A 55,833-nucleotide genomic window follows, 5' to 3' on the forward strand; every position below is an offset into this window, starting at 1 on the left:
GCGGTGAAGAGGGTACGGGCGATGACTGTCTGCTTTGGTGTAGGATGTACACTGTTGCCGATTCGGAAGCGAGTGATTCCGACGGTGTTTGCGGGGGAGTTGGCTGACCGCCCACAGAACTCGTGAATTCGTTCACAGGAGATTGACATGAAGACCCTCATCCTCGGTGCTGGTTACTCCGGCCTTGCTGTCGCCACCAAAATGAAACCCGCGCCCGGACTCGAAGCCCTGATGGTCGAGCAGAACGCCTACCACACCTTCGAAACCCGCCTCCACGAGGCCGCCGCACACAACACCCCCGTCACCCTGCCCCTGGCCCCCCTGCTGCGCGGCACCGGCGTGAACCTCGAACAGGCCCAGGTCGAAGGTGTGAACCTCGACGAGCGTGAAGTCACCCTGAAAGACGGCCGCGTCCTCACCTACGACACCCTGGTCGTCGGGCTGGGCAGCGTCACCAACTTCTACCGCATTCCCGGCCTGGCCGAGAACGCCGCCGAACTCAAGCAGCTCAGCGACGCCGACGAGATCTTCAACTTCGTCAACCGCGCCTACACCACCGAGTACCAGGGCAACCGCGACATCGTCGTCGGCGGCGCCGGCCTGACCGGCGTGGAACTCGTCACGGAACTCGCCCAGCGCGCCCAGCTGCTCAGCAAGGAACGCGGCCTGCCCCCCTTCAACATCTACCTCGTCGAGGCCGGCCCCAAGATCCTGCCGATCCTGGACGACGCCCTGCGCGCCAAAGCCCAGAAAACCCTCGAAGAGTACGGCATTCATATCCTCGTCGGGCACCGCCTGATGCAGGCCACCGCCGACACCGTCACCGTGCAGACCGCCGAGGGCGAGCAGAAAGTCATCGGCGCCGGCAAGATCATCTGGACCGGCGGCATCCAGGCCCGCGACATCGTCAGGGGCGAGAAACTGGAAAAAGGCCCTGGCGGCCGCATCGCCGTGGACGACAAACTGCGCGCCAAAGGCTACGACAACGTGTTCATCATCGGTGACATGGGCCTCGCCCTGAACCAGGAAGGCAAACCCGTGCCCACCACCGCCCAGCACGCCGGGCAGCAGGGCCGCCTGACCGGCAAGAACATGATGCGACTGGTGCGCGGCGAGGAACTCGAAGCGTACGAACCCACCACCCTGGGTGAATTCGTCAGCCTGGGCGGCCTGATGGCCGTCGGCTGGATGAAACTCCCCTGGAACCAGAAGCTCGCCATCACCGGCGGCATCGCCCACGTCATGAAACGCGCCAGTGAATGGCGCTGGCGCGTCAGCATCGACTGAGCACCCGTGCCTGACACCGCCCCCGGCGCCCCAGCGGCCCGGGGGTTTTTCACGTACCCGCTGCCTCCGCTACGCACCCTGGCGTACCGGCCGCACCTGCCGCAACGCCGCGCCGGGCGGCCTCTTACACTCAGGTCATGTTCCGGTCTCCCCTGCTGCTCCTGACCCTCCCGGTCCTGCTGGCCTCTTGCAGCGGCACCTTCGAAGCCCACAACCAGAAACGCGCCCAGCAGCTTCAGCACGACAACGCCCTGTACTTCCGCACGCAGTGCGTCACGGCCCTCGAACGCGCCCGCGCGACCGCCGAGCCGCAACGCCTGCCCGCCAACCTGAACGGGCAGCCCTGCACCTCGGCCCTGCTGGGCGACTACGCCCTGAGTGCCGACATGGCCGCCACCGTCAAGGCAAGCGTCGTGACCCTGGACCCCCAGCGCCTGAGCGACTACACCGTCACCGTCACCAGCCTGAACGACGAAACGTTCCGCTACGTGGACCGTGGCGACGCCGAAGCCGCCGCCGAACAGGCCGGCACGTACACCGAACCCGCCCCCGACGTGACCAGCGAGGACACCGACAGCAGCACCCTGAACGTGGAAGAACAGACGCCCTGACGGCAGGTTTTCCCTCTCTACACCCGGACGGACTGTTCCGCGCTGGCGGGTCCGTATCATGGCGACATGATCGGGTTCGTGTGGCGGGTGGCGTGCAGTTAAGCGTGAATGGGCGGCGGCGCGAGGTGGCGTACCCGGACGAGATGCTGGTGTGGGTGCTGCGTGATGAGCTGGGCCTGACCGGCACGCATTACGGGTGTGGGATCGGCGCGTGCGGCAGTTGCACGGTGCTGCTGGACGGGCAGGTGGCGCGGGCGTGCCTGACTCCGGCGCGGGCGGCGGCGGGGCGGGAGGTGACGACCGTGGAGGGACTGGCGCGCGGGGAGCAGTTGCATCCGGTGCAGCGGGCGTTCCTGGAAAATCCGTTGCAGTGCGGGTGGTGCCTGCCGGGGCATCTGATGTCGGCGGCGGCGCTGCTGGAGCGCACGCCCAGTCCCACGGACGCGCAGATCGAGGAGGCGGCGGGCGTGAACCTGTGCCGCTGCGGCGGGTACAACGCGATCCGCCGGGCGGTGGCCCGCGCCGCTGAACTGAAACGGGAGGACGGATGAAGCCGGTCACACGGCGGCGGGTGCTGATCGGGCTGGGCAGTGGCGCGGGCCTGCTGGTGGTGGGGGTACCGCTGGCACTGAACGCGGGCCGCCCGGCGATCGTGGAGTACATCGAGGAGAACGGGACGGGCCCGCAGGATGCGCCCCGCAATCCGGACCTGTGGTTCGAGGTGACGCCCGCCGGGGTGACGTTCTTCGTGCCGAAGGTCGAGATGGGTCAGGGCATTCACACGGCGCTGGCGCAGATCGCGGCCGAGGAGCTGGAGGTCACGCCCGAGCAGTTGACGGTGCGGCAGGCGGACACGGCGCGCGGGTACGCGGGTGGGACGATGTTCACGTTCGGTTCGACGAGCGTGAAGGCGCTGTACCGGCCGTTGCGCGAGGCGGCGGCGACGCTGCGGGAGCTGCTGCGCGAGGAGGCGGCGCGGCAGCTGGGCGTTCCGGCGGCGCGGCTGACGGCAGCGGGCGGGTCGTTCTTCGTGGCGGGCTCGCGCGAGCGCCTTGGGTACGCGCAGGTCGTGGCGGGCAAGCAGGGCGAGTGGGTGATCCCGGAGGCCGCGCCCACGCTGAAGGCGCGGCGGGACTTCAAGCGGATCGGGCGGGCCATGCCGCGCACGGACTTCCGGGACAAGGTGCTGGGCACCGCCACGTACGGGTACGACGCGCGTCTGCCGGGCATGCTGTTCGGCGCGGTGGCCCGCCCGCCTAGGTTCGGGGCGCGGCTGGTGTCGGCGTCGGCGGGCGCGGCGGGGCGGCAGCCGGGCGTGGTGCGGGTCGTGATCGACCTGAAGGCCGGGTTCGCGGGGGTGGCGGCGCAGACGCGCACGCAGGCCCGCGCGGCGCTGTCGTCGCTGGAGCTGCGCTGGGAGGGCGGCACGACCGCCAGCACCGCCGATCTGGACGCGCAGATTCAGGCAGGGTCGGGGTCGGTGCTGCGGCGGCGCGGGAACGTCCGCGCAGCCCTCTCGGGGGGGACGGTGGTACAGGGCGAGTACCGCACGCCGCTGGCCGCGCACGCGCACCTGGAACCGCTGGCGGCGCTGGCGGACGTGAAGGTGGGCGGGCGGATCGAGGTGTGGGCCTCCACGCAGTACCCGCAGATGATCATCGACGACCTGCGTGACGTGTTCGGCAAGGAGCGCGAGGTGCTGGTGCATCCGACGCAGCTGGGCGGGGGCTTCGGACGCAAGGCGGGGCAGCACGCGGCGCTGGAGGCCGCGCGGCTCTCGGCGGCGGTCGGGAAGCCCGTGCATGTCGGCTGGACGCGCGAGGAGGACCTCCAGCACGCCTTCTACCGGCCGCCCACCCATCATGTGCTGCGCGGCAGCGTGGGCGCGGACGGGCGGCTGCGGGGCGTGGAGCAGTTCACGGCGGGCGGCGACATCATCTGGGGACAGACCGGCCTGCCGGAGTTCGTGCGGGACGCGCTTGGTTTCGATCCGGGCGGCCTGCTGGGGCAGTTCATGCCGTACGACTTCCCGGCGTACCGGGTCGTGAACCGCCGCGAGGCGCTGCCCGTCCCGACCGGGTACTGGCGGGGGCTGGGCGTCCTGCCGAACACGTTTGCGCTGGAGAGTTTCATGGACGAACTGGCGCACGCGGCCCGCGTGGACCCGCTGGCCTTCCGGCTGCGGCACCTGGGGTCCGGCGAGGACGGGCGGCGGCTGCGCACGGTGCTGGAACGCGCCGCACAGGCGGCCGGGTGGGGCACGCCCCTTCCGGCGGGCCGGGCGCGCGGGGTCGCCTGCTGCCTGGACCTGGGGACCGCCTCGGCGCTGGTGGCCGAGGTCTCGGTGCAGGGCGGGCGGGTGCAGGTGCACCGCGTGACGGTCGCGGCCGACCCCAGACTGGTCATCAATCCGGACGGCGCGCGCCTGCAGGTGCAGGGGTCGGTGATGATGGCCCTGAGTTCCGCCCTGCACGAGGAACTGACCATTCAGGACGGGCGGGTGGTCGAGTCGAACTTCGACCGCTACCGCCTCCTGCCCATGCGGGACGCGCCGCCGGTCGAGGTGCTGCTCGTCGAGAGTGGCGACGAACCGCAGGGCATGGGGGAACCCGTGATGGGTCCGGCGGCGGCGGCCGTGGCGAACGCGGTGTTCACCCTGACCGGCGAGCGCCTGCGGACCCTGCCCCTGCGGCCCCGTCAGGGATAATCCCCGTCACGACCCGGCAGGGTCGGCGCGCCCGGTCCATTCTTCCAGCAGGTACTGGAGTCTGGTCTGGGCGTTCTCCTGGCTGCCGTACACGCTGCGGATCAGTTCGCCGCCCGGCGCGAAGGCCAGCCAGTGCGGGGTGCCCTCGGTGTGCCAGGTGCGGGCCAGGTCGCCGCTCAGGTCCAGCGCGACCGGGAACGGCAGTTTCGCGTAGTCCCGCGCGAATTTCTGCAGGGTGGGCACGACCTCCCCTCCGGGCAGCAGGCGGTGGCCGTGGCTGGTGTGCACGGCCAGCAGGTGCACCGAGTCGCCGAATTCGGCGTGCAGGCGCTTCAGGAACGGAATGCCACGCGACACGCAGCCAGGGCATTCGAGGTTGAAGGTCATCACCAGGCCGGGCCGCGCCCAGGCGGTGGGCGGGGGGAGGGGGTCGCCGTGCACGAAGTCGGTGGGGGCGGGCCATTCCATGCAGGCAGGGTACGCCGCGCCGCGCGGGGTTCTATGCTGGGCGCATGAAGCGTTTCGTGATGATTGTGGCGGTCCTCGGTTCGGCTCTGGTGGGCGCGGCGCACGCGTCGACGGTGGCCGAGGTGAAGAAGAAAGGGGTGCTGGTGCTGGGCACCGACCCGACGTTCGCGCCGTTCGAGTTCAAGGGCGCCGACGGGCAGATTCAGGGCTTCGACATCGACATCGCGCGGGCCGTGGCGAAGGACCTGGGCGTGCGGCTGGAGATCCGCGCGGTGGGGTTCGGGGCGCTGATGCCGCAGGCCGTCACGTCCGGGCGGGTGGACATGGCCATGAGCGGAATCACGATCACGGACGAACGCGCGAAGGTCGTGTCGTTCAGCCAGCCCTACTACCGCAGCGCGCAGGTGTTCATCGTGCGGGGCGGGAACCCCGGCAAGTTCGCGTGGCCCGCAGGCGTGAAGGGGAAGGTGATCGGCGTGCAGGCGAACACGACCGGGCAGTTCGTGGCGACCGACCTGCTGAAACCCAAGGGCGCGACCCTGAAGGTGTACGACGATTTCGCGGCCGGACTGGCCGACGTGCGTGCCGGGCGCATCGCGGCGCTGGTCGGGGACGCCCCCACCGTCGCCGACCTGAAAAAGCGCCTGCCGGGGCAGTTCGAGCAGGCTGGCAAGGACCTGGCGGCCGAGGATTACGGCATGGTGTTCAAGAAGGGCAGTGACCTGGCGGCCGCCGCCAACAGAACCCTGGTCCGCCTGAAAGCCAGCGGAGAGTACCAGAAGCTGCTGAACACGTGGATCGTACAGAAGTAACCGCGCAGAAGTAAGACGGACTCCGATTGAACGACTCTGCAAGCCATTCAATCCGAGCGGATGCGAGTGGGAGCAGAACGGACTCCGGGTCAGTGGCTGCTGCTGAGCACGGCGACGCTGCCGAGAATCAGGGCGACGCCGGCCCAGCCGGTGGGGGTCAGGCGCACGCCGTCGATGCGGCGGCTGAGCAGGGCAGTCGTGACGATGCCCAGGCCGCCCCACGCGGCGTAGGCGACCGCGACGGGCATGTAGCGCACGGCCACGCCCAGCAGCGTGAAGGCCAGCAGGATCAGGGCGATGGCGGCCAGTCCTGGCAGTTTGTGCCGGAATCCGTCGGATTTCTTGAGCAGAATGTTCGCGAGGATGTCGAGCGTGACCGCGCCCAGGATCAGGAGGGTGGCGGCCGGGTTCACGCGCTGACCTGCGGGGCGCTGCTGACGTTGGAACCGGTGCTGGAGCCGGTCCTGGGGCCGGTAGCGGGGCGGGGATCAGGGCGCGTGCCGCGGTGCAGCAGGGCCGCGCCGACACCCAGGGCGAGCATGGCGCCCAGCTGGGCAGGGCGCAGGTGCTCGCCGAGGATCAGGGCGCCCAGACCGGTGATCAGGATCAGTCCGGCGGCCTCCCAGACGGCGAAGGCCACGGCGACCGGAATCTGCCGGAACGCGCGGGACAGCAGCACGTACGACGCGGCCAGCAGGGCGTACGTGAGAATCAGTTCCAGGCCGGGCGTGCCGGCGGCGCTGGTGAAGACCTTGAGGCTGAGGGTGCCCGTGACTTCCAGGGCAATGGCGGAGAGAAGCGCAGTCCAGGCGCGCATGGGGTAACACCGTTCCTTCCCCGCGTGGGCGGGGTGAGCTGAAGGCAGCAGACCGGGCCGCGCGGGTGGCGGCCGGGAGTGCAGGGGGAACACGCCGCTCCGTGGGGGCGGTGCGTGTCAGTCGGCCTTCGGGGCTCCGGGGGGCGGGCGGTCCAGGCGGACGCTGAGTTGTGTGGCGGAGCTGGTGTTCGTCCAGGTGATGGACATGGTGTTTCACTCTTCCTGTGGCACCCGCCGGGGCGGGTGGGGCCTCGTCCGCCGCTGTGGTGCGCGGCAGGGGCCCGGTTGAAGAGCAGGTCACGTTGACCCGCTGGGAGTCAGCTTACCCGTCTGGTGTCAGGTGACCGTCTGCGCATTCACGATTCGTGAACGCCGGGGTCCGGGCAGGCGCGGATGATGGGGGCGTCCGTCTGCGCGTGAACGGACGCGCCGGGGCTATCCTCGGGGGCGTGAAGGTGTTCTGGATGGTGTTCTGTAGCGGGACTGATCGCCTGTCCCGCGCGGGGCGGGGTGGGCGTTGAACGAGTTGCTGACGGGGTTCCGGACGGTGCTGTCCGGCGAGTACCCGCGCCTGCTGCTGTCCGGACTGGGCCTGACGCTGGCAGTCAGCGTGTGCGCGCTGCTGGTGTCGGTGGTGGCAGGCACTCTGCTGGGCGCGGTGCGGGTGCTGCGCGTACCGCTGCTGGGGGCGCTGGGGAACGCGTACGTGGAGGTGGTGCGCGGCATTCCGCTGATCGTGCTGCTGTCGGTGGTGTACTACGGCCTTCCGGCGCTGGGCGTGACGCTGGAGGGCTTCCCGGCGGCAGTGCTGGCGCTGGGGCTCTACTCGGCGGCGTACACCAGTGAGATCGTGCGCGGGGGGCTGGGCAGCGTGCCGGAAGGGCAGGCGCAGGCGGCGCGCAGTCTGGGCCTGACGCGCGTGCAGGCGCTGCGCTTCGTGGTGCTGCCGCAGGCGTGGCGGGTGGCGCTGCCCGCGCTGGGGAACGAGTTCATCAGCCTGATTCTGGGCAGCAGTCTGGCGAGCGCCGTGACCTTGCAGGAACTGTTCAGTCAGGGGCGGTACATCACGAACGCCACGTACCGGCAGTTCGAGGTGTACGCCGTGCTGGCGCTGGTGTACTTCCTGCTGACCTTCGCCCTGACGCGGCTGGTGCGGCTGCTGGAACGCCGCCTGAGCCGGGGCGTGACCCTGCCGGACCGCCGCGTGATCTGAGTGGCCCCATGGTCAGGCGCCCCATAGTCAGGCCCTGTGGTCAGACCGGGCGGTCCTGCGCGTCGGCCCAGGCGGTCACGGCGCGGCCCTGGTAGTCGGCCAGTCCGGGGCGGGCGCGGTCGATGCTGCGCCTGAAGCGGTCGTCGGCCACCCACATCTGCGCCAGTCCGCGCATCATGGTGGGCGAGGCGTCGTAGTACGCGCCGCTGATGTGCGCCCGGTGCCGCGCCGCGACGGCGCTCGCCCGCGCGTCGGTGGGGGGCACGCCCGCGTCCATCAGGGCCACGTAGTCGGCGGTGATGGCGTCCATCTCGGCGCGGATGCGTTGCCAGTCGGCCTGCGTGTAACGGGCGGTGCGGGCGGCGCTCTGGCGGTAGGCGTCGGTGTCGCCCCAGCGTTCCTGCACCTCGGTCTCGTACGGCGCGGGGTCGAACCCGTCGAAGGCGGCTTTGATGTCCTCGTTGTTCATGCTGCTCTCCTCTACCCTGCCGTTCAGGGCGTCCAGGCGGGCCTGTACCTGCCGCAGCGTGTGCTGGGTGCGGCGCAGATCCGCCCGCAGCCGCGTGGCCTGTGCGTGCAGGGCCCCGCGTTCCTGTTCCGGCGGGGCGTCCAGTACGTCCGCCACCCGTGACAGGGGCAGGCCCAGCGCCCGCCACGTCAGCACCCGCCGCAGCCGCGTCAGGTCGCCCGGCGTGTACAGGCGGTAATTTCCGTCGCTACGCCCGGCGGGGCGCAGCAGCCCGATCTGATCGTAGTGGTGCAGGGTGCGCACGCTGACGCCGGTCAGGGCGCTAACCTCGCCCACCGTCCAGCGCGGGCCGGTCTGGTCGGTGGGTGTGGGGTGCGTGGGGCCGTTCAGATAGATCACCTCCCTTCTGCTGTGGGCAGCGTACGGCCTGCCGCTGCGTGAGGGTCAAGGGGGTGCGTGCGGGGTCGCGCCGTGGCAGACTGCGCGGCGATGACTGCCTCTGCCCCGTTCTGGCCTGCATTCTGGCCGCCGTTCTGGCGGGGTTTCCGGGCGCTGCTGCCGCTGTGGCCGGGCATGGTGCCGTTCGCGGTGGCGTACGCCGTGACCGCGCGGGCCGGGGGCCTGAGCGTCTGGGAGACGCAGCTGATGAGCGCCACGGTGTTCGCGGGGGCCAGTCAGTTCGCGGCGGCCGGGCAGTTCGTGGGGGGCGGCCTGCCGACCGTGGCGGGCGCTCTGGGACTGGTGGCGACCACGTTCCTGCTGAACGCCCGGCACGTGCTGTACGGCCTGAGCCTGTCGCGCACACTCCCGCTGCCGTGGGGTCAGCGTCTCGTGGCGGCGCAGTTCCTGACGGACGAGGCATACGGCGTGACGGTCGTGGCGGGGCCGCGTGATCCGGGCGGCCTGAGTGTCGCGTTCCTGCTGGGCGCGGAACTCAGTCTGTATGCCGTGTGGAACGCCTCGACGCTGCTGGGGGCACTGGCAGGCGCGGTGCTGCCAGACCCGCAGGCGCTGGGGGTGGGCGTGATCTTCCCGCTGGCGTTCCTGGGGCTACTGGTGCCGCTGTTGGTGGACCGCGTGACCCTGCTGGTGGCGCTGGTGTCGGGCGTGGGGGCGTGGCTGCTGGGGCGGGCGCTGCCGGGCGGACTGGTGATCCTGCTGGCCGGGGTGGGCGGCGCGGCGCTGGGCGCCTGGATCACCACCCGCCGCGCCGGGAGCCGCGCGTGATACGGGTTCCGTCTGTTTCGTTGACAACCCGGAACAGCACCGGGTTGCCAACTCCACGCCCAGAACCCGTTTTGCTCCCACTCGCTCCGCTCGGATTGAGCGGCTTTGCAAGCCATTCAATCGAAGTCCGTATGAGGGGCCGGGCGTGAGCGGCTGGCTGGTGATAGGGCTGATGTGGGCGGTCACGTACCCGGCGCGGCTGCTGGGCCTGAGCCTGGGCCGCCTGAACCTGCCGCCGTTCTGGCTGGCCTTCCTGCGGTTCGTGCCGGTCAGCGTGTTCGCGGCGCTGGTCGTGCCGGACGTGCTGGGCAGCCCTGAGTGGGCGCGGCGGATCGTGGGGGCGTTGGCGGGCGGCCTGCTGATGTGGCGCAGCCGCAACCTCGCGCTCGGCATTCTGGGCGGCTTTGCAGCGTACTGGGCGGCCCGGCTGGCGGGCCTGTGACGTACGCCAGCCGGGCCGGGCACGCGTGGGCGCGCGGGCGCGCTATGCTGGGCAGCGCATGACGGGTCAGGTGGGCAGGGTCAAGGTCATTGATGGCAAGTACGAGGTTCTCCGGGAACTCTCGACCCAGGGCATGGTGACCCTCTCCGAGGTGCGCGCCGCCGAGGGTGTCACCCGGCACGTCGCGTGGTTTGCCGTGGCGACCCCCGCCGACCGGCAGGTGTTCCACGCGTACCGCACGGCGCTGCGGGCCCTGGAACCTGCCGGTCTGACGGACGTGGTCGCCCGCCCCGGCGCGTACTACGCGGTCTGGAAGCCCGTCGCCGGGCAGCCGCTCGCGGCGCTGCTGGAACAGAAGGTGCGCCCGCAGGAGACCGTGGACGCCCTGAACGCGACGGCCGACACGCTGGCCGCGCAGGGGTACGCGCTGGACGACGCCGATCTGGTCACCGAGAACCATCAGGTGAGCGTGGCGTACCTGCGGCCCCTGACGCTGCCGCGCACGCCCGAGGACATCGCCGCGCGCAACGCCCAGACCCTCGCCCCGCTGAAGGCCGGGCGGGTACGCCGCCGCCGCGAGCCCGGCGCGTGGCTGAGTTTCGTTCCGGGGCTGCTGCTGCTGGGCGGCGCGGCGTACCTGGGCGCGCAGGCCGTGCAGATCTACCTGAACCCCCCGGTGCGCGAGGTGGTGTCCGTCACTGGCCAGGAAGCCAAGGTGGCCGCCAGGAGCCTCACGGGCGCGGGGTTCCGGGTGGAGTACACGCAGGGGCAGGCGGGTGGGCGCGCCATCGGCAGCATCATCCGGCAGGACCCGGCGGGCGGCACCACCCTACCGCGTGGCCGGCTGGTGATCCTGACCGTGAACAACCCGCCGGCCATCGAGGTTCCGGCGTTGGAGGAAATGAATGTCGGGCAGGCGCGCGACGCCCTGAAAGACCGCGCCATGCTGGTCGGGAAGGTGATCAAGATCGACGGGACGCTGTCGAACACCCCGGAAGGCCGCGTGATCGCGCAGCTGCCGGAAGCCGGTTCCAGCGCCCAGCGCGGCCAGTCGGTGCAGTTGCTGATCAGCACCGGGATCAGTGCCAAGGAAACGTGGCTGCCGAACCTGACGGGCCTGACCTTCGATCAGGCGCGGGCGCACGCGCGGGCCGCCGGACTGGTCGTGACCTCCGTGGAGCGCCAGCCCAGCGACCAGCCCGAGAACACCGTGCTGGAGCAGACGCCCGCCCCGTACGTGCGGGTGGATGTGGGCAGCCCTGTGAAACTGACGGTGGCATCGGCGCGTTACAGCGCCCCCAGCCGCCCGGCCGGGAACCTGCCGCTGCCGCCCGCGTACGTACCCCCCACGCCCGTGCAGCCCGAAGCGCCGCAGGGCACGGAGCCCACCACGGAACCCGTCACGCCGGACGCGGTGCCTGCCACGCCCGACACGGGCAGCACCGGCACGGGCACGACGACCCCGCCGGCACCGGAAACGGCCCAGCCGACCACGCCCGCCACACCGGAGATCGCGCCGACCGAACCTCAGAGCCGTTCGGTGAACTTCGAGTACGTGTTCCCCGGCGATCTGCCCGCCGGGAATTACACGGTGGTCGTGCGGGACGATGACGGCGAGCGGCAGATCATGCCGCCCACGGCCGCCGCTAACCTCGCCAACCGCCGCGCGAACAGTTCCGAGGCGGCCGTGGTGCGCGGCAACGCCGTGTTCGTCATCCGCCGCGACGGCGTGGATTACGCCACGGTCACGCCCTGAACCACGTGACACGCTGACCAGAGATGATCTACCTCGACTACGCCGCCACGCACCCCATGACGCCCGAAGCGCTCGCCGCGTACGCGCAGGCCGCCGCGCTGCCCGGCAACCCGGCCAGCGTGCACGCCGCCGGGCAGGCCGCCCGCGAACGCCTGGAAGAAGGGCGTGCCCGCGTGGCCGCCGCGCTCCGCACTGATCCGCGCACCCTGATCGCCAACAGCGGCGGTACCGAGGGCGACAACCACGTGCTGCTGAGCGTGACCCGTGCGTGGCAGGACGCGCACGGCCGGCCCGGTCACCTGATCACCACGCCCACCGAGCACTCGGCGGTGCTGGCCCCGGCACGCGCTCTGGCCGCGCAGGGCTGGCAGGTCACGTTCCTGACCCCCGACCGGTACGGGCAGTACGACCCGGCTGAACTGGCGGAGGCACTGCGGGGCGACACGGCGCTGGTGTCCATTCACCACGCCAACAACGAGCTTGGGAGCGTGCAGGACACGCCTGCCCTGGCCGCGCTGGCCGCCGCGCGGGGCGTGCCGTACCACACGGACGCCGTGCAGGCCCCCGGCATCCTGCCGGTGGATCTGAGCGCCTGGGGCGTCACGTTCGCCACGTTCAGCGCGCACAAGTGGGGCGGGCCGCGCGGCGTGGGCTTCCTGTACGTGCAGCGCGGCACGCACCTGAACGCCGTCACGCTCGGCGGCGGGCAGGAGGGCGGCACCCGCCCCGGCACGCAGGACACCGCCGGGGTGTACGCGGCCGGCGTGGCCCTCACGCACGCCGGACAGGCGCGAGAAGCCACACACGCCCACCTGAGCGCCCTGCGCGCCCGGTTCGAGGCGGGCGCGCAGGGCATCGCGGACCTGCGCGTAAACCACCCCCCGCACGGCAGCCCCAAGGTCGCCAGCGTCACGCTGCCCGGCGCGGACGGCGAGGCCCTGCTGATGAACCTCGACATGCTGGGCGTGGCCGCCAGCGCCGGGAGCGCGTGCAGCGCCGGGACCATGCAGCCCAGCCACGTCCTGACCGCCGTGGGCCTGAACGACGCCGACGCCCGCTCCACCCTGCGCTTCTCCTTCGGGGCCGCCACCACCGAACAGGACGTGGACGCCGCCGTGCACGCGCTGGCGCAGGCCGCCGGGTGGAGCCGCACCTGAAGCGAGGACAGCGCACGCCGACTCCCGGCAAGCAGGAAGGCCAGACCCCACTTCAGGGTCTGGCCTTGTCTCCTGGGGTTACTCGAACTGCGCCAGCACGGCTTCCAGACGCTCTTTCTGCGCGCCGAAGTCGGTCACGCGGCGTTTCTCTTCCTCGATGACCTCGGCGGGGGCACGGGCGACGAAACCGGCGTTCCCTAGTTTGTTCTGCGCCTGCCCGATCTGCTTGTCCAGTTCGGTCAGGCGTTTTTTCTGCTTGCCCAGCCAGTCGGCGATGTCCACGGTGCCCTCCAGGGGGGCGCGGAGGGTGACGCCCTGCTCGACGGCGCTCAGGGTGCGGCCTTCCAGGGTGGTCAGGGTGACGCGGGCGATGCTCTCGACCACACGGGCGTTCTCCAGCACGGTGGAGGCGAGGTCGCCCTCGACGGCCATGTTCAGGCGTTCCTGGGGCGCCATGCCGAGTTCGTTCTTGAGATTGCGGGCGGCGGCGACGGCGGCGCGCAGGGCGTCGAAGGCGCGGGTGGCCTCGGCGTCGTGCAGGGCGGCGTCGGGTTCCGGCCAGGTGTGCACGGCCAGCTGGCGGCGGTGGCCGAGCGCGGCGTACAGTTCGCTGGTGATGAACGGCATGATGGGGTGCAGCATCTTCAGGATGTGTTCCAGCGTGGCTTTCAGGGTGACCAGCGTGGTCAGTTTGCCTTCTGCGAGGGCGGGTTTGGCGGCCTCGATGTACCAGTCGCAGAATTCGTCCCAGGTGAACGAGTACAGCGTGCGGGTGGCCGCGCCGATGTCGAAGGCGTCGAGTTGCGCACTCACCTCGGCGGTCACGGCGTTCAGGCGGGACAGGATCCAGCGGTCCGCGAGGCTCAGGTCCGCGCGGGCGCGCAGCATGGTCAGGGCGTCGCGGCTGCGGACGGGCTCGCCCGCCGTGTCGTCCAGGGCGCTCTGCACGTAGCGGATCAGGTCGGTGTCGCCTTCCGCGCCACTGGTTTCCAGGTTGGGGAGGGCTTCGCCGAGGCGCAGCAGGGCGAAGCGGGCGGCGTTCCAGAGTTTATTGGCAAAGTTGCGGCCCTGCTCGAAGCGGCGCGGGTCGTGGCGGATGTCCTGCCCGCCGGTCGAGAGGTACGCGAAGGCGAAGCGGCTGGCGTCCACGCCGTACTGGTCGAACAGGTTCAGGGGGTCGATGCCGTTGCCCTTGCTCTTGGACATCTTCTGACCCGCCGCGTCCAGGTACAGGCCGTGCAGCATGACCGTGCTGAAGGGGGCCTGCCCGGTCAGGCCGTAGGCGGCCATCTGCATGCGGGCCACCCAGAAGAACAGGATGTCGTAGCCGGTCACGAGGACCTGGGTGGGGTAGAACTTGCGGAAGTCCTCGCTGTCCGTGTCGGGCCAGCCCAGGGTGCTGAACGGCCAGAGGTTACTGGAGAACCACGTGTCGAACACGTCCGGGTCGCGGCGCAGGGTCAGGTGCGCGTAGCGGGGGTCCTGGTCGCAGTCCAGGTCAGGGTTCGCAGGGTCCGGCACGTAGATGGTGCCGTCCTCGTCGTACCACGCGGGAATCTGGTGGCCCCACCACAGCTGGCGGCTGATGTTCCAGTCGCGGATGTTCTCCAGCCAGTCGCGGTTGACCTTGCCGTAGCGGTCAGGCACCAGCGTCATGTCACCGTTTTCCAGGCCAGTCAGGACCTGCTCGGCGAAGGGCCGGGTCTTCACGTACCACTGCTCGCTGATGATCGGTTCGACCGGCACCTTGGTGCGTTCGCTCAGGCCGATGGCGGTGTCGTGGTCTTTCTGCTCGATCAGGTCGCCGGACTCGGTGAGGGCCTTGACGACCGCCTTGCGCGCCGCGAAGCGTTCCAGGCCCCGGAAGGCTTCCGGAACGAGGTCGTCGGACGTCAGGTTGCCGTGCAGGTCGATCACGCTGGGCCGCGCCAGACCGTGGCGTTCCCCGACCTCGAAGTCGGTGGGGTCGTGCGCGGGCGTGATCTTCAGCGCGCCCACCCCGAACTCCATCTCGACCGCCTCATCGGCAATGATCGGCACCCAGCGGTCCGTGAGGGGAATGCGGGCCTCCTGCCCCACCAGATGAGCGAAACGGGGGTCGGTGGGGTGAACGGCAATCGCCTGATCCGCGAAGATCGTCTCGGGCCGCACGGTCGCGATGCGGATCTCGCCGGCCTCGCCGTTGCTGGCCGCTGCCTGCGGGTCGCGCAGTTTGTACGACAGGGTCGTCATCTTGCCCTTGCGGACCTCGCGGTCGATTTCCAGTTCCGAGAGGGTCGTCTGCGCGGCCACGTCCCAGTTCACGATGCGCTCGCCCCGGTACGCGAGGCCGTCGTGGTACAGCTTCACGAACTGATGGCGCACGGCGCGACTCAGGCCCTCATCCATGGTGAACCGCTCGCGGGTCCAGTCGGCGCTGACGCCCAGACGCGAGAGCTGGTTCAGGATCATCCCGCCGGACTCGGCCTTCCACTCCCACACCTGATCCAGGAATTTCTCGCGGCCCAGGTCGTGGCGGCTCACGCCCTGATCGCGCAGTTGCCGCTCCACGACCACCTGCGTGCTGATGCCCGCGTGATCCATGCCCGGCAGGTACAGCGCCTCGAACCCCGCCATGCGCTTGTAACGGATCAGCGTGTCGATCAGGGTGTTATCCAGCGCGTGCCCCAGGTGCAGATTTCCGGTCACGTTGGGCGGCGGGATCACGATGGTGAAGGGCGGCTTGCCGCTCGTCGCGTCCGCGCGGAACGGTTCGCTGCGCCACTTGGCGGCCCAGGCGGGCTCGATGGCCTGCGGATCGAAGGCCTTCGCCAGCGTACCAGCGTCGTTCTCGGGCGTCTGATCCGGGGTGGTGATCAGGTCGGGCGTGTGGTCGGGGGTGTGGTCAGTCATGCGCGGGTCTCCTTGGTACGGGGGCGGTCAGGGTCGGGAGCGGCCGGCCAGGGGCCAGTCGGCAGTCAATTCGAAAGGATGACAGATTCAGCGCCGTCCGGGGTAGCGCAGGAGGGGGCGGGACGCAGGGCCGCGCACGCCCACGGCAGGGCGGCGTCCATCTCCCAGTCCAGCGAGGGCGCGTGCAGGGAGACCCAGCGGAATGCGAAGCGCTCGCCGTCCGCATCGCGCTCCCAGGTGTGGGGCAGGTCGTGGGGGGCGCGCAGCAGGAATGCGTGGCAGACCTGCCGCGTGAACCGCTGCGGCAGTTGCGCCTCCCACAGGTATGAGGTCAGGTACTCCGGGCCGGTAAGGTTCAGGCCGGATTCCTCGCGCAGTTCACGCACGGCGGCCTGTCCGGGCGTCTCGCCGGGTTCCACGCCGCCTGCCGGGAGTTGCACGCCACTGTCGTCCGGCACGTGATCGAACACCAGCAGTTCCGGGCTGGCCTCGCCGCGCACCACGAAGCACACGACCTTCTCGCGCAGGCCACGCGCGGCGGCATCGGCGCGGGCAGCCGGCTGGGTTGGGTAGAACGTGACCATACGCGAAAGCACCTCCGGTGGGAATGAGGCGGCAGGAATCAGAAAAACGTCCCGTCCGCCGGGCCTCTGCTGAACAGGCCTCCTGCGGACGAGACGTCACGTGACCGTCCCGCGGTACCACCGCTGTTCCCCGCTGTGGGCGGGGCGCTCGTCGCGCTGTGTCGGGCGCACCCGGACGGATCTACTCTCCCCTGCGCGGGGGATTTCTGCCGACCTGCTCGCGGGCGACGTTCGCCGGGTGCCTCCCGCGCCGCCCTCTCAGTCACGGGGCGGGCTTCCTGTGGGCGCGTTCCCCGGGTACTCTTCCCGGTCACTGCTCACGCAGTATAGAGCGGGCGGGGGGGCCGGCGCATCTGCCAGAGGGCGCATGGTCCTCCCGGCCAGGTGGGCCGCATGATGGGCCGATGCCGGAATCGAGTGACCCTGAGGCCCTGCGCTCCTTCACGCTGTACCACCGGGCGGTGCGGGACGTGCGCGGCGATCACCTGCTGTCCCTGAATGTCCTGCGGGAGCTTTACCCGGACGTGTATGCCCGTGAGGCCGCCAAGTACGTGGGCCGCGAGGCCCTGATGCAGGAGCGCGTGGGGCGGCTGGACTGTCTGTGGAACGACGTGCTGTTCTTCTCCCCGGTGCATCCGGGGCCACTGCTGAACGCCGTGCGGGCCACTGGACGCGAGGTGCCGCCTGTCCGGTTCTGGACGCTGAGCGCGGCCGGTCTGGACCCGGCGCAGGCGTGCGTGCACCTGCCACAGCCCTGGCCGGGAGGGGTGAAGCCGGAACACGACCCGGCAGACGAACGGCCCCTGGACGCCCGGACCCTGCGGGCCGTCAGCGCGCCCCCGGCCGGGACGCTGGCGCGCCTGCACGCCCTTCCGGCCGGCGCGCCGCTGATCCTTTGGATGGACGTGCCTCACGTGCTGTACCGGGGGTCCGTGCCGCTGGGGGCGCTGGGTGAACTTCGCGCCTGACGCTCAGGGGCCCGTGAGTAACGAGGTGTCTTCGAGGTCGGGTTCCACGACTTCGTAGCGGTACAGCAGGGGTTTTTTCAGCAGGCCGCGCGGGACGCTGACGGTCGCGTGGCGGTACGGGACGCCCGTGACGGCCGTGCCGGCTGCGAATTCCTGCGTGTGCGCGCCGACCTGCGCGGCCCGGTCGCCCAGGTTCAGGTGGCCGCCGGCGCGTTCCAGCACGTCGTAGGGGTGTTCGATCAGGACCGTGAGTTTCACGGGTTGCCCGGCGAGGCTGCGCAGGGGGTTGGCGGCGCTGCTGAAGGTGGTGCGGACCGGTTCGGCCACGCGTTCGCGGGTGACTTTCATGCTCAGGGCGTACTCGCCGACGGGGAAGATCACCTCGCGGATCAGGGTGACGCCGTCACCTTCGGCCTCGCGGAAGGCGGCCAGGAGGGACTCGCGGCGGTTACGCAGCAGCGTGACGGGGGTGGCGTTGCCGCGCCCCATGGGGAAGTCGCCGCGCGTGATGAACCGTTCGGCGTGCAGCAGGGTTTCCTCGCGGGTTCGGAAGGTGCGCTGCATGACGCTCTGGTGCGGCTGCCAGTGTCCGGCCGAGTTGCGTTCGAGCCAGTCGGCCCACAGTTCAAAGTGGTCCTGAAAGCGCCAGCTGGGGTGGGTGGGCAGTGCCGGGCTCTGCTCCGCGCGGCCGTATTCGGTGCGGGCGTCACGGCCGGTGCCTTCTCGGTCCGGGGTGTCGCCTCTGCTGTTCGTTCGCGTGATCGCGCTCATTCGTCCTCCGCTGCGCCCATCATGCCTGACTGGAGGTCACTTTTGTTCAGATCGTGACATTTTCGGCAAAAGCCGCCCTGGCCGGTCGGGTGGGCACGACTGCCGTGCAGGGGTACGGGGCGGCAGAATCAGCGTCCCTGTCGGCACGCACCGGTTCGCTGCTGGAGGCAGGATCAGATCAGTTCGATCAGTTCGGCCATCAGGAAGGGCCGCAGGGTTTCCAGGGCGGCGCGCGGGGGTTCCGGGGCGCGTTCCAGCAGGGCGCGGATGCTGGCGCTGTCGGAGATCAGGTGCAGCATGCGGTACTGACCGCGCGTGACGGGCTGCGCCTCGTTCCAGCGGGCCGTGAAGCGCAGCCGCTGGTTCCAGTCGGGAAAGGCCCGCAGCAGCGGCGTCCAGGCCTCGCTGTCTTCCAGCATGCGGCGCAGGGCCGAGTCGCGCTTCAGGCTCAGGGTGCGCTGTTCGGAGCGCTGTTCGGCTTCGAAGGTGAAGTTGCCGCCGTCCAGGCTGGACAGGCACTGCAGGGCGGCGTCGCCGCGCAGGCGGCCGACCTCGGCGTGGGTGATCTCGCCCCGTTCGATCCACAGTTGACCGCCGCGGATGTGCTCGACGCTCAGGCGTCCCGAGCGCCCGCTCGCCAGGAACATCTGCATCACGGACAGAAACGGGAACACGCTCAGGTCGCCACGTACCATATGCACCAGAGTTTAGCGCAGCGTCCCGCGGCTCCGCGTGCCCCCACCGGGCGGGCGGCGTTCCGGGGGCCGGTCAGTGGGTGCGGGTCAGCAGGTGTGGGGCGCAGGTCCGGCAGGCGTGGGGGGCCGGGACGTGCGACCATCGGGGCATGACTGATCCTGCCCGCATGCCTGCCCACATGAATGACGCGCTCGAAACGCTGCTGTCGTTGTGTGCCGCCGACGCACTGGGCGCGGCAACGGAGTTCAAGTCTCTGGCGTCCATTCGCGCGCAGTACGGCGAGCGGATCCGCAGCTACCAGCCGGGAAGCGTGTTCGGGTTCGCGCCGGGCGAGGCGACCGATGACAGTCAGATGGTGGCCGCGACCCTGCTGGGGTACCGCGCGGCCGGGGCGGGCGCGCCAGACGGAGTGCCGCACCTGGCGGTGCTGTCGGCGCTGCGGGACTGGCTGGCGGCCGCGCCGCCGGACGTGGGCGGCCTGACGCGCCGGGCGCTACAGATCACCCTGCGTCAGCCGGAGCGGCTGGACGGGGGCGCGCTGGCGTGGCAGGAGAGCGGGCTGGACGGGGCCGGGAATGGCGGCCTGATGAGGATCGCGGCCCCGTTCCTGGCCGGGTTCCGGGGCGAGGCGCTGGCGCGCGAGTCGGCGGTGGTGACGGCCCTCACGCACGCCGATCCGCGCTGCGTGCACGCCTCGGTGTTCCTGACGGCTTTCCTGGAAGCCCTGGCAGGCAGTGGCTACGAGGCGGCGGTGGACGCGGCCCTGCGCGTCATGGAGCGTTTCGATGCGCGTCTGGCGCTGGTGGAGGCCGGGGTGCTGGGCGTGGACTCGCAGGCGGCGCACGCGGCGTTCCGCGAGCGGGACCGGGCGGCGCGCGGCGAGGTGCGCTCGCGGGTGCGCGCGGGACTTGCGGGGCACGTGACCTCGCAGAGCGGGTTCGTACTGGACACCCTGGAGGCGGCCGTGGCGCACGCGCGCGGCGCGGACTGGCTGGCGTGCGTGGAACCGGCGGTGCTGCTGGGCGACGACAGCGACACGGTCGCGTGCGTGGTGGGCGCCCTGATCGGCGCGCGGGGCCTGCGCGTCCCGCCGGACCTGCGGCCCGCGCTGCGGCTGGGGCACTCCTGGCCCGGCTGGGAGCGAGGCTGGCCGTGCGTGGATCACCTGGGCGGGCTGCTGCCCTGACCCTGGCCTGCACTCCGGCCCGGTACCCCTGTTCAGGGATGGGCAGGGTGGTGTATACTTTCAGGGTTGCCCGCTACGCACACCCACCTTCCGGTGGTAACAGACGTGGCGGAGGAGGCACCCATGCAGAAAGAAATCCACCCGAAAGCCGTTCCTTGCAAGATCATCTACCAGGGTAAAGTCATCATGGAAACCCTGAGCACCAAACCCGAGATCCACGTGGATGTCTGGAGCGGCGTGCACCCCTTCTGGACCGGCGAGGAGCGCTTCCTCGACACCGAAGGCCGCGTCGACAAGTTCAACAAGCGCTTCGGCGACAGCTACCGCACCAAGCGGAAGTAACCCCTCCGCTCAGTCTGCGCCCCCGCCCCCCATGGCCGGGGGCGTTCTGCTGCCCGGCCACGCCGTTCCGGGAGCCGCTGTCCGGCAGGATTCACGGCAATGCTCTATGCTCGCGGGCGTGTTGAAGTCCCCCTATCACGGCGGTCACCTGGAAGTCATCGTCGGGCCGATGTTCAGTGGCAAGAGCGAGGAACTGATCCGCCGCCTGACCCGCTCGGTGATCGCGCGGCAGAACGTGCAGGTGTTCAAACCCGCCCTGGATGACCGGTACCACGAGTCCGCCGTGGCCAGTCACGCGGGCCGCAGCGTCCGCGCGGTGGCGGTGCGCGGCGCGGCCGAGATCCGCGCGCACCTGAGTGGCGAGGGCACGCTGCTGCCGTCGGGCAGCGCGGACCTGCCGGACGTGGTCGGGATCGACGAGGTGCAGTTCATGGACCCGGCGCTGGTGCCGCTGGTCCTGGAACTGGCGGATGCGGGCGTGCGCGTGATCCTGGCGGGCCTGGACCTGGATTTCCGGGCCGAGCCGTTCGGTTTCATCCCCGAACTGCTGGCCCGCGCCGAGACCGTCGAGAAACTCACGGCCATCTGCACGGTGTGCGGCGCGCCCGCCACCCGCTCGCAACGCCTGATCGGCGGGGAGCCCGCCCGGTTCGACGATCCGGTCGTGCTGGTGGGTGCGCAGGAAAGTTACGAGGCGCGCTGCCGGGTGCATCACGTGGTCCGGCCGCCGTCCGGGACCGCCTGAGTTCGGGTAAGCTGACCGGGACCGTTTCACATCAAGTCTATTGACCGGGTCTGTCCGGCCAGATGACGGTCACGCGGTGCCCGCTTCTCTCTCCAATCCCCGTGCCTGATTTCCGTGTCTGATTTCCGTGGTCCACGTTTCAACTCCTCCGTCCGGGCTGGTGTGCGCCTGGACCCGCGCACAAGCTGACTGTCCGGGCAGACTGCCGCCCGGTGACGCCTGGGGTTCCCTTGTTCAAGTTCTTCCGCCGCTCCGCTCCCAACGCCGTGCCCGAACCGGTCTCCTGGCACGCCGGTCAGCGCCGCATGTTCATGGCCCTGGTCTGGCTGGCCTGCCTGGCCTGCGCCGCCGCCCTGACCGCGCAGGCTCCCCGCTTCGATCCGCTGGACGTGTGGGCACTGCCGCTGCTGTCGCTGGTCATGTTGACCCTACAATTGCTGCTGAGTGCCGGGCAGCTCACGCTTCAGACGGCCGTGATGGGCGCCTTCGCCGGAACGGCCGCGTACGTGCTGCTGGCCCTGAATCACCAGTTCAACGTGATGCCACGTACGTCCTGGACGCTGATGGAGAACACCTACTGGTTCGCGGTGCTGTACGCGGCCGCGTTCCTAGTGTTCCCACCCCGTCAGGCGATCCGGGTAGCGGCCGCGATGCTGATCCTCTCGGCGCTGATCTGCGCGTACCACCTGCTGTTCACGGTCTCGCCGCTGACGCGCACGCACCTGACGGGCGCCTCCGTGCAGTTCCTGCTGATGGGCGGGGTCATGACGGTCATGCAGGCGACGCTGGGCGTGCAGCGCATGCGGCTGCTGGCGTCGCACACCGCCGCCTACACGGACACCCTGACCGGACTGGCCAACCGCCGCGCGGCCGAGGAGCGCCTGAGCACCCTGACCCGTCAGGGCGAGACGTACACGCTGGTGCTGTTCGACCTGGATCACTTCAAGCGCGTGAACGACATGCACGGGCACGCCACGGGCGACCTGGTGTTGCGCGGCGTGGCGCAGGTGGCGCTGGGGCACCTGCCGCAGGGCGGCGTGGCGGCCCGCTGGGGCGGCGAGGAGTTCCTGCTGATCCTGCCCGAGCAGCGTGACCGGCACGTGCGGTCCCTGCTGGACGCCATGCGCCTGGAACTGCGGCACCAGCGGCACGGGAACGTGAGTGGCGTGACCGCCTGCTTCGGCGTGGCGACCGCGCACGCGGGCGAGGACCCGGAGCGGGTGCTGGAACGCGCCGACGCGGCCATGTACACCGTGAAACAGAAGGGCCGCAACGACGTGCACCTGGCCGACCTGCGCCGCACGCAGATGGGCTGATCAGCGGGGCCGGAGCAAGGACCGGGCAGCGGCGCCGGCAGCGGGGCTTGATGTGGGATTTTTTCATGCGCGCTGCACTATCATGGTCCGCATGGCGTATACCATTCTCGTCGCAGACGACGAACCGGCCATCCGGACCATGCTGGAGGTCATTCTGTCGGCGGACGGGCACGATATCGTGGCTGTTTCTGATGGCAAGACGGCGCTGGATTACCTGCGTGAACACACCCCGGACGCGATGCTGCTGGACGTGAAAATGCCGCACATGGACGGTTTCGAGATCTGCTCGCGCGTCAAGCGCATCAAGCGGCTCCGGGACACGCCAGTGCTGCTCCTGACGGGCTTCGACGACGATCAGACGCGTGACCACGCCAAACTGGTCGGCGCGGACGACATCGTGTACAAGCCCCTGTCGGGTAAGAACCTGCGCGGCCGCGTGAATCAGTTGATCGAGGCCCGCCGCCGTTGAGTCCGTTCTCTCCTGCGGGGTCCGGTCGTTGCCGGGCCCTGCCTCATGGCCGACGCCGATCCTCACGCCGCTCAGGGCCGCGCCCTGACGCTCTCCCGGTGACCTCATGATCTTTCTCGGACGTTTCCTTAAATTCCTGACGTCGTTCGTGCTGGCGGCCCTGGTCGCCGGTGTGGGCGTGGCGGCCACCTACGGCCTGAAATGGACCCGTGAACTGCCGGACTACCGCGAGCTGGACAACCTGACCCGCTCGCTGGGAGCCGAAACGAAGGTGTTCGCGCGGGACAACACGCCGCTGGGCAGCCTGATTCCGCGTGTGGGTGAGCAGGCGATCAGCCGCACCATCGTGACCCTGAACGAGATCAGTCCGTTCATGATGGCGGCGCTCATCAGTAACGAGGACCGCCGTTTCTTCGAGCATTACGGCCTGGACCCCTACGGCCTGGGGAGGCAGTTCCAGCGTGCCGCGCGCGGCGACAGCGTGCAGGGCGGCAGCACCCTGACCAACCAGCTGATCAAGAACACCCTGCTGCTCGACGAGTACCAGCAGGCCCGCACGCCGGACCGCAAGTTCAAGGAATGGATGCTGAGCGTGCAGGTCGAGCGGTCCTTTACCAAGGAAGAGATTCTTCAGAATTACCTGAACGCCATCTACTGGGGGGACGGCGGGCCGGTCGAACTGTACGGCATCTACGCGGCGTCCCAGGCGTACTTCCGGACCACGCCGAAGAACCTGACGCTGGCCCAGAGCGCGTACCTGACCGTGCTGGTTCCCAGCGCCGGGCGGTACTTCGATTACAAGGCGGCGCGCCCGCTGATGCGCGTCCTGCTGACCCGCATGGTCGAGGACCGCTGGATCACGCAGGCGCAGATGGACGCCGCCTGGAAGGAAAACCTGCAACCGCGCGGCTGGCAGGTCACGTACAACGCGTCCGGGACCATCACCAGCGCCAAGCTGGTGGACCGCACGCAGAAGGAACTGAAGGCCGTGACGACCGTGCGCGCCCCGCACTTCATGCGGCAGGTGGAAAACGAACTGGTGCGCCGCTTCGGCCGCGAGAAGGTGTACGGTTCCGGCGGTCTACGCGTATACACCACGCTGGACCCCAAGGTGCAGAACGCCGTGGAGACCGCCAGCCGCGAGGCGAGCGGCCTGCCGCCCGGCGCGACCCTGGCCGCCACGATCCTCAACCCTTACACCGGCGAGGTGCTGGGCATGATCGGGCAGAAGTTGCAGGGCAGCGCGCCGCCCGCCGACTGGAACAACGCCGCGCAGGGGCAGCGGCAGATCGGTTCGACCATCAAGCCGCTGCTGTACACCACGGCCCTGTCGACCGGGCTGGACCAGACGCACCGCGAGGAGGACCGACCCATCACCTTCCCGTGCACCGGCTGCAAGGACGGCGTGTACGCCCCGCAGAACTTCGAGGGAGCCACCACGTACCGCGACATGACCATCCGCGAGGCGCTGGACCGCTCGCTGAACCTCGTGACGGTGCGACTGGCCGACCGGATCGGCCTGCAGACCTTCTTCGGGAAGATCCGCGAACTGGGTGTCGCTCCGAACGACGGAACCGGACTGGCCGCCGCGCTGGGCGCGGTGGAAACCACGCCCATCAAGATGGCGGCCGCGTACGCGCCCTTCGTGAACGGCGGCCTGTACCGCGTGCCCCGCTACCTGAACAAGGTCACGACTGCGCGCGGCGAGATCCTGTACGACGCCAGCAGTGAACCCGTGCGGCCCGACCGGGTCTGGACGCCGCAGATCGCGTGGCTGGGCCTGGACATGATCCGGGGTGTCGTGAACGACCTGACGGCCGCGCAGGGTGGTCTGGCCGAGCGCGCCAAGTTCGGCGAGTGGCCGGTCGCTGGAAAGACCGGCACCAGTAACGGCCCCAAGGACTTCTGGTTCGTGGGCACCACCCCGCTGTACACCGGGTCCGTGTGGGTGGGCCGTCAGCAGGGCGGCGAGATGCCCACCTACTACTTCTCGGGGTACGTGAACGCCCCGATCTGGCGGCGCATGATGGAACTCGCGCACGCTGGGCAGCCCGTGCGGCAGTTCAGCGAACCGCCGGGCATTCAGTACGTGGACGCCCCGGACTCCCAGTTCCTGCCGGGCGTCAAGATCGCCATGCTGGACCCGCAGTACCGGGACGCGGCGAACACCGACCTTCAGACCGACGCGCCCGCCCCGGTCCAGTACCGCGAGACGGGGCTGGCGACCGGCAGCGACCCGCGCACAGCGATGGTCAGCCTGGACCGCGTCACCAACCGACTGGCGACCGAGTTCACGCCGCCTGAGAACATCGTGCAGCGCCGCATCGAGATCGAGGCCCTGCCCGCCTACGCGCCGGACCCCTCCCCCGCCCCGCTGAAGGACGAGAAAGCCGACCCGGACGCGCTGAAGGCCGCAGGGTCGCAGGGCGGCGCGCCAGCCAGTATTCCGCCCGCCACCACCCCGGACACTGCTCCGGCCGCTACCCCGGACACGGCACCCGCGTCAGGGACCGCGCAGCCCGCCACGCCCTGAATCCGGCGTCACTGTTTCACATGAAGGCCCGCTGCACGGTTCGCAGCGGGCCTTCTCATGGGGCCGTCACGCGCGGGCCGTGCCGGGCGGGGCATGATGACAGTCATGAACCGGCTTCCAGTTGCCGCCACCTCGCCTGAACCGGTTTTGCCAACCACTGGGCCGGAATCGGCTTTGCTCCCACTCGCATCCGCTCGGATGGAACGGTTTTTGCAAACCATTCCATCGGAGTCCGTATGAGACTGCGCCGCGCGCCGCTGATGTCGTTGCTGCTGGCGCTGGGGGTCTCGTCTGCGGACGCCCGAGTGCGCCTGGGCGAGGCGCTGCCCGCGCACCCGTGGCAGTCGGCGGCGCGTGAAGTGGTGGTGGTGTACAGCCATGACTGCGGCGACCTGGGGCCACTGTGGCAGGCGGTGCTGGACAGCGGCCTGCCGGTCCGGGCCGTGAACGCCGAGGGCATACCCTCGCCCGCACCGGGCGGCCTGAAGGCGTGGCAGGGCGAGGCGGCCACCCGCTTCTCGCGGGAGCTGAAGGTCAGCGCGTACCCGACGGTGCTGCTGGTGCAGGAGGGACGGATTCTGAACGCCTGGGAGGGCGACTTCAGCGGCACGCTGGAATGACCCGGCGGCCCTGACGCTCCCCCCGCCGGGACGCCCGCCCCCGTATGGGTCGGCGCGGCCCGCTAGACTGCGCGCATGAGTGTATCGGCGAGCTCTCCGACCCTGATCCTGGCGTTCATGGCGGGGCTGGTGTCTTTCCTGAGCCCCTGCGTGCTGCCGCTGGTGCCCAGTTACCTGGGCGTGATCGGCGGGGCGCGCGCGCCCATCTCGCGGGCGCTGGGGTTCATTCTGGGCTTCGGGCTGGTGTTCATGGCGCTGGGCGCGACGGCCAGCAGCCTGGGCAGTCTGGTCTCGGCGCACAAGGCGGTGCTGGCGCAGGTGTCGGCCGTGCTGATCATCTTCTTCGGGCTGGTGATGCTGGACCTGATCCGCCTGCCGCTGCTGATGCGCGACACGCGCGCCCTGGCCGACGCGGGCGGGTACGGCCCGGTGGCGCTGGGCGCGGCGTTCGCGTTCGGGTGGTCGCCGTGCCTGGGTCCGGCGCTGGGCAGCATCCTGGGACTGGCGGCCAGTACGGCCAGCCTGGGGAGCGGCGTGGTGCTGCTGGCGGCGTACACGCTGGGGCTGGCGGTGCCGTTCCTGCTGGCCGCGCTGCTGTGGCACCGGCTGAACCTGCGCCGCCTGAACCGTTTCTCGGGCATCTTCGAGCGGGTGGGGGGCGCCCTGCTGGTGGTCGTGGGGATCATGATGCTGACCGGGCAGTTCACGCGTCTGGCGACGTTCTTCTATCAGGTGATGCCCGCCTGGATGCGCGTCTGACGGGGCCTGACCCCACCCCGGCGGACCGCGTGGTCGCGGGGCCGGAGTTCGCGCTGCAACTGCGGGGCGTGTGGCTGCGGCTGGGCCGCGAGGTGATCCTGCGCGGCGTGACGCTGGACGTTCCGGCCGGGCAGGGCGTGACGCTGCTGGGCGAGAACGGAGCCGGGAAGACCACGCTGCTGCGGCTGTTCGGGGCGGGCCTGAAACCCACGCGCGGCGAGGGGCGCGTGCTGGGCTTCGACCTGCGCGACGGCCGCTCGGTGCGCGAGTGCGTGCACCTGATGCCGGTCGACGGCGGCCTGTACCCGGACCTGACCTGCGAGGAGAACCTGAACTTCGCGCTGACCATGCACGGCCAGTCCGGCAACGTGGCGGCGGCCCTGCGGCGCGTGGACCTGCACGGGGCCGCCACGCGCCGCGCGCGGTTCCTGTCGGCCGGCATGCGCAAGCGGCTGGCCCTGACGCGCGCGCACCTGCTGGCGCGGCCGGTCACGCTGGTCGACGAGCCGTTCGCGAACCTCGACGACGCCGGGCGGCAGCTGGTGCTGAACCTGCTGGGTGAACTGCACGGCGCGGGCGGCACGCTGGTCATCGCGGCGCACGAACCGGAACTGGCGCGGCAGGTCGCACCCCGCACCCTGCGCCTGTCGGGCGGCGTGCTGGCCGAGGCCCCGGCGGTGGGCGCGTGAGCCGCTCCGAGGCGCTGCGGGTCGTGCGGGCGGTCGCGGCCAAGGACCTGCGCGTGGCGGGCCGCACCCGCGACACGCTGCTCGCCACGGCCTTCTTCGCCGGGCTGGTCCTGCTGGTCCTGGGGCTGGCCCTGAGCGGCACGGCCCGCAGTGACGCGCAGTCGGCGGCGCTGGCGGCCGGGTCGATCTGGACGGCGCTGGCGCTGGCGGCCGCCGTGGGCGCGCAGCGGGCCTTCGCGCAGGAGCAGGAGGCGGGCGCGCTGGAGCAACTGCTGCTGTACCCCGGCCCGCACGGGGCGCTGTACCTGGGCAAACTGCTGGGCGTGCTGGGGCCGCTGCTGCTGGTCGCGGCGTTCACGGTTCCGGCAGGACTGATCCTGTTCGGCGCCGCCGAGACCGGGCGCGCCGTTCCCTGGGTCGGGCTGGTCCTGACAACCGTGCTGGGCGTGCTGGGCTTCGCGGCCGGAACGACCTTCTACGGCAGCGTGACCGTCAGCCTGCGCGCCCGCGAGGCGCTGCTGCCCGCCCTGGCCTTCCCGATCCTGGTGCCGGCCGTGATCGCCACCGTGAAGGCCACCACGCTGCTGCTCTCGGGCGTGTGGAACGCCGAGGTGAGTACCTGGCTGACCTTCCTGGCGGTGTTCGACGTGGCGACCATCATCCTGGCCACCCTGCTGTTCCCGTACGCTGCCGAGGGGTAAGGGCCGGGAGTCGCGGGCGGCGGAAGGTCAGTCGCGGGCGACGAGCACCACGGCGCACCCGTCGGAGTCGGCGGTGGTCTCGGTGGGCGTGTCGATGATGGCCTGAAGGTCGAAGTAGCCTTTCTTGTGGAACACGCTGCTGCGGTCCAGAGCAGCGGCGAGGCTCTCGCGGGCGACCATGTAATTGTTGAAGACCTGCGTGCCCGCACCCGCAGGGGTCGCACCTGTCTGGTCGGGCCGGTGGTCGGCCCCGTTGAACGCGCCCGTGAACACGAAACTGCCCCCCACGCGGTACGGGCCGAAGGTGACGCCGTGGTGGTTGTACGCGCCGGGGGGGCCGTCACTGTACGCCTGTCCGGGCGTGGCGGGGTGCTGGGCGCGCAGTTCGCCGTTCAGCAGCGCGTGGTACCCGCCCGGCCCACTGCCGAAGCCACCCGTGGGTGTGAATCCGGCGGCGGCCAGCGCGGCGTTCATGCGCGCGGTCGCCTGTTCGGGCGTGCGGGCAAAACGGTCGATCAGGATCAGGTTGATGGGTTCGCGCAGGGTACGGCCCTGGTACGGCTCGCCGTTCCACACGGCGCGCTTCAGAGGTGCGCCGGGGCTGCCGGTCAGCAGCCACAGGCCCAGATCGCCCACGTCCGGCACGTCCCGGAACACGTCGCCGGGGCCGGGCTGGAAGGTCACGGCCTGCGGCGCGGCCGCCCCTCCCGGCGATCCGAGCAGCAGGCAGGCCGCCAGCAGGCGGACGGGCAGGCGGCGGGTATGGGTGGGGGCAGGCTGGGTCATGGGAAGTCCTCGGAGATAGAGCGCGGGCGGGGCGTGCCCTGTACGGTTCAGGATACTGCCCGTGGGTGCGGGCGCGCGGGGACACTCGCACTTGCCCGGGTGGGCTCGCGGGCGCGATGCTGCGGGCATTCGGTTGGAATGCCCGGCGCGGTGACCGTCACGGTCCCGACTCACGTCCGGGGTTCAGAATGGGGAGCGACATGAAGAGAGACCTCACGACAACACTGCTGGGCGGCGCGACCTTGGTCACACTGCTGATCGCGGTCGGACTGGGCCTGACTGCACCGCTGGACATCAATCAGGGGTCGCTGGTGCGGCTGATGTTCGTGCATGTGCCCGGCGCGTGGCTGAGTTACCTCGCGTACGGCGGCACGGGCCTGTTCGGGCTGCTGTACCTGATTCAGCGTCAGCGCCGCTGGGACCGGCTGGCGATGGCCAGCGCCGAGATCGGCGTGCTGTTCACGGTGGCGACCATCGTGGGTGGGATGCTGTGGGCCAAACCCACCTGGGGCACGTACTGGGTGTGGGACGCCCGCCTGACGACCACCGCGCTGAGTATCGTGGTGTACGGCGGTTACCTGCTGATCCGCACGCTGATCGACGATCAGGAACGCCGGGCGCGGGTGTCGGCCGTGGTGGGCATCGTGGGGACGCTGTACGTGCCCGTGAACTACATGGCGGTCGAGTGGTGGCGCGGCGTGCACCAGACGCAGACGCTGAAACTGCTGGACGGCATCCGCTGGGACGCCGCTCCGGTGTACCTGCCGACGCTGTTCATCTCGCTGGCGGCGTTCACACTGCTGTACCTGCTGCTGCTGCGCGTGCGCGGGATTCTGGCCGCCCGTGAGGAAGCCCGTGAGGAACGCGAACTGATGAACGAACTGGGCGCGGCGCACACCCGCGCGGAGGTAGCCCGTGGATAAGTACACCGCGTACGTGGTGATCGTGTACGTCGTGACGTTCGTGCTGCTGATCGGGTACCTCGCGTGGATCTGGCTGCGGCTGCGCGCCGTGCGCGACGAACCGGCAGGCGGAGCGCCCCAGTGAGCGACCCGTCCTCTCCCCTGCCCCCGGCCGGACAGCTGGGGCAGGCGCGGCGGCGGCGGCGCAGTCCCTGGCCGGCCGTGCTGGGCGTCGCCGCGCTGGTGGGCCTGACGGGCTTCATCGCCTTCGGGAACCTGAACCGCTCCCTGGAGTACTTCGTGACGCCCACCGAGTACCAGCAGCAGCAGGCGCAGCTTCAGGGCCGCTCCATCCGCATCGGCGGGCTGGTCCGGGACGTGCAGTACGACCCGCAGTCCCTGAACCTCCGCTTTGTCGTCTCGGACGGCGGGGCCAGCTTCCCCGTGCAGTACCAGGGGGCCGTCAGCGACCTGTTCAAGGAGAATCAGGGCGTGGTCGTGCGCGGCGAGTTCGAAGGGAACACCTTCCACGCCTCGGATCTCGTGGTCAAGCACAGCGAGGAGTACAACGTCCCGAAAACGCAGGCGGAACTCAAGGACCTGCTGAAAACCACCGAGTAAGTCTGACGCCGTGCCTGACCACGCCGGATCGCCGGCCGACCCCTGCGGGCCGGGCCTCCGCCCCGCGCGGCCCCACCAGAGAGGTGACCCGTTGTGAATGTGCTGAACCTGATCTCGTTCTCCTCCAGTCCGCTGGGCGCGCTGGGGCAACTGAGCCTGCTGGGCGCGCTGGCCTTCAGCGTGGGGGGGCTGCTGCTGTCGGTGCTGGGCGGCCTGCGCGGCGACGCCCGCGTGACCGAGGCGGCCCGCCGCGCCACCTGGGCGGTGTTCGCGCTGCTGACCCTGGGTACCCTGATCCTGCTGACGGCGCTGCTGCGTGACGATTTCACGGTGCGGTTCGTGGCCGAGCATTCCATGCGGGCCTCCCCGACCTGGGTGAAGGTCACGGCGCTGTGGGGCGCGCTGGAGGGCAGCATTCTGCTGTGGGCGTGGCTGCTGGGCGGCTTCACGTTCATCCTGAGCCTCACGCTGCGCCGCGACGCGCTGCGGCCCTGGGCGCTGGGCGCGATGTTCGTGAGCCTGCTGTTCTTCGTGGGCGTGGTGGCGACGGTCGCCTCGCCGTTCACGCCAGTGGCGACCGTGCCGCTGGACGGGCGCGGCCCGAACCCGGCCCTGCAGAACCACTGGATGATGGCGGTGCACCCGGTCCTGCTGTACCTGGGGTTCGTGGGCCTGAGCGTGCCGTTCGCGTACGCGGTCGCGGCGCTCGTCACGGGCCGCCTGTCGGATCACTGGGTGGTCGTCACGCGCCGCTGGACGCTGATCGCCTGGGCGTTCCTGACCGCCGCCATCGTGGCCGGCGGCTGGTGGAGTTACGAGACGCTCGGCTGGGGCGGGTACTGGGCGTGGGACCCGGTCGAGAACGCCAGTTTCATTCCGTGGCTGCTGACCACCGCGTTCCTGCATTCCATTCAGATTCAGGAACGCCGGGGCCTGATGCGCTCGTGGAATGTGTGGCTGATCGTGCTGGCGTACTCCAGCACCGTGCTGGGCACCTTCCTGAACCGCAGCGGCATCGTGCAGAGCGTGCACGCCTTCGCGGGCGGGCCGGTCGGGCCGGTGTTCCTGGGCTTCCTGGCGTTCCTGCTGGTGTCGGGCACGCTGCTGGCCGCGTGGCGCGCCCCGGCCCTGCGCGACGAGGCCGAGCCGCCCGCCCCGCTGAGCCGCGAGAGCGCGTTCCTGGCCGGGAACTGGCTGTTCCTGGTGTTCGCGGTGATGGTGCTGGTGGGCACCCTGTTCCCGACTTTCGTGGAGGCCGCGCAGGGCCGCCGGGACGCCAGCGTCGGCCCGGCCTTCTATAACGCCTTCGCCATTCCGCTGGGGCTGGGTCTGCTGGCCCTGATGGGCGTGGGGCCGCTGCTGCCGTGGCGGCGCGCGGACGGCCAGAGCCTGTGGCGGGCGCTGGTGCCGCTGCTGCTCGGCGGCGTGGCCGCCGCTGCCGTGGCCTTTGCGCTGGGCGTGCGGCACGCCGGGGTGCTGGGCACGCTGGCGCTGTCGGCGTACAACGTGGTGGGCCTGATCCTGCTGACCGCCCGCGCTGCCCGGCAGGCCGGGGGTCTGGGCGCGGCGCTGGGCGCGCAGCCGCGCCGCTACGGGGCGTACCTGGCGCACCTGGGCCTGATCGTGATGGCGCTGGGGCTGGCGTTCAGCGGGTCGTTCCGGCGGGACGCGCAGGTGACCCTGAACCTGAACGCCGCGCCCGTCACGCTGCTGGCAGAGCGCCTGCAACTGACCGGCCTGGACGCCGTGACCCGCACGGACGGGAAGTCCGTCGTGGCGCGCGTGCAGATCGACGGGCGGCCCTTCCAGGCGCGGCTGAATACGTACACGCAGGGCGGCGACACGGCCTTCCCGTCGCCCGCCGTGCGCTACGGCCCGCTGGGTGACACGTACCTCGTGATGACCAGCGTGGACCCCAGGGGCCAGTGGGCCAGCGTGCGCCTGATCGAGTCGCCGCTGGTGTCGTGGATCTGGTGGGGCACCCTGATCATCTGCGTGGGCGCGGCCCTGACGCTGGCCTCGCCCCGCCGGGCCACCGTGCGCGCGCCGTCCGGGCTGGCCGCCGCGACCGACTAGCGCACGCGCCTCCCTCTTTCCCTTCCTTCACCGGCCGCGCCCCGGCGTTCACCGGACGGACCGCGCAGGCTCCAGACCCCCGAACAGGCCAGACCCCAAAAAAGGACTTCCATGACCCACACGCCTCCTTCCTCCCCGACCCCCCCGGCGCCCGCGTGGCGGCGCTTCCTGCCGCCCCTGATCGCGGCGGCCCTGGTGGCCAGCCTGGGCGCGGCGCTGCTGCAACCCGCGCGCAACGCCACGACCGGCGGCCCGCTGATCGGCAAGCCCGCCCCGGCCTTCACCCTGGACAGCCTGGACGGCGCGAAGGTCAGCCTGACCAGCCTGCGGGGCCGCCCGGTCGTGCTGAACTTCTGGGCGTCGTGGTGCGGCCCGTGCCGCGAGGAAGCCCCGATGTTCCGCGAACTGAGCGCCCGGCAGGGCGGCGGGGACGGTCTGGCGGTCGTGGGCGTGCTGTTTCAGGAGACGAACGAGCAGAGCGCGCGGGACTTTATCCGCGAGTACGCGCTGGCGTACCCGAACCTGAAAGACCCGGGCATCAATACCGGCGTGGAGTACGGCGTGAGCGGCATTCCGGAAACGGTATTCATTGACCGCGACGGCGTGGTGCAGCACATGGACCGGGGCGGCCTGACGCGCGAACGCCTGAACGTCGGCCTGGAAAAGATCGGCGTGCCCGCCCTGTGATACGGATTCCGTCTGTTTCGTTCACACCCCGCAAGAACGCCGGGTTGTCAACTCCACGCCCGGAACCCGTTTGTCTCCCTCTCGCTCTGCGGCGCAGCTCTACGAGTCCGCTCGGATGGAACGGTGTTGCAAACCATTCCACCGGAGTCCATATGAGCCGTCCCGTGCTGGCCGCCCTGCTGGGCCTGCTGACGCTACTGGCCGGCTGGAGCTGGAGTGCGGCGCAGACCGGCGCGCCGTCCCTGACGCCCGCGCAGGAGCAGCGTGCCCTGGCCATTCAGAAAAACCTGCGCTGCCCGCTGTGCGATACCGGCGAGTCCATCTCGGATTCCCGCAGTGACATCAGCGTGAAGATGCGTGAGTCCGTGCGTGAGCAGGTGGCCGCCGGACGCACGGACGGAGACATCTACGTGTTCTTCTCGCAGCGGTACGGGAATTTCGTGCTGCTCGACCCACCCAAGACCGGCCGGGGCCTGCTGCTGTGGGGCGCGCCCCTGCTGGCGCTGGCACTGGGAGGCGTGTTCCTGTGGTCGTTCCTGCGCCGCACCCCGGGCCGCGCCGGTTCCGCCGCCCCGGACGAGGCCTTCGATCCGTTCCTGGAACAGGTGCGCCGCGAGACCCGCGCGCCCGGCGACCCCACGGGCGGAGGGAAAGCGTGAGCGTCCTGAGCCTGATCCTGCTGATCCTGATCGTGGGGGCCGCGCTGTGGCTGGTGCTGGAACCCCTGCGGTCCGGGCAGCCCAGCGACCCGGACGCCCCGAAGCGCGAGCAGCTGCGCGCCGAGCAGGCGCGCCTGTACGCGGAACTTGCCGCGCTGCCGGCAGACCCTGACAGCGACCGCCGCCGACCGGACCTGGAACGCCGCGCCGCGCTGACCCTGCGCGCGCTGGACGCCCTGCCCCCCCAGCCGCGCCCCGCGCCGCGCACCCGCACCCTGGCCCTGGGAGCGCTGGCCGCCGCCTTCGCCCTGACGGTGGTGGGGGCCGTGACCTTCGTGCCGCGCTGGCAACTGGCGTCCCTGCAACCGTCCGAGGCGGCGAACGTGCAGGCCACGTTGCGCCTGCCGGGCCTGAAAGCGCAGGCCGAGCGGACCGGCGCGGCCGCCGATTACCTCGCGTGGGGGAAAGCGGCGTTCGATTCCTCCCGGTACGATCAGGCGGTCACGGCGTACGGGAACGCCCTGAAACTCGACCCCCGGCAACCCGAGGCGCTGCGCCGGCTGGGCATCCTGCTGCTCACGCGCGGCGAGCAGACCGGGCAGACCCTGAGTGCCGAGGACGCGCAGCGGGCCGCGCTGCTGATCCGCACGGGCGCGCAACTCGCGCCGAAAGAACCGGAATCGCAGCTGCTGCTGGGCTTCGCGCTCGCCCGGTTCGGCGAGGACGATCAGGCGCTCGCGGCGCTGGAACGCTACCGCACCCTGGACCCCAGCGGCCGCGACGCCGACGACCTGATCACCGCCATCCGCGCCCGCCAGAACGACAGCGACCCGGCGCTGCGCGTGTACGCCGCCAGTTGCGCCAGTTGCCACGGCCCCAGCGGCGGCGGTGGCCTGGGCCCCAGCCTGCGGGAATCGGCCCTGACCCGCGAGGCCGCGCGGCAGATCATCGTGCAGGGCAAGGGCGCCATGCCCGCCTACCCGAACCTGAGCAGCAGTGACCTGAACGCCCTGCTGAACCTGCTGGGCAGCTGGCAGGACACTGGGGGCCGCTGACCATGCCGGGCGACCCCACCCCGGCCCCGGTCCGCCGCCTGACCCGCCGCGCCCTGCTGGACCGCTGGTGGCTGATCCCGGTTGCCGGAACGGCTGGAGCGTTCGGGTACATGGGCTGGTACGCCACGCGCGTCATGACCGGAAAACGCACGGCCGGCACACCCGACTTCCGGGCGGCGCCGCCTGCGCGTGTGGCCGCCCTGAGCAACCTGAGCGGCGAGTGGGCCGAGCGGACCTTCACGTACGCGGGTCGGCCCTGCACGGTGCTGCGCGTGCCGCAGGACGTGCCGGGCGCGCTGCCGGACGGCGGGTCGTTCCTGATCGCGTACTCGCGGGTGTGCACGCACCTGGGCTGCAACGTGAACCTCGTGCGCGACCCGGAGATCCTGGCCTTCGCGTTCAATTACCGCCCGCCCCGCGACGAGCAGCACCCGCAACTGGGCTGCCGCTGCCACTACAGCGTGTTCGACCCGCTGCGGGCCGGCGAGGCCGTGTTCGGCAAGGCGCTGCTGCCCCTGCCGCGCGTGCAGTTGCAGCGGCGCGGCGCAGACCTGTGGGCGACCGGCATCGAACCCGCCCCGGACTTCACGGGATGACGCCCATCCACGGGCCCCTGTCGTTTACCACCGGCGACGTGCAGGCCGCCAGTACCGTGTTGCAGGCCACCGCCACGCAGTTGCAGGCGCGCGGGCGAACGCTCTGGCCGCCCGACAGGCTCACGCCGGAGCACCTGCAGCGGCACTACCCGCCCGGCGGCTGGCATGTCGCCTGGACCGACGCAGCGGCGACCAGCGAACCCGTCGGATGCTTCTGCCTGCTGACCAGCGACCCGCCCTTCTGGCCGCACGACCCGCCGGGCGAGGCGCTGTACCTGCACAAGCTGGCCGTGCACCCGTCCGCGCAGGGGCAGGGACTGGCGCACACGCTGCTGCGTGAGGCGGCGCGCGTGACCGCCCTGGCCGGGCGACCCTGGCTGAAACTCGATACCGACGCCGCGCGGCCCGCCCTGCACCACCTGTACGATTCGTTCGGGTTTGAACGCTGCGGCCAGCGCGACGTGTTCGGCCTGACCGTCATCCTGTACCGACTGCCTGTCCGCAGAGCGGGCGGCGGCCTCGGGTAGTGGAGACCGCCGCCCGCTGCACGTGTGTCGTTACTTGGGGGCGCTGGTGTCCCGGACGGCGTAACTGAACGGGACGCTCAGGCGCGAGGTGGCCTTGCCGTAATCCGACACGTCCACGGACAGGGTGCCGGTGACGGTGGTGCCGGGCGCGGGCGCGGCGGCGAGGTTCAGTTCCAGGCAGCCCTGCGCGGTGAAGGCGTTGTACAGCTGCGAGAAGTAGGCGTCGAGGTCACCGGCAGCGATGTTGCTGCGGAACAGCCCGCCGGTTTCGCTGGCGATGCGTTCCATCTCGGCGAAGTCGAGGCTGCCCGTGGCGTCCAGGCCGATGGCGTACACGGGCACGCCTGCGGCCTTCGCGGCGGCGATGGCCTCGTCCGGCGAGTTGCTGCTGCTGTTGTCGATGCCGTCCGTGAGGGCCAGCACGATCGGGTTGCTGCGCCCGGCGCGGCTGGCGACCTTCACGGCGTCCACGACCGCGTCGTAGAAGTTGGTGCTGCCGCTTGCGTACGTGGCGTTGTCGATGGCGGTGTTCAGCGCCGTCTGATCCGCCGTCAGGTCCTGATGCAGCACGCTGCCGATCATGCTGGCCGACGGCGTACTGCTGGCCTCGAAGGACAGCACGGCGGCCTGACTGGTGCCGGTCATGCGGGCCACGAAGGCCTTGGCGGCCGCGCGGCGTTTCTCCTCCGGGTCGGTGCTGCGCATGCTGCCGGTCGCGTCGAGGGTGACGGCGGCGGTCACGGTGTTCTGCACGCTGACCTGTCCGCACACGCTGACCGTGCCACTCACGCCGGCGGTACTGAACGTCACGGACGGGTTGCTGAGCGTGCCGGTCGCGGTCTGCGTGCCGCTCAGTGGCGTCACCCCGAACTGCACCTGCGTGGGGCTCAGGACGCGCGCGCCGTTCAGTTGCATGGTCGTGGCGGTGGGCGTGGTCGGAGCGGGCGTTCCGGCGGGGCCACCGCACGAGGCCAGCAGCAGCGACGCTCCCATCAGCGCGCCCCAGGTGCGGCGGGGCAGTGGGCGGCGGGACAGCGGAGCGGTAGGCAGGGTGGGCTGGGCAGACTGGGTGCGCTGGGGCATGGTGGGTTCTCCTGGGTGGCGCGTGACCATGAAGGGTCGGGGCGGAGGGTGGAGGTGGACTGGCAGGACCCGGTGCAGCCGCGTCAGGTACGCCCGACCAGCTGTGCGCCGCGCAGCAGGTTGTCCTGGGCGGCCCGCAGGAGTTGCACATGACTGCTCAGTTGCCCGACGCTGGCCCAGACGAGTGCCAGTTCAGCGGGCGTGGTCCAGCCGGGCCGGGGGATCAACTTCAGCAGTTCGTCCAGCTGCCGGGTCTCGGCCAGGGCACGCAGGTCGCCGCGCAGGGCTTCCACGTCGCGGGTCAGGCCTTTCAGGTCGTGGGTGACGCGGGTCGCGGCGGTTGCCGCGGCGGGCGCTGCGGGTGTGGCAGCTGTGGAGATGGTGGCCTCATCCTTCATGCTGGTTCCTCCTGGGTAAACGTGGGTGGTGCGCGGTGGGGGGCGGGTTCAGGCCGTTGACTCCCCCCCGGAAGCTGCTCTGAACCTCGCCTGAGTTCATCTTCGTCACAGGCCGTGATCAGGCCGTGATCAGGCTGGGGTCACCTCATGACCGGGCCGTGAACCGGGGGCCTGTGTGCGCGACCCGGCCCGGCCCGCCGCCGCGCGCGGTAGATTTGAGGGAATGCAATTACCGTTCATCGTGAGTGCCGGGGAAGCCCTGACTGACCTCGTGACCGCCGGGCGGAACGCCTGGCACGCCCATCCGGGCGGCGCGGCCTGGAATGTCGCGCGGGCCTGCGCGTCGCTGGGGGTGCCCAGCGCCTTTGCCGGAGCGGTCGGGCAGGACAACTTCGGGGACGACCTGATCCGCGCGTCCGTCGAGGCCGGGCTGGACATGCGCTTCATGCAGCGCGTGCCCGCCCCGACCCTGCTGGCGGTGGTGTACAGCGCCAACCCGCCCGCGTACCGCTTCCTGGGCGAGAACAGCGCCGACCTGCACTTCGACCCGACGCGCCTGCCCGCCGGGTGGCTGCGCGAGGCCCGCTGGCTGCACGTGGGCGGCATCAGTCTGGCGCGCTGGCCGCTGGCAGACACGCTGCTGGGCCTGATCGAGACGGCCCGCGCGGCCGGCGTGAAGATCAGCTTCGACCCGAACGCCCGCATCACGCACCGCCACCCGGACTACCCGAAGGTGTTCGAGGCGGTCGCCCGCCGCGCGGACCTGATGAAGTTCAGTGACGAGGATCTCGCGTTCTTCTTCCCCGGGCTCAGCGAGGCGGACGTGCTGCGCCGCCTGCGGGGCCTGAACGCCCAGGTGCCCATCATCATCACGCGCGGCGCGCAGGGCGCGACCCTGTACCACGCGGCCGGACAGGCGAACCTGCCCGCCGCGCCCGTGCAGGTCGTGGATACCGTGGGGGCCGGGGACGCCCTGTGCGCGGGCCTGCTGGTCAGCGCCTCCGAACGGCCCGAAGCCCTGTGGAGCGAGCACCTACGCGTCGGGCTGGCCGCCGCTGCCGCCGCCTGCGCGCATGCCGGCGCGTACGCCCCCACCCGCGCCGACCTGAACCTGTAGGCGTCCATAGTTGAAAGGTGATGGTTGATAGAGCGGGCCTTCCCTCTATCAACCATCACCTGTTTCCCTGAACCGTCTGACGGCTGCGGCCCTTACAGCACGAGGTGCACGTCGTCGTGTTCGGCCATCATGCGCAGGAAGGCGTCCACGTACTGCGGGTCGAACTGACGGCTGGCCTGCATGCGGATCTCGTTCACGGCGCGGTCGCGGGTCCAGGCGGGCTTGTACGGGCGGGCGTTGGTCAGGGCGTCGAACACGTCGATGATGGTGAACAGGCGGGCCGTGTCGGGAATGCTGGGGCCGCGCAGGCCACTGGGGTACCCGGTGCCGTCCCAGCGTTCGTGGTGGTACCGCACGAGGTCCAGGGTCTCGGCCGGCAGGAAGTGCAGGTCCTGAAGCATGTCGTACCCGATGGTGGTGTGCGTCTGGATGACCTTGCGTTCGTCGGGGTCCAGCGGGCCGCGTTTGTGCAGCACGCCGTCCGGAATGGCGAGTTTGCCCAGGTCGTGCAGGTACGCGCCCCAGCGCAGGGCCTTGACCTGATCCTCGTCCCAGCCGAGGCGGCGCGCGAGGCGCACGCTCATGCTGACCACGCGGTTGGTGTGGCCGCCCGTGTCGTCATCCCGGCGTTCCAGCGCGGCGCCCAGCGAGCGCAACGTCAGGTCGTTGGCGTCGCGCAGGTCGCGGATGGCGTTCCACTGACCCAGTTGCGCGCCCAGCAGGCGGGCGTAGGCGGCCACGACACTGGTCTCATCCTCGCCGAAGGGACTGCCGTCGTTGCGGGTCAGGATCAGCACGCCCAGGTGGGTGGAGGCGCGGCCGTACACGGGGGCCACGTGGTAACTCTGCCGCTGGGGTTTTTTCAGCAGGGCCAGGGCTTCCTCGGCCACCCAGTGATCGGCCTGCACGCTGCGGCTGTCGTTGTCGCTGGGGTGGATGGGCCGTTCCAGGAAGGCCTCGAAGGCGCCCTTGGCGGCCAGGATGTGCGGCGTACCCTGGCGGTACGCGACGAACGCGAGGTTCGGGGCGACCTGAAGCTTGTCGAGAATACCCACCCCGGCGCGGATGATGGCGTCGGCGTCGCGGGCCTCCGCGAGGCGTTCGCTGCCGGCGCGCAGGGCGTTGATGGTGTTGCGCTGCCACGCGACCTCGCTCAGGTTGCCCTGCTCGCGCAGCAGCATGAAGCCCAGGCTGCCGATCACGATCAGCGCGCCCAGCAGGTCCATCGGGTTCCCCGCGTGGCCGGGCAGGGCCAGCGACACGATGAACCCGGCGGGGTAGGCGACCAGAGCGGACCAGCGCAGGGGACCGCGCAGGCCTCCGGTGGCGGCGGCGATCAGGACGGCGCTGGCGGCCAGGAGGCCCTGAAGGTCTGCGTAGGCGGCGTAGCCGAGAAGGGCGACAGCCAGAAACAGCAGCAGGTAACTCCACGGGGGCGTGCGGGACACGTCACCGAGTGTAGCACCGTCATGAACCCTGATTAAAGGTTTTGTTTACAGCCCGTGAACTCTATGTGACACGGGGTACAGGCGGGCTGAACGACTGGACTCCACGGGCCTGTCCAGGTGCCGGATGAACCGGGTCAGGCCAGCTGGGGCATCCCGATCATACGGTTACGGGCGTCGACCAGCACCACGTTCGGTTCCAGGGTGCGGGCCTCCTGGTCGCTGTAGTTGCCGTACGCGGCGATGATGACCATGTCACCGGGTTTCATCAGGTGCGCGGCAGCCCCGTTGATGCCGATGACGCCGCTGCCGCGCGGGCCGCTGAGGGCGTAGGTGCTGAGGCGGTTGCCGTTGGTGATGTTGTAGATGTCCACCCGCTCGTTCACGAGGATGTCGGCGGCGTCCAGCAGGTCCTGGTCGATGGTGACACTGCCGACGTAGTCGAGGTCCGCCTGGGTGACGGTCGCGCGGTGAATCTTGGCCCTGAACATGATGCGTTCCACGAGCGGGCATTGTACCTGTCCGGCCCGGCCGCACTGGAAGGGACGTTACGGGACAGGGTCCCTGGAGGTCAGCTGCCGGGCAGGGTGCCGTCCACGAAGACGGTCTTCTGGTCGGTGTAGTGCACCTGACCGGCGGGCGCGCCGCGCGGTTTCCAGACGTGCTTGATGCGGGTGTAGTCGACCGGGACGTTGCTGCTGCCGCGCGCCTTGCTGTTGGCGGCGGCCAGCCGGGCGGCGAACAGGATGTCCGGCAGGTCCAGCTCGCGCGCGCCGCTGCGCACCAGCACGTGACTGCCGGGGTAGCCCTGCGCGTGGAACCACCAGTCCATGCTGCGGCCGATGCGGTGGGTCAGGGTGGCGTTTTCCTTGTTGTTGCGGCCCACGATGGCTTCCAGGCCCGAGGGGGTCACGAAGCGCGTGCCGTAGGGGCTCTTCTCGGGCTTCTCGCTCTGCACCTGCGCGGCCAGCGCGCTGAGCTGTTCCAGTGGGGCGAGGTCCAGGTCGCGCACGCGGTCTTCCGCCTCGGTCAGTTCGGCGCGCAGGGGGCCTTCGCGTTCGGCAAGGCGCAGGTAGACGTCCTCGCGGCGGCGGGCGCGGGTGTAGCGTTTCTCGGCGTTCTGCACGGCACTCAGGTTGGGTTCCAGCGCGACCGGGCGCTCACCGCTACCGTCGAAAGCGCTCAGCAGGACGCTGCTGGCTCCGGGCGTCACGGTGTGCGCGTAGGCCATCAGCAGGTCGGCTTCCTCGCGGTCCTGCGCGGCGTCGGTCAGGCCAGCCTCGGCGCGGGTCACGTCGGCCAGCTGGTTGCGCAGCAGGGTCACGCGTTTCTCCAGCGGTTCGCGCAGCGCCTTGCGGAGGTTGGCGGCCTTCTCGCTGCGGGCGGCCTCGCGCGCGCCGCCTTCCATGACGCCCTCACTGACGGTCGGGTCCAGGGTGACGGCCTGCACGGCTGCCAGCGCCTCCGGCCAGCGCTCGCCGGGCGGCTGGTCGGGGCTCAGGTCGGCGCGGCGGGCCAGTTCGGCGCTCAGCAGCGGCCCCAGTCCGTCCAGTCGCTCGCGCCAGCGCCCGATGGGCACGCCGGCCAGTTCGCGCGCCTGATCGGCGCTCAGGGTGCGCGGGTCGAGCTTCTCGTAGGGGGGCGGCGGCGTGTACGGTCCACCCGTGCGGATGGTCCGGAAGCGGTTGCGGCTGCCCGTGATCTCCCGCGCGGCCATGACCACGCGGCCCGAGAAGCCCTCTCCGGCATCCAGGACTAGCAGGTTGGCGTTCCGGCCCGTGACCTCGAACAGCAGTCGGGTGGGGGCCTGATCCACGAATCCCGTCTCGCCGGAAAAGTGCAGCGCGATCACCCGGTCGAGTTTCAGTTGCTCGGCGGCCAGCAGGTCGCCCCGCACGCGGTTCGCCAGGAACCGCTGGAAGGGACTGCGCGGGTCGCCCCGCAGGCGTTCGCGGGACAGGAACACCACGGGTTGCGGCGGCCGGTACGACAGCACCAGGTTGGTGCGGCTCAGACCCGCGCCTTCCAGCAGCAGGGCGGCCGTGGTCTCGTCCGGGAACACCCAGCCGAGGGTGCGCAGGGGTAGCTGCGGACTCAGGTCACGCAGCACCCGCGCCAGCATCAGTCCTTCCATGCGGGGCCTCGGGGGGGGCAGAGGGGTGGGAACGTCATCCGGGCATGCTACCGCTCCGGGCGCTGCGGGCGCGTGCGTGAAATGGCGCAGGCGGGAGGGAACACTTCATGGTTCCTGGCAGGAAGGCCGGTGCTCTCCCCTGCCCGCCCACCTCCCTGCCCACTCGGCCGGGACAGCGGCGGGCGGCGCGGCCCCCGTGTGGAGAGCCGCGCCGCCCGCTGGCCTGTCATCAGGCGCCGTGAATCAGCCGTGGGTCAGAAGAAGTTGCCGATACGGAAGTAGAACTTGCCGTTGCCGGTCTGGGGGCTGAAGCCGTAGTCGAAGCGCAGGCTGGGCAGCAGCGCCCCGCCGATGCCGAGGTTCAGCTGCACGCCGGCCCCGACGCCGTACTTCAGGTTGAAGTCGGTGTTGGCGGCGGTGGCGCTGCCCCAGGCGCTGCCGGCGTCCGCGAAGACCACGCCGTACAGGCCCTGCGCGATGCCAGAGTTCAGGCCGAAGTCGTAGCGGTACTCGGCGCTGGTGGTCAGGTAGTTGGTGCCGAACAGCGCGCCGTCGTCCAGACCGCGGATCTGGCGGGAGGCGTTGGCGCTGCTGCCGCCGCCGATCGAGTAGCCGGTGCCGGTGGGGGCGGTGCCGACGCCCAGGGTGGTGCCGGCGTTGGCGCGCACGGCGAACACCTGCTGCTTGCTGGTCACGCCCAGGGATTTCTCCAGGGTGCGGCCCAGGCCGTAGTAGGTGCTGACGCCGCCTTCCAGGTCGCCCCAGCGGACGTTCTCGTTGTTCTGACGGCCGAAGTTGTACCCGGCGGTCACGCCGGCGCGCACGCCGCGGTCGGGGAACTCGGGGTTGGTGGTGCTGTCGTAGCTCAGGCCGGTGCTGACGCGGGTGGTCAGCGAGGAGTCCGGGACCAGCGCGGCCGCAGACGCCTGATCGAAGGTGCGGGTCTGTTCGGTGCCGCTGGCGTCCTTGTACTTGACGACGTTTTCCTTGTCTTTCAGGGCCTCGAGGTAGTACGTGGAGTACCCGGTGCCCACGCTGACGCGGCCGTACAGGTTCGTGGCGAGGCTGCGCCCGGCGCTGACGCTGAAGGAGTTGCTGCGGGTGGTGTAGTCCCAGCCGGTGTCGGTCTTGGCGGGCGTGTCGGTGTCGGTGCTGATCAGGGGGTTGTTACCGACCACGTTCGATCCGGCGCTGACGGACAGGCTGGTGGGGGTCTTGCGGAAGTCCAGGAAGTCCAGGTCCAGCCAGGGAATGGTGTACGAGACGTTCCCCACGAGGTTCTGCCCCGCGTCGTTCTGCACGCCGCCGACGGAGACCGTGAAGTTGTGGCCCAGGCCGAACACGTTGTTGTTGGTATACCCGGCGTCACCGCCGAAGCCGCCCGCGAAGGAATCGTAGGTCAGGCCCAGGCTGACGGGAATGCCGGTGGTGGTCTCGGCGAGGCCCAGCACGTACGTGACGTTCTCGGGGTTGGCGGGGTCGCTGCGCACGCTCTGCGTGACCACGCGCACGAAGCCCAGGCGGCTGATGCGGCCCAGCGCGTCGTACAGTTCCTTCTGGTTGAAGGCCTTGCCGGTTTCGGGCAGTTCGCGCAGGATCACGCGGTCTTTGGTGTTGTGCTTGCCCTGCCACTGCAGTTCGTACCCGGCGACCTTGACCTCGCGGACGTTGAAGACCAGCGCGCCGTTCTCGAAGGTGATGGCGTCGCGGGTGCTGATCTCGTACCCGGCCTTGCGGTAGGCGTCACGCAACGCCAGGAAGTCGTCCTGGGCCAGCTGGGGGCTGTACACGTCGCCGGACTTGGTTTTCACGGCGGCCAGCAGGGTGGCGCTGGGGACCAGGGTGTTGCCCTTGACCTCGATAGTCTTCACGGGGCCGCTGGCCACGCCGGCCGACCCGAACAGCACGGTCACCTGACCGGGGTTCTCGGGGTCGGGCTGAATGGCGAAGCCCACGGGCTTGCCGGTCTGGTTGGAGAGGGTGCGCACGTCGGCCTGCAGCCTGGCGAGACTGATGGGCTGCCCGGCGGCAGACTGCAGGGTCACGGTGGGGTCGCCCAGGTCGCTGAGGTCCACGGCGGCGATCTTGCCTTCCAGCGCGCGGACTTTCAGCACGCCGCCCTGCAGGGTGGTGGTCTGGGGGTTCACGCCGGACTGGATGTACCCGGCCTCGTCGTACGCCTGCTGGAGTTGCTGCACGGCGGCGTAGTACGCGTCGGGCGTGAACTTGCGGGCGTCGTAGAGGGGTTTGAAGATGGCCGTGACGGTGCTGGCCGGGATCAGGGTGACACCCTCGACTTCCACGCGGGTGATGGGCGCGGTCTCGTCGACCATGAAGTTCACGGTGACGGTGCCGTCGGATTCGGTCTTCACGCTGGCGCTGATGTTCGGCGCGAACGGGTACCCTTCGCCCTGGAAGTTGCTGGCGAGCGCCGTCTTGGCCTCGTCGATGCGCTGGGTGTTCAGGGTCGCGCCGGGCGCGATGTTCAGCAGGTCGCCCACGCTTTTCTTGAAGCCGTCGGCGGGCAGGAACGTCAGGCCGGTGATGGTCACGTCCTTGATGGTGGGGTTGGGGACGACCGTGATGACCAGGGTGTCCTTGCCGCCCACGCTGCGCAGTTCGGCCACGGCGCTCTTGAAGTAACCGCTTGCCACGACTTCCTGCTCGGTCTGGCGCAGGTTGATGCTGGACAGCGGCGCGCCGGTCTGGGCACTGAGGGTAGCGCGGATAAAGTTGGCCAGCAGTTCACTGGTTCCGACCACGGTCACGTCCTGCACGGTCCCGGCTGTCTGGGCGACAGCGGGCGCGGCGAGGAGGACGGTCACGGCGAGCGTCATGGGGTGTCGCATTCTTCTCCTAGTTTCGCACGGAACCCGGAAATCGCCCCCACCGGGGAGAAGGGCTGGGGGCTGGGCACGGCGAGCACTCCGCTCACACTTGCCGCTGTGACCCTGAGAAGGGTGAAGGTTTCCTGCGGCGGGCTTGCGAAGCGGTGTCCTGCCCGGCCCGCCCACAGCCGGTCTGCGGCCTAGCCACTGCTGGCCGGCTGCGGGCCCCCGGAGGAACAACGGTAAGCGCAGCGCAACAGGGCCGCCCGCCGCGCCGGGCCGCCGGGGCCGGGGCGCGTACTTGAGTGAGCGGGGCGCGTGAGTGAGAATGGCAGGCGTGACCGCTCATCAATACAGGCTGCGCCGCCTCGTCCAGGCCCCGGCTGGAATCAGGACAGCTCCAGCAGGCATCCGTCCGGAGAGACCTTGAGTGTTCCGGCCGTCCTGACGGCCATCCGTGAAGCCGAAGCCCAGGCGGGCCGCGCGCCCGGCAGCGCCCGGCTGGTGGCCGTCACCAAGGGGCAGGACCTGCCCAGCATCGAGGCTCACGTGCTGGCGCACGGCGCTTTCCCGCTGGGTGAGGGCCGCGCGCAGGAACTGCGGGACAAGGCCGCGCTGCGCCCGGACCTGGAATGGCATTACATCGGAACGCTCCAGCGCAACAAGGTGAAGTACCTGCGGCCCGTGACGCTGGTGCACGGCATCGAGGCCGCGTGGCAGGCCGAGGCGATCGCGCAGGCCGCGCAGGGCTGGGGCCGCGCGCCGGACCTGCTGCTGCAACTGCATAACGGCGAGGCGCAGAAGCACGGCGTGGACGGCGCGGACCTGCCGGGCGTGCTGAGACAGGTGCAGGCGACTGGTCTGACCGTGCGGGGCCTGATGGTCATGGCCCCGGACGCCCCGGAGCCAGACGACCAGCAGCTGGACGCGGCGGCGCGGGAGGCGCGGCTGCTGGCGCTGTTCACAGACACGGCGCGCCGCGCACACGACCTGGGTCTGTCAGAGTTGAGCATGGGCATGAGTGGGGATTACCCGCTGGCCGTTCGCGCAGGAGCCACCCTGGTTCGGGTGGGAAGGAGTCTGTTCTCGTGAAATTCACCCCCCTGGACGTACGCCATCAGGAATTCCCGACCCGCCTGGGCGGATACGAACGGGTATCGGTCCGCGCGTTCCTGAACGACCTGTCGGATGATCTGGAAACGCACCTGCAGCAGCATCAGGCGCTGCGGGATCAGATCACGGGCCTGGAACGTCGGCTCGAGGAGCAGCGTCAGAACGAGGACGAGATCCGCCGGGCCGTCGTGGCGGCCGAGCGGATCTCGCATGAACTGCGCGAGAATGCCGCGCGTGAATCGGACCTGATGATCGCCCAGGCGAGCCTGCACCGCGACTCGGTGGTGCGGGACGCCGAGTCGCGCAGCGCCGAACTGGAAAGCGGACATCAGGCGCGGCTGGCGGCGCTGGAGGCCGCGTTCCGCAGCCGCTTCGCGGACCTGGAACGCGACCACCACCAGTTGACGCTGGAGCGCGAGCGGGCGCAGGCCGAGCGGATCGCGGCACTGGAACGGACGTTCACGGAGCGGCACACGGAACTGACCTCGCGCCTGACCGGGGCGCGGCAGGAGTACACGCAGTTCCTGAGCGGGTACCGGGCGTTGATGTCGTCCTTCTCGGACCTGTCGGCGCGGCACGTGATGCCGGACGACGCGGCGCTCCCCGTGCCGGCGCTGCCGCAGCACGCCACGCTGGAAGGCGCCGCGCGGCCGGAACTGGACGCCGCGCTGCCCGCGCCCGACCCTGCGCCCGACCTCACAAACGCCCCCACGACCGAACCCCGCACGGCAGCCCCGGACGCGCCGGTGGACGTCATGCGGCACGCGCTGGTCGTGCCCGGCACGGCCGTGAGCGATCCGCCCACACCGGACGGGTCGGTGCGGCGGCAGGATGAGCCGGACGGCCCGGCCCTGCGCGTCGAGGGGCAGCAGTTCCTGTGAGCGACCCGACCGCCGCGCCGCTGCACACTCAGACGCTGCCCACGGTCACGCTGCCCGTGTCGGACCCGGCGTTCGTGCGCGATCCGTACCCGCTGCTGGCGCACCTGCGGGCGCAGGGTCCGGCGTTCATGGATCCCGGCATGAACCGCGTGGTCCTGACCCGCCACGCGGACATCAGCGCCGTGCTGCGCGACCGCCGGTTCGGGCGCAGCGCCCTCCACCGCTACTCGCGTGACGAGCTGGGCTGGCCGCGCCCGGACCCGGCGCAGGCGAACTTCGATGCGTTCAACAGTAACCACCTGCTGGACAGTGAGCCGCCCAAGCACACGCGCCTGCGCTCGCTGGTGCAACTGGCGTTCACGCCCCGCCGCGTGGAGGCCCTGCAAGGGCGCATCGAGGCGCTGCTGGCCGCGCAACTGCATGGCCTGCGCGGGCAGGGTTCGTTCGATCTGGTGAGCGCGTACGCTGAACCTCTGCCGGTCACGGTCATCGCGGAGTTGCTGGGCGTGCCGGAAGAACACCGCGCCCTGCTGCGGCCCTGGTCGGCGGCCATCGTGAAACTGTACGAACCGTCGGCCACCCCGGCGGATCAGGCGGCAGCCGAGCGGGCCGTGCTGGACTTCAGTGCGCTGCTGCGCGAACTGGCCGCCGAGCGCCGGGCCGAGCCGCGTGACGACCTGATCACGGCGCTCGTGCAGGTCGAGGAAGGCGGCGACCGCCTGACCGCGCAGGAGTTGATCGACACCTGCATCCTGCTGCTGAATGCCGGGCACGAGGCCAGCGTGAACGGCCTGAGCGCCGGCGTGCAGGCCCTGCTGGGCGACCGGCGGCACTGGGAGGAGCTGGTGCAGGCCGCCCCGCACGCGGACAACCTGCCGGTATTCCGCCGCGCTGTGGAGGAACTGCTGCGGTTCGACACGCCTCTGCCGATGTTCGAGCGGATCGCGCTGGAACCCCTGACGCTGTGCGGCGCGCCCCTGAACCCCGGCGACCGCGTGAGCCTGCTGTACGCCAGCGGCAACCGCGACCCGCAGCGCTTTGAGGCTCCGGACGAACTGCGCCTGGACCGCGACCCGAACCCGCATCTGACCTTCGGGCTGGGCATCCACTACTGCCTGGGTGCGCCGCTGGCCCGCCTGGAACTGGCGCTGAGCCTGCGCGCCCTGTGCCGCGCCCTCCCGGACCTGCAACTGGGAGGCCCGGACGCCGCGCAGTACACGGGCGGCTTCGTGATTCGTGGCCTGGACCGCCTGACCGTGCAGGTCGGGTAGACCCTACCGTGAACGCGGCTGTACCCACAGCGGCGCAGGTCGAGGTGCGGTGGCCGGTCGGCGCTGTCCAGTCGGTCACGCCGCTGGGCGGCGGCAGCGTGAACGCCGCGTACCGCGTGCAGGCTCAGGCCGGAGCCTTTCACCTGCGGGTGTACCGCGACCCGCGCCTGGACCGGGCGCGGCGGGAACACGCGGCCGTGCAGGTGGCCCGCGCCGCCGGGATTCCCACGCCGGACCTGCGGCCTGCCCACTCCGGTGACACCGTGACTGACCTGAACGGCCACTGAGCGGCGCTGTTCGAGGTGGCCCCCGGTGCGCCCATTTCGCGTGTCAACCTCACCCCCGGCCACGCAGGGTCGCTGGGCGCGTTCCTGGCCGACCTGCACGGACGACTGCCACACAGCGTGGACTTTCCCGTGTCGGTGCTCGGCCCGCCCGCCAGCGCCGAGGCCACCGTGCACGAGTTACGGCAGGTCGAGGCGGCCATCCTGGCCCTCCCCCACCCGGACGTGGTGGACGGCTGGGCGCTGGCCCGCACACGCCAGCGCCTGACGCACCTGCGTTCCGCGCCAGACGACACCCTGGTGGCCGACCACCTGCCCCGGCGTTTCCTGCACGGTGACTACCACGACGGGAACGTGTTCTTCCTGAGGGAGCGTCCGGCGGCGATCATCGACTGGGAGCAGCCTCGCCTCGCCCCGCGCGCCTGGGAGATCGTGCACGCCCTGCACTTCTGCTTCGCGCTGGACACCGTGCTGGGGGCCGCGTTCCTGTGCGCCTACCGGGAGCACCAGCCGCTGCCTGCCAGGGAACTGCGCGCCGGGGCAGAGCTGTACGGCGCGCTTCAGGAACGCAACGTCTGGACGTACCGCAGCGTGTACCTGGAGGGAAACCCGGCGCCGCGCGCGTTCATCCGTCCGCCTCCGTACCGTCCGTTTCCGGCGTTGTGGCAGGAGGCCGGGCTGCGCTGACCAGCTCGGCGAACGGTTCCCACCACGCCGCTGCCAGCGAGCCGCGCTGCGCCTGCGCGTGGGCGTCTTCGGGGCGGTCCAGGGCCAGCAGGGCCAGCACACGCGCCGGGCTGCCCGGATCGCTGCGATCCAGGGCCTTGGCGGCGGTCGCGGCGGCCTTGCGGCTGTTCAGGGGCTTCTGCGCGTGCGCCAGGATGGCCAGCAGGTGCGGGTCGGCGGGCTGGCCGGTCATCTCGGCAACCTTCAGGCCCTCGGCCAGGGTCCTCAGGGCCTCGTGGTGCGCGCCTGCCCGCAGGTGGTGCTCGGCCAGCAGGGTCGCGGCGGCCACCAGCGCCCCACCGTCCCCGTCGGCGCGGGCCAGGGTGCGGGCGTGGGTGGCCTGCGCCAGTGCGTCCGGTGTACCGCCCTGCAGGGCCGCGCGGGCGCGCAGCAGGGCCGGACGGGCGGTGTCCGGCAGACCACTCAGGGTGCTCAGGGCGGCGTCTGGGCGGCCCAGGCGCAGGTGCGCGGCGGCCAGCAGCAGCGGCTCGCCTGTCCACTCCAGGGTCAGGTGCGGGCGGCCCAGCGCGAGCGCCCGCGCCGCCGCCTGCGGGAACCGCGCGCCGGGCAGGGCCGCGCGGGCCTGCGCCTCGCCCAGGTTCAGTGCCGTGTCCAGCGTGCGGGTTTCCTCGGCGGTCAGGGCGGCGGGCGGGTCCATCATGCGCGGCAGTATTTCACGCCGCGCGTGATGGACGCCGCTGGTACGCCGCGCCGGGCAGTCCCGGTGGGTCGCCGGAATAAGGGTTCAGCAGGGTGTGTTCAGTCTGTAGGGGTCAGGCGCTCAGGGCGAGGTCAAGACCCAGGAAGCGCCACAGCAGTCGGCGGGGCACGCGCAGGCCGCTGGGATGCTCGACGGCACCCAGGCGACCGTCGCGGATCCAGCGGCGCACCGTGCGTTCGTGCGTGCCGGTGAATTCAGCGACCTCGCTGACCTTGAGAAACTTGGGCATGTTCTGGTACTGGTCGGATAAGGTCATGGCGGGCCTCCTCAAACGAAGTCTCAAACGAAGCGGGGTTCATCCCCACGGGGCAAAACAAGGTGGGGCCACCACACGGCAGCCCCACACACAACACCTTCAGTTTTCAGCACACGGCGAGTCTCACTCGCGCCGCCCGGCCCGCCGCACCAGGGGAGCGGAGAGGGGTGGGGGGCGGTCACTCGTTTCAACTTGCGAAGAAGGTATCACACGGTGGGTCAGGGGCAGGTCAAGATTTCCTTGCGTTGTTCCTCAGGCAGTACCGGCCTGCCCGGGACGGCTGGCGGGCAGGAGCGGACATGCCGTGGGCAGCCGCGATACCGCGCGCTACAGTCGGGCCTGATGAGTCTCCTGTCGCAACTGTCGGGCACGTTCGTGAATGTCGGCGCGGTCCTGCTGGGCACGCTGCTGGGCCTGACCATCGGCGCGCGGCTGCCCGAGCGGACGCAGCGCACGCTGCTTCAGACGCTCAGTCTGGTCACGCTGTTCATCGCGCTGGACATGGCCGGAAGCCTGAACAGCGTGATGGGCGGCCGCATTCCGGGTGTGATCCTGGCCCTGATCAGCCTCGCGGCGGGCGCCGTGATCGGCGAGGCGCTGGGCATCGAGGAGGCGCTGGGCCGCCTGGGCGAGCGTCTGAAACGTCAGTTCCGGGGTGGGGGGCGCTTCACGGAAGGGTTCGTGGCGGCCAGCCTGCTGTTCTGCATCGGCCCGATGACCGTCATCGGCGGGCTTCAGAACGGCCTGACCGGCGACAGCAGCACCTACGTGCTGAAAAGCACGCTGGACGGCATTGCCGCCCTGGCCCTGGCCGGCGCGTACGGGATCGGGGTGGGGTTCAGCGCCCTGACGGTCCTGCTGATTCAGGGCGCCATCAGCCTCGCGGCCGGGAGTTTCGCGGCGGGCCTGCTGGGCGGCGCGGACCCCGCCATCCTGAAAACCAACCCGTACGTGCTGCTGCTCACGGGGGCCGGCGGCCTGACCATCATCGGCATCAGCTGGAACCTGATGCTGGCCGGGCTGGGCATGGAAGACCGCCGCGTGCGCGTGGGCAGCCTGCTGCCGGCGCTGCTTCTGGCCCCCCTGGCCCTGTGGGCCGCGACCCGCCTGACCGGCTGACCCGCCCGGTTACCCTCCGGCGCGTCGAAGCTGCTCGCGCCACCAGTCGCGGACGATCTGGCGGAACAGTGCGTAATCCGCGCCCAGCAGCAGGCGCACCTTGCGGTCCTTCTCGGCGCGCATGACTGCCAGTTTCGCTGGCGTGGAGGCCGTCACCTCGCCCTGCACATACAGCGTTTCACTGCCAGCCAGTCGCTGCAACTCCCTGACCTGCGCCACGGTCAGGTCCAGCGCCGCGATCAGCTGCTGCGCGTCGGCGCGCCCGGCGGGCAGCCGGAACAGGCGCGTCAGGACCGGCGCGTCCGGCCAGGGGTCCACTGTGGCCGGTGGCAGCGCGGTCAGGCGGGCCTGCGTAGCGGCGGGAGGCGGCGTGCCCGGGGTGTCCTGCGCGGCGGCCCACGTGCCTTCCGTCAGGGCGCCCAGGCACAGCGCCAGCGTGCAGGCCGGGAACGCGAGCGGGGAGGCGGGGCGGCGCACGGACATACCCCCAGCCTACGCCGGGCGCGGCCCGCAGGCGGGGGCCTGGTACGGATTGCGTCTGTTTCGTTCACAACCCGGCGCGGCACCGGGTTGCCGACTCCACGCCCGGAACTCGCCTTGGTCCTGCTCGCAGCCGCTCGGATTGAACGGGTGTTGCACACCCTTCAACTGGAGTCCGTATGAGCGGTGGGCTGCCATTAGCCGTGGGGCCGGGGGCGTGCTTAGCCACTCATCAGCCCCGGCTCATGCGGGGCACAGGGGCGCGGTTTTTCTTCAGGTGACCTTCGGGAATCCTTGCAGGACGGCCTTTTCTTCAGGCGTCGGTCAGTTTCGCGGCCTACGGTGTCCCTACCCACCGGCTGACAGGCCATCACACGATCCCTTCCCACCGTCCTTCAAGGAGGCACCAACATGCGCACCAACACCACGAACACCAACGCAAACAACGCGGGCCAGTCCGCCCGTCCGTCCGCCGCTCTGCCCGCCACGCTGATGATCTCGGCGCTGCTGGGCCTGGGCGCCACCGCCGGGGCCAGCCCCGCCAAGATCAGCGCGCAGAGCATCATCGTGAACCCGGTCGAGACGGACCTGGACGTGCAGGTATGGGTGAACCGCGACGCGAACGGCCAGGGCAACCCGGTGTACCGCAAGGGCGAACAGCTCAGCGTGGGCCTGAAAACCAACCAGGACGCGTACGTGTACCTGTTCAACGTGAACGCCAACGGTCAGATCGACCTGTTCTTCCCGAACACCTTCGAGGAAAGCAACTTCGTGCAGGCCGGCGTGACCCGCGTGTTCCCGTCGCAGAACGCCAAGTACAACTTCACGGTGGGCGGCCCCAACGGTCAGGACCGCCTGCTGGCCCTTGCCAGCACAAAGGAACTTGACCTGAACGACGTGGCCCGCTTCGCGGAGGGTCAGGGCTTCGCGCAGGTGCGGGTCAAGGGTCAGGAGAACCTCGCGCGGGCCCTGAGCATCGTCGTCAACCCCCTGCCCGCCGACGGCTGGACCACTGACGTCGTGACCTTCCGCGTGGGCGGCACGCCCGTGAACACGCCACCCGCCCCGGCAGCGGGCGGCGCGACCGGCACGGTGACCATCACGCCCGGCCAGGGTCAGCCCGCGCAGCCGCAACCGGCCCCCGTTCAACCGGCACCGGTCCAGCCTGCCCCCACCCAGCCGACCCCGCAGCCCACGCCGACCGGGCAGATCCAGCCGGGCGAACGGCAGAATGCTGCGCGCGATCAGGCCATGGTGGACGCCTACGCCCGCCTGAAGGGCAGCGAGAGCCTGGGGCAGGCCACCACGTACGCCGTCCCCTGGGGCGACGGTCTGTGGCAGAAGTTCCGTGGCGTTGGCGCGTACGGGGACGCCGCACTGCTGCACGCGAACGGCAGCAGCCGCTCGTACGCCGTGCACGGCATGCTGCTCGAACGCTACCTGGCGCTGGCGAAAGCCGAGAACGGCGCGACCCGCCCCCCCAGCCGCCTGGGCTGGGCCGCCGGTGACGAGAAGGTCATTCCGCGCAACACCTACGGCACCAGCGGCCTGTACGGGTTCTTCCAGTACGGCGCGCTGTACGGCACCGAGAAGTACGGCACGTTCTGGCTGACGGGCGCCGTTCTGAAGACCTACCAGGGTCTGGGCGGCAGCGGCTCGTTCCTGGGCTTCCCTACCCGCGACCAGTACCAGATCGGCGGTGCGTGGGCAGCTGATTTCGAGGGCGGCACCATCCGCACCGTGAACGGCGCCGTGAAGGTGTACCGCAAGTAATCCGGACCCGGGTTGAAGGGGCCGTGAGGCCTCTTGACCGGACTCTGCACCACCCGCACCGCCCGTCCCGGAACATTCGGGCGGTGGTGCTTTCGGTTCTGGTGGGCCAGTCATGAGGGCCATGAACTGGGTGTTCAGGTGCGGGTCAGGCAGCGGAACTACTCTGACGCTACCCCAACAGGTTAATACCAGTTAACCCAGCTGTTGGGCACCACGCGTTCGATCCGGGGACACGCTCACCTGCACCCTCGCCGCCCCCCGGCCTCCACCGCAACCCCGCAGGCGCCGCACTGTGCGCGGCCCCTGGCGGGTCCCAATCAGCCCTCACCTGAAAGCGGCGCACCCCCACCACCGGGAGTGCGCCGCGAACACGTCGGCCCTGAAATCAGGTCCCGAGATCAGCCGGGCTCAGCTGAGTTTCGCCTTGAATTCCTCGTACCCGAAGGACTTCACGCACTCGTACGACCCGTCCACGTGCAGGATGCCGATATCCGGGTGCTTGACCCCGTTGAAGAAGGTCGTCTTGACCATCGTGTAATGAATCATGTCGTCGAACACCACGCGGTCCCCCACCGACAGGGGTCGCTCGAACACGTACTCGCCGACCACGTCGCCCGCCAGGCAGGTCGTTCCGCCGATCAGGTACGGGTGGCCGCCCGCGCCCTCGCTCGTCTCGCGGTGATGATCGAGTTCCGGCGGGTCACCCGCGCCCAGAATGCGCGGCCGGTACGGCATCTCCAGCACGTCTGGCATGTGCGCCGACACGCTGATGTCCAGCAGCAGGGCGTCTTTCACGTTATGCACCACGTCCAGCACGCTGCTGACCAGCCACCCGGTCTGCCAGCCGAACGCACTGCCAGGCTCCAGGATCACGTGCACGCCCCACTTCTCGCGGAAGGCGCGGACCACACGGATCAGGCGCGGGATGTCGTACCCCTCGCGGGTCATCAGGTGCCCGCCGCCGAAGTTCACCCACTTCACCTGCGAGAGCACATCACCGAAGTTGCGTTCCAGCACTTCCAGCGTACGCTCCAGCGTATCGCTGTCCTTCTCGCACAGCGTGTGGAAGTGCAGGCCGTCCACGCCGTCCATCAGGTCCATGCGGAACTCACGGCGCGTCACACCCAGACGGGAAAACGGCCCGGCCGGGTTGTACAGGTCCGTCTCGACCTCGGCGTACTCCGGGTTCACGCGGATCCCCACGTGCACCGTCCGGCCCGCCTCACGCGCCGCCACCACCTGCGGTTTAAAGCGCTCCCACTGACTGAACGAGTTGAACACCAGATGATCCGCCAGCGCCAGCACCTCCGGGAACTCCGAGTCGCTGTACGCCGGGGCGTACACGTGCACCTCGCCGCGCATCTCCTCGCGGGCCAGACGCGCCTCGTTCAGACTGCTGGCCGTCGCGCCCGTAATCCCGTACTCGCGCAACACCGGGAACGCCGACCACATCGAGAAGCCCTTGAACGCCACGATAATCTGCGCACCACTCTCCCGCTGCACATGCGAGATCAGAGCCAGATTCCGGCGCAAACGGGACTCATCCAGCACGAACGCCGGACTGGGAATCGCCGACCAGTCCACGGAATCCACGGGCGTCACGGCAGGCAGGGCAAAATCAATTACAGTCACGCCCCACAGCCTAACCGCTGCGAAGCCCACCGAAGGTCAGCGGGCGTTCAGTGATCCCTGGGATCGACCGGCTCGAAGTGAATGCCGTCCTCCCTGAAGACCGGCTGGAGTTCACCGGCCGCCACGCGTTCGATCAACTGTTGATGCTCGGCGCTCACCTCGCGCTGTGGCTGCGTCTCCCATGGATTCACCGACCTGTCCGTCAGGTGACTGAAGACCCGGAACGCCCCGAAGATCAGCGCGGCAATCAGGAACCAGGGCACGCGGGTCTGCCGCTCTTCAGCTGGCTCCTCAGGTCGTACCGGTCCTGTCCGGACGGCTCTGAGTTTCACGCGCCGGGCCGTTCCTGCCTGCCAGTCACGGTCCCGCGCGGCCTTCAGTGCCTTGCTGGACGGAGCGTGATCGGTGCTGGCGGCTCGTTCCAGC

At 70.4% G+C, this 55,833-nt stretch carries 56 protein-coding genes and 1 pseudogene (1 of these 57 only partly in view); 37 read left to right on the forward strand and 20 right to left on the reverse strand.

Features of this window, described 5'->3' with window-relative positions; translation table 11 throughout:
- Positions 1-147: 147 nt before the first annotated feature.
- The 4 genes from M8445_RS00005 to M8445_RS00020 all read left to right on the forward strand — a co-directional run bounded on the left by M8445_RS00005 (position 148) and on the right by M8445_RS00020 (position 4,605).
- A complete protein-coding gene (locus tag M8445_RS00005) occupies positions 148-1,287 on the forward strand; it encodes an NAD(P)/FAD-dependent oxidoreductase (protein ID WP_273988795.1) in 1,140 nt (379 codons plus the stop codon).
- Positions 1,288-1,424: 137 nt separating this feature from the next.
- Entirely contained in the window at positions 1,425-1,898 is a 474-nt protein-coding gene (locus M8445_RS00010) for a hypothetical protein (RefSeq protein ID WP_273988796.1), read from the forward strand.
- A gap of 92 nt (positions 1,899-1,990) precedes the next feature.
- Entirely contained in the window at positions 1,991-2,449 is a 459-nt protein-coding gene (locus M8445_RS00015) for a (2Fe-2S)-binding protein (RefSeq protein ID WP_273988797.1), read from the forward strand.
- A complete protein-coding gene (locus tag M8445_RS00020; protein ID WP_273988798.1) occupies positions 2,446-4,605 on the forward strand; it encodes a xanthine dehydrogenase family protein molybdopterin-binding subunit in 2,160 nt (719 codons plus the stop codon). The genes M8445_RS00015 and M8445_RS00020 overlap by 4 nt, the downstream gene beginning before the upstream one ends.
- Positions 4,606-4,611: 6 nt before the next feature.
- Here the strand turns inward: M8445_RS00020 and M8445_RS00025 are convergent, their stop codons facing one another.
- Entirely contained in the window at positions 4,612-5,073 is a 462-nt protein-coding gene (locus M8445_RS00025; protein ID WP_273988799.1) for a TlpA family protein disulfide reductase, read from the reverse strand.
- Between the two features lie 44 nt (positions 5,074-5,117).
- Here M8445_RS00025 and M8445_RS00030 point away from each other — a divergent pair, with 44 nt between their 5' ends.
- Positions 5,118-5,885, forward strand: a complete 768-nt coding sequence (locus M8445_RS00030) for an ABC transporter substrate-binding protein (protein ID WP_273988800.1) — start codon at positions 5,118-5,120, stop codon at positions 5,883-5,885.
- An 89-nt stretch (positions 5,886-5,974) separates the two neighbouring features.
- Here M8445_RS00030 and M8445_RS00035 read toward each other — a convergent pair whose 3' ends face one another.
- Both M8445_RS00035 and M8445_RS00040 read right to left on the reverse strand, forming a co-directional pair.
- Complete coding sequence (locus tag M8445_RS00035; RefSeq protein WP_273988801.1) at positions 5,975-6,298, reverse strand: SMR family transporter; 324 nt, start codon at positions 6,296-6,298, stop codon at positions 5,975-5,977.
- On the reverse strand, positions 6,295-6,702 hold the full coding sequence (locus M8445_RS00040; protein WP_273988802.1) for a DMT family transporter: 408 nt from the start codon (positions 6,700-6,702) through the stop codon (positions 6,295-6,297). The genes M8445_RS00035 and M8445_RS00040 overlap by 4 nt, the downstream gene beginning before the upstream one ends.
- 517 nt (positions 6,703-7,219) lie before the next feature.
- Here M8445_RS00040 and M8445_RS00045 point away from each other — a divergent pair.
- The gene (locus M8445_RS00045) at positions 7,220-7,915 is read left to right on the forward strand and encodes an amino acid ABC transporter permease (protein WP_273988803.1); all 696 of its coding nucleotides are present in this window, start codon (positions 7,220-7,222) and stop codon (positions 7,913-7,915) included.
- 40 nt (positions 7,916-7,955) lie between these two features.
- On the opposite strand, the gene M8445_RS00050 is transcribed toward M8445_RS00045, so the two are convergent.
- A complete protein-coding gene (locus M8445_RS00050) occupies positions 7,956-8,783 on the reverse strand; it encodes a MerR family transcriptional regulator (RefSeq protein ID WP_273988804.1) in 828 nt (275 codons plus the stop codon).
- A 90-nt stretch (positions 8,784-8,873) separates the two neighbouring features.
- Between M8445_RS00050 and M8445_RS00055 the strand changes: the two genes are divergently transcribed.
- The 4 genes from M8445_RS00055 (at position 8,874) to M8445_RS00070 (ending at position 12,966) form a co-directional block, all read left to right on the forward strand.
- Complete coding sequence (locus tag M8445_RS00055; RefSeq protein WP_273988805.1) at positions 8,874-9,611, forward strand: AzlC family ABC transporter permease; 738 nt, start codon at positions 8,874-8,876, stop codon at positions 9,609-9,611.
- A 145-nt stretch (positions 9,612-9,756) separates the two neighbouring features.
- The gene (locus M8445_RS00060) at positions 9,757-10,053 is read left to right on the forward strand and encodes an AzlD domain-containing protein (protein WP_273988806.1); all 297 of its coding nucleotides are present in this window, start codon (positions 9,757-9,759) and stop codon (positions 10,051-10,053) included.
- A gap of 58 nt (positions 10,054-10,111) precedes the next feature.
- Entirely contained in the window at positions 10,112-11,809 is a 1,698-nt protein-coding gene (locus tag M8445_RS00065) for a PASTA domain-containing protein (protein ID WP_273988807.1), read from the forward strand.
- A 23-nt stretch (positions 11,810-11,832) separates the two neighbouring features.
- Positions 11,833-12,966 (forward strand): cysteine desulfurase family protein, encoded by a 1,134-nt coding sequence (locus M8445_RS00070; protein ID WP_273988808.1) that lies wholly within the window; start codon positions 11,833-11,835, stop codon positions 12,964-12,966.
- Positions 12,967-13,044: 78 nt separating this feature from the next.
- Here the strand turns inward: M8445_RS00070 and M8445_RS00075 are convergent, their stop codons facing one another.
- Together M8445_RS00075 and M8445_RS00080 are read right to left on the reverse strand one after the other, a co-directional pair.
- The gene (locus M8445_RS00075) at positions 13,045-15,858 is read right to left on the reverse strand and encodes a valine--tRNA ligase (protein WP_273988809.1); all 2,814 of its coding nucleotides are present in this window, start codon (positions 15,856-15,858) and stop codon (positions 13,045-13,047) included.
- Positions 15,859-15,923: 65 nt separating this feature from the next.
- Positions 15,924-16,442: an NUDIX hydrolase gene (locus tag M8445_RS00080; protein ID WP_273988810.1), complete on the reverse strand. Its 519-nt coding sequence runs from the start codon at positions 16,440-16,442 to the stop codon at positions 15,924-15,926.
- A 404-nt stretch (positions 16,443-16,846) separates the two neighbouring features.
- Here M8445_RS00080 and M8445_RS00085 point away from each other — a divergent pair, with 404 nt between their 5' ends.
- Complete coding sequence (locus tag M8445_RS00085; RefSeq protein WP_273988811.1) at positions 16,847-17,410, forward strand: hypothetical protein; 564 nt, start codon at positions 16,847-16,849, stop codon at positions 17,408-17,410.
- A 3-nt stretch (positions 17,411-17,413) separates the two neighbouring features.
- On the opposite strand, the gene M8445_RS00090 is transcribed toward M8445_RS00085, so the two are convergent.
- A complete protein-coding gene (locus M8445_RS00090) occupies positions 17,414-18,181 on the reverse strand; it encodes a hypothetical protein (protein ID WP_273988813.1) in 768 nt (255 codons plus the stop codon).
- A gap of 173 nt (positions 18,182-18,354) precedes the next feature.
- Positions 18,355-18,876 (reverse strand): DUF4388 domain-containing protein, encoded by a 522-nt coding sequence (locus tag M8445_RS00095; RefSeq protein ID WP_273988814.1) that lies wholly within the window; start codon positions 18,874-18,876, stop codon positions 18,355-18,357.
- Positions 18,877-19,025: 149 nt separating this feature from the next.
- Between M8445_RS00095 and M8445_RS00100 the strand changes: the two genes are divergently transcribed.
- The 10 genes from M8445_RS00100 (at position 19,026) to M8445_RS00145 (ending at position 28,237) form a co-directional block, all read left to right on the forward strand.
- On the forward strand, positions 19,026-20,063 hold the full coding sequence (locus tag M8445_RS00100; protein ID WP_273988815.1) for an ADP-ribosylglycohydrolase family protein: 1,038 nt from the start codon (positions 19,026-19,028) through the stop codon (positions 20,061-20,063).
- Positions 20,064-20,186: 123 nt separating this feature from the next.
- On the forward strand, positions 20,187-20,405 hold the full coding sequence (gene rpmE, locus M8445_RS00105) for a 50S ribosomal protein L31 (protein WP_273988816.1): 219 nt from the start codon (positions 20,187-20,189) through the stop codon (positions 20,403-20,405).
- A gap of 118 nt (positions 20,406-20,523) precedes the next feature.
- A complete protein-coding gene (locus M8445_RS00110) occupies positions 20,524-21,150 on the forward strand; it encodes a thymidine kinase (RefSeq protein WP_273988818.1) in 627 nt (208 codons plus the stop codon).
- A gap of 230 nt (positions 21,151-21,380) precedes the next feature.
- Entirely contained in the window at positions 21,381-22,466 is a 1,086-nt protein-coding gene (locus tag M8445_RS00115) for a GGDEF domain-containing protein (protein ID WP_273988819.1), read from the forward strand.
- Positions 22,467-22,557: 91 nt separating this feature from the next.
- Complete coding sequence (locus M8445_RS00120; protein ID WP_380091294.1) at positions 22,558-22,935, forward strand: response regulator; 378 nt, start codon at positions 22,558-22,560, stop codon at positions 22,933-22,935.
- A gap of 106 nt (positions 22,936-23,041) precedes the next feature.
- Positions 23,042-25,468 carry a transglycosylase domain-containing protein gene (locus M8445_RS00125; protein WP_273988822.1) on the forward strand — a complete coding sequence of 809 codons (2,427 nt, stop codon included), beginning with the start codon at positions 23,042-23,044 and terminating at the stop codon, positions 25,466-25,468.
- A 236-nt stretch (positions 25,469-25,704) separates the two neighbouring features.
- A complete protein-coding gene (locus tag M8445_RS00130; RefSeq protein WP_273988823.1) occupies positions 25,705-26,088 on the forward strand; it encodes a penicillin-binding protein in 384 nt (127 codons plus the stop codon).
- 75 nt (positions 26,089-26,163) lie between these two features.
- Complete coding sequence (locus M8445_RS00135; RefSeq protein WP_273988825.1) at positions 26,164-26,847, forward strand: cytochrome c biogenesis CcdA family protein; 684 nt, start codon at positions 26,164-26,166, stop codon at positions 26,845-26,847.
- A gap of 29 nt (positions 26,848-26,876) precedes the next feature.
- The gene (locus tag M8445_RS00140) at positions 26,877-27,536 is read left to right on the forward strand and encodes an ABC transporter ATP-binding protein (protein WP_273988826.1); all 660 of its coding nucleotides are present in this window, start codon (positions 26,877-26,879) and stop codon (positions 27,534-27,536) included.
- A complete protein-coding gene (locus M8445_RS00145; RefSeq protein ID WP_273988827.1) occupies positions 27,533-28,237 on the forward strand; it encodes a heme exporter protein CcmB in 705 nt (234 codons plus the stop codon). Before M8445_RS00140 ends, M8445_RS00145 begins: the two co-directional genes overlap by 4 nt.
- A 27-nt stretch (positions 28,238-28,264) precedes the next feature.
- On the opposite strand, the gene M8445_RS00150 is transcribed toward M8445_RS00145, so the two are convergent.
- Positions 28,265-29,023 carry a hypothetical protein gene (locus M8445_RS00150; RefSeq protein WP_273988829.1) on the reverse strand — a complete coding sequence of 253 codons (759 nt, stop codon included), beginning with the start codon at positions 29,021-29,023 and terminating at the stop codon, positions 28,265-28,267.
- Between the two features lie 200 nt (positions 29,024-29,223).
- On the opposite strand from M8445_RS00150, the gene ccsA reads away from it, so the two are divergent.
- The 9 genes from ccsA (at position 29,224) to M8445_RS00195 (ending at position 36,146) form a co-directional block, all read left to right on the forward strand.
- Complete coding sequence (gene ccsA / locus M8445_RS00155; RefSeq protein ID WP_273988830.1) at positions 29,224-29,946, forward strand: cytochrome c biogenesis protein CcsA; 723 nt, start codon at positions 29,224-29,226, stop codon at positions 29,944-29,946.
- Positions 29,939-30,070, forward strand: a complete 132-nt coding sequence (ccmD, locus tag M8445_RS00160; protein ID WP_273988831.1) for a heme exporter protein CcmD — start codon at positions 29,939-29,941, stop codon at positions 30,068-30,070. Before ccsA ends, ccmD begins: the two co-directional genes overlap by 8 nt.
- Positions 30,067-30,546 carry a cytochrome c maturation protein CcmE gene (gene ccmE, locus M8445_RS00165; protein ID WP_273988832.1) on the forward strand — a complete coding sequence of 160 codons (480 nt, stop codon included), beginning with the start codon at positions 30,067-30,069 and terminating at the stop codon, positions 30,544-30,546. The genes ccmD and ccmE overlap by 4 nt, the downstream gene beginning before the upstream one ends.
- A 99-nt stretch (positions 30,547-30,645) precedes the next feature.
- Positions 30,646-32,622 (forward strand): heme lyase CcmF/NrfE family subunit, encoded by a 1,977-nt coding sequence (locus M8445_RS00170; protein ID WP_273990944.1) that lies wholly within the window; start codon positions 30,646-30,648, stop codon positions 32,620-32,622.
- A gap of 111 nt (positions 32,623-32,733) precedes the next feature.
- Positions 32,734-33,309, forward strand: coding sequence for a TlpA family protein disulfide reductase (locus tag M8445_RS00175; RefSeq protein ID WP_273988833.1), 576 nt, complete (start codon positions 32,734-32,736; stop codon positions 33,307-33,309).
- 152 nt (positions 33,310-33,461) lie between these two features.
- On the forward strand, positions 33,462-33,968 hold the full coding sequence (locus M8445_RS00180; RefSeq protein WP_273988834.1) for a cytochrome c-type biogenesis protein: 507 nt from the start codon (positions 33,462-33,464) through the stop codon (positions 33,966-33,968).
- On the forward strand, positions 33,965-35,023 hold the full coding sequence (locus M8445_RS00185) for a c-type cytochrome (RefSeq protein ID WP_273988836.1): 1,059 nt from the start codon (positions 33,965-33,967) through the stop codon (positions 35,021-35,023). Before M8445_RS00180 ends, M8445_RS00185 begins: the two co-directional genes overlap by 4 nt.
- Before the next feature lie 2 nt (positions 35,024-35,025).
- Positions 35,026-35,619, forward strand: a complete 594-nt coding sequence (locus M8445_RS00190; RefSeq protein ID WP_273988837.1) for a QcrA and Rieske domain-containing protein — start codon at positions 35,026-35,028, stop codon at positions 35,617-35,619.
- Positions 35,616-36,146, forward strand: coding sequence for a GNAT family N-acetyltransferase (locus M8445_RS00195; RefSeq protein ID WP_273988839.1), 531 nt, complete (start codon positions 35,616-35,618; stop codon positions 36,144-36,146). The genes M8445_RS00190 and M8445_RS00195 overlap by 4 nt, the downstream gene beginning before the upstream one ends.
- A 30-nt stretch (positions 36,147-36,176) precedes the next feature.
- On the opposite strand, the gene M8445_RS00200 is transcribed toward M8445_RS00195, so the two are convergent.
- Both M8445_RS00200 and M8445_RS00205 read right to left on the reverse strand, forming a co-directional pair.
- Positions 36,177-37,229 carry a vWA domain-containing protein gene (locus M8445_RS00200; RefSeq protein WP_273988840.1) on the reverse strand — a complete coding sequence of 351 codons (1,053 nt, stop codon included), beginning with the start codon at positions 37,227-37,229 and terminating at the stop codon, positions 36,177-36,179.
- A gap of 83 nt (positions 37,230-37,312) precedes the next feature.
- Positions 37,313-37,627, reverse strand: coding sequence for a hypothetical protein (locus M8445_RS00205; protein WP_273988841.1), 315 nt, complete (start codon positions 37,625-37,627; stop codon positions 37,313-37,315).
- Positions 37,628-37,850: 223 nt separating this feature from the next.
- On the opposite strand from M8445_RS00205, the gene M8445_RS00210 reads away from it, so the two are divergent.
- Positions 37,851-38,744, forward strand: a complete 894-nt coding sequence (locus tag M8445_RS00210; RefSeq protein ID WP_273988843.1) for a carbohydrate kinase family protein — start codon at positions 37,851-37,853, stop codon at positions 38,742-38,744.
- 92 nt (positions 38,745-38,836) lie between these two features.
- Here the strand turns inward: M8445_RS00210 and M8445_RS00215 are convergent, their stop codons facing one another.
- The 4 genes from M8445_RS00215 to M8445_RS00230 form a co-directional block, all read right to left on the reverse strand.
- Positions 38,837-40,192: an HD-GYP domain-containing protein gene (locus tag M8445_RS00215; RefSeq protein WP_273988846.1), complete on the reverse strand. Its 1,356-nt coding sequence runs from the start codon at positions 40,190-40,192 to the stop codon at positions 38,837-38,839.
- A gap of 134 nt (positions 40,193-40,326) precedes the next feature.
- Positions 40,327-40,692 (reverse strand): aspartate 1-decarboxylase, encoded by a 366-nt coding sequence (gene panD / locus M8445_RS00220; RefSeq protein WP_273988848.1) that lies wholly within the window; start codon positions 40,690-40,692, stop codon positions 40,327-40,329.
- 68 nt (positions 40,693-40,760) lie between these two features.
- Positions 40,761-42,323, reverse strand: coding sequence for an Rqc2 family fibronectin-binding protein (locus tag M8445_RS00225; RefSeq protein WP_273988850.1), 1,563 nt, complete (start codon positions 42,321-42,323; stop codon positions 40,761-40,763).
- A gap of 254 nt (positions 42,324-42,577) precedes the next feature.
- Positions 42,578-45,172: a BamA/OMP85 family outer membrane protein gene (locus tag M8445_RS00230; RefSeq protein ID WP_273988851.1), complete on the reverse strand. Its 2,595-nt coding sequence runs from the start codon at positions 45,170-45,172 to the stop codon at positions 42,578-42,580.
- A gap of 405 nt (positions 45,173-45,577) precedes the next feature.
- On the opposite strand from M8445_RS00230, the gene M8445_RS00235 reads away from it, so the two are divergent.
- The 4 genes and pseudogenes from M8445_RS00235 (at position 45,578) to M8445_RS00250 (ending at position 49,387) form a co-directional block, all read left to right on the forward strand.
- Positions 45,578-46,243, forward strand: a complete 666-nt coding sequence (locus tag M8445_RS00235; protein ID WP_273988852.1) for a YggS family pyridoxal phosphate enzyme — start codon at positions 45,578-45,580, stop codon at positions 46,241-46,243.
- Positions 46,240-47,145 carry a DivIVA domain-containing protein gene (locus M8445_RS00240; protein WP_273988853.1) on the forward strand — a complete coding sequence of 302 codons (906 nt, stop codon included), beginning with the start codon at positions 46,240-46,242 and terminating at the stop codon, positions 47,143-47,145. Before M8445_RS00235 ends, M8445_RS00240 begins: the two co-directional genes overlap by 4 nt.
- Positions 47,142-48,416 (forward strand): cytochrome P450, encoded by a 1,275-nt coding sequence (locus M8445_RS00245; RefSeq protein ID WP_273988854.1) that lies wholly within the window; start codon positions 47,142-47,144, stop codon positions 48,414-48,416. The genes M8445_RS00240 and M8445_RS00245 overlap by 4 nt, the downstream gene beginning before the upstream one ends.
- A 44-nt stretch (positions 48,417-48,460) precedes the next feature.
- Positions 48,461-49,387 (forward strand): annotated as a pseudogene (locus tag M8445_RS00250) (phosphotransferase enzyme family protein).
- On the opposite strand, the gene M8445_RS00255 reads toward M8445_RS00250, so the two are convergent.
- Both M8445_RS00255 and M8445_RS00260 read right to left on the reverse strand, forming a co-directional pair.
- On the reverse strand, positions 49,326-50,087 hold the full coding sequence (locus tag M8445_RS00255) for a hypothetical protein (RefSeq protein ID WP_273988856.1): 762 nt from the start codon (positions 50,085-50,087) through the stop codon (positions 49,326-49,328). The pseudogene M8445_RS00250 and the gene M8445_RS00255 sit on opposite strands and share 62 nt — an antisense overlap.
- A 112-nt stretch (positions 50,088-50,199) precedes the next feature.
- Positions 50,200-50,403 carry a helix-turn-helix domain-containing protein gene (locus M8445_RS00260; protein WP_189063717.1) on the reverse strand — a complete coding sequence of 68 codons (204 nt, stop codon included), beginning with the start codon at positions 50,401-50,403 and terminating at the stop codon, positions 50,200-50,202.
- 342 nt (positions 50,404-50,745) lie between these two features.
- Here M8445_RS00260 and M8445_RS00265 point away from each other — a divergent pair, with 342 nt between their 5' ends.
- A complete protein-coding gene (locus M8445_RS00265) occupies positions 50,746-51,522 on the forward strand; it encodes a DUF554 domain-containing protein (RefSeq protein ID WP_273988857.1) in 777 nt (258 codons plus the stop codon).
- Between the two features lie 9 nt (positions 51,523-51,531).
- Here the strand turns inward: M8445_RS00265 and M8445_RS00270 are convergent, their stop codons facing one another.
- Positions 51,532-52,005, reverse strand: a complete 474-nt coding sequence (locus M8445_RS00270) for a hypothetical protein (protein ID WP_273988858.1) — start codon at positions 52,003-52,005, stop codon at positions 51,532-51,534.
- 489 nt (positions 52,006-52,494) lie between these two features.
- Here M8445_RS00270 and M8445_RS00275 point away from each other — a divergent pair, with 489 nt between their 5' ends.
- A complete protein-coding gene (locus M8445_RS00275; RefSeq protein WP_273990946.1) occupies positions 52,495-53,775 on the forward strand; it encodes a DUF4384 domain-containing protein in 1,281 nt (426 codons plus the stop codon).
- 408 nt (positions 53,776-54,183) lie between these two features.
- Here M8445_RS00275 and nspC read toward each other — a convergent pair whose 3' ends face one another.
- Entirely contained in the window at positions 54,184-55,407 is a 1,224-nt protein-coding gene (nspC, locus tag M8445_RS00280; RefSeq protein WP_273988859.1) for a carboxynorspermidine decarboxylase, read from the reverse strand.
- A gap of 47 nt (positions 55,408-55,454) precedes the next feature.
- On the reverse strand, positions 55,455-55,833 hold the 3' end of the coding sequence (locus M8445_RS00285; protein WP_273988861.1) for a hypothetical protein. It continues 1,379 nt past the right edge of the window; 379 of the gene's 1,758 nt are visible here — the last part of the coding sequence; its start codon lies off the right edge, out of view; it ends in the stop codon at positions 55,455-55,457.

The sequence above is a fragment of the Deinococcus aquaticus genome, assembly GCF_028622095.1.
In the GTDB taxonomy this organism is placed as follows: Bacteria; Deinococcota; Deinococci; order Deinococcales; family Deinococcaceae; genus Deinococcus; species Deinococcus aquaticus.

Bases quoted from the DNA above. Each gene is read 5' to 3' on its own strand.
- M8445_RS00120 (WP_380091294.1), top strand. From the start codon at position 22,558: ATGGCGTATACCATTCTCGTCGCAGACGACGAACCGGCCATCCGGACC.
- M8445_RS00005 (WP_273988795.1), top strand. From the start codon at position 148: ATGAAGACCCTCATCCTCGGTGCTGGTTACTCCGGCCTTGCTGTCGCC.
- M8445_RS00100 (WP_273988815.1), top strand. From the start codon at position 19,026: ATGACTGATCCTGCCCGCATGCCTGCCCACATGAATGACGCGCTCGAA.
- M8445_RS00020 (WP_273988798.1), top strand. From the start codon at position 2,446: ATGAAGCCGGTCACACGGCGGCGGGTGCTGATCGGGCTGGGCAGTGGC.
- M8445_RS00090 (WP_273988813.1), bottom strand. From the start codon at position 18,181: ATGAGCGCGATCACGCGAACGAACAGCAGAGGCGACACCCCGGACCGA.
- M8445_RS00265 (WP_273988857.1), top strand. From the start codon at position 50,746: ATGAGTCTCCTGTCGCAACTGTCGGGCACGTTCGTGAATGTCGGCGCG.
- M8445_RS00125 (WP_273988822.1), top strand. From the start codon at position 23,042: ATGATCTTTCTCGGACGTTTCCTTAAATTCCTGACGTCGTTCGTGCTG.
- M8445_RS00225 (WP_273988850.1), bottom strand. From the start codon at position 42,323: ATGGAAGGACTGATGCTGGCGCGGGTGCTGCGTGACCTGAGTCCGCAG.
- rpmE (WP_273988816.1), top strand. From the start codon at position 20,187: ATGCAGAAAGAAATCCACCCGAAAGCCGTTCCTTGCAAGATCATCTAC.
- M8445_RS00080 (WP_273988810.1), bottom strand. From the start codon at position 16,442: ATGGTCACGTTCTACCCAACCCAGCCGGCTGCCCGCGCCGATGCCGCC.
- M8445_RS00040 (WP_273988802.1), bottom strand. From the start codon at position 6,702: ATGCGCGCCTGGACTGCGCTTCTCTCCGCCATTGCCCTGGAAGTCACG.
- M8445_RS00270 (WP_273988858.1), bottom strand. From the start codon at position 52,005: ATGTCCGTGCGCCGCCCCGCCTCCCCGCTCGCGTTCCCGGCCTGCACG.
- M8445_RS00175 (WP_273988833.1), top strand. From the start codon at position 32,734: ATGACCCACACGCCTCCTTCCTCCCCGACCCCCCCGGCGCCCGCGTGG.
- M8445_RS00210 (WP_273988843.1), top strand. From the start codon at position 37,851: ATGCAATTACCGTTCATCGTGAGTGCCGGGGAAGCCCTGACTGACCTC.
- M8445_RS00135 (WP_273988825.1), top strand. From the start codon at position 26,164: ATGAGTGTATCGGCGAGCTCTCCGACCCTGATCCTGGCGTTCATGGCG.
- M8445_RS00255 (WP_273988856.1), bottom strand. From the start codon at position 50,087: ATGATGGACCCGCCCGCCGCCCTGACCGCCGAGGAAACCCGCACGCTG.
- M8445_RS00230 (WP_273988851.1), bottom strand. From the start codon at position 45,172: ATGCGACACCCCATGACGCTCGCCGTGACCGTCCTCCTCGCCGCGCCC.
- M8445_RS00085 (WP_273988811.1), top strand. From the start codon at position 16,847: ATGCCGGAATCGAGTGACCCTGAGGCCCTGCGCTCCTTCACGCTGTAC.
- M8445_RS00025 (WP_273988799.1), bottom strand. From the start codon at position 5,073: ATGGAATGGCCCGCCCCCACCGACTTCGTGCACGGCGACCCCCTCCCC.
- M8445_RS00010 (WP_273988796.1), top strand. From the start codon at position 1,425: ATGTTCCGGTCTCCCCTGCTGCTCCTGACCCTCCCGGTCCTGCTGGCC.
- M8445_RS00260 (WP_189063717.1), bottom strand. From the start codon at position 50,403: ATGACCTTATCCGACCAGTACCAGAACATGCCCAAGTTTCTCAAGGTC.
- M8445_RS00130 (WP_273988823.1), top strand. From the start codon at position 25,705: ATGAGACTGCGCCGCGCGCCGCTGATGTCGTTGCTGCTGGCGCTGGGG.
- M8445_RS00190 (WP_273988837.1), top strand. From the start codon at position 35,026: ATGCCGGGCGACCCCACCCCGGCCCCGGTCCGCCGCCTGACCCGCCGC.
- M8445_RS00180 (WP_273988834.1), top strand. From the start codon at position 33,462: ATGAGCCGTCCCGTGCTGGCCGCCCTGCTGGGCCTGCTGACGCTACTG.
- M8445_RS00205 (WP_273988841.1), bottom strand. From the start codon at position 37,627: ATGAAGGATGAGGCCACCATCTCCACAGCTGCCACACCCGCAGCGCCC.
- M8445_RS00030 (WP_273988800.1), top strand. From the start codon at position 5,118: ATGAAGCGTTTCGTGATGATTGTGGCGGTCCTCGGTTCGGCTCTGGTG.
- M8445_RS00070 (WP_273988808.1), top strand. From the start codon at position 11,833: ATGATCTACCTCGACTACGCCGCCACGCACCCCATGACGCCCGAAGCG.
- M8445_RS00195 (WP_273988839.1), top strand. From the start codon at position 35,616: ATGACGCCCATCCACGGGCCCCTGTCGTTTACCACCGGCGACGTGCAG.
- ccsA (WP_273988830.1), top strand. From the start codon at position 29,224: ATGAAGAGAGACCTCACGACAACACTGCTGGGCGGCGCGACCTTGGTC.
- M8445_RS00065 (WP_273988807.1), top strand. From the start codon at position 10,112: ATGACGGGTCAGGTGGGCAGGGTCAAGGTCATTGATGGCAAGTACGAG.
- M8445_RS00150 (WP_273988829.1), bottom strand. From the start codon at position 29,023: ATGACCCAGCCTGCCCCCACCCATACCCGCCGCCTGCCCGTCCGCCTG.
- M8445_RS00275 (WP_273990946.1), top strand. From the start codon at position 52,495: ATGATCTCGGCGCTGCTGGGCCTGGGCGCCACCGCCGGGGCCAGCCCC.
- M8445_RS00200 (WP_273988840.1), bottom strand. From the start codon at position 37,229: ATGCCCCAGCGCACCCAGTCTGCCCAGCCCACCCTGCCTACCGCTCCG.
- M8445_RS00095 (WP_273988814.1), bottom strand. From the start codon at position 18,876: ATGGTACGTGGCGACCTGAGCGTGTTCCCGTTTCTGTCCGTGATGCAG.
- M8445_RS00075 (WP_273988809.1), bottom strand. From the start codon at position 15,858: ATGACTGACCACACCCCCGACCACACGCCCGACCTGATCACCACCCCG.
- M8445_RS00055 (WP_273988805.1), top strand. From the start codon at position 8,874: ATGACTGCCTCTGCCCCGTTCTGGCCTGCATTCTGGCCGCCGTTCTGG.